General features: G+C 38.7%; 48 protein-coding genes and 1 tRNA gene (2 of these 49 cut by a window edge). 22 read left to right on the forward strand and 27 right to left on the reverse strand.

Features of this window, described 5'->3' with window-relative positions; genetic code table 11:
• Together H4J46_RS03955 and H4J46_RS03960 are read left to right on the forward strand one after the other, a co-directional pair.
• Positions 1–631: the 3' portion of a sulfite exporter TauE/SafE family protein gene (locus H4J46_RS03955; protein WP_182232240.1), read on the forward strand. The gene continues 164 nt to the left of window position 1, outside the view; 631 of the gene's 795 nt are visible here — the last part of the coding sequence; its start codon lies beyond the left edge, outside the window; its stop codon occupies positions 629–631.
• 203 nt (positions 632–834) lie between these two features.
• Positions 835–1,668, forward strand: coding sequence for a thymidylate synthase (locus tag H4J46_RS03960; RefSeq protein WP_182232241.1), 834 nt, complete (start codon positions 835–837; stop codon positions 1,666–1,668).
• 173 nt (positions 1,669–1,841) lie between these two features.
• Here H4J46_RS03960 and H4J46_RS03965 read toward each other — a convergent pair whose 3' ends face one another.
• From H4J46_RS03965 to H4J46_RS03975, 3 genes are all read right to left on the reverse strand, one after another.
• On the reverse strand, positions 1,842–2,072 hold the full coding sequence (locus H4J46_RS03965) for a hypothetical protein (protein WP_182232242.1): 231 nt from the start codon (positions 2,070–2,072) through the stop codon (positions 1,842–1,844).
• A 342-nt stretch (positions 2,073–2,414) separates the two neighbouring features.
• Positions 2,415–3,335, reverse strand: coding sequence for a recombination-associated protein RdgC (rdgC, locus tag H4J46_RS03970; RefSeq protein ID WP_182232243.1), 921 nt, complete (start codon positions 3,333–3,335; stop codon positions 2,415–2,417).
• Positions 3,336–3,513: 178 nt separating this feature from the next.
• Positions 3,514–5,265: a HAMP domain-containing sensor histidine kinase gene (locus tag H4J46_RS03975; RefSeq protein WP_182232244.1), complete on the reverse strand. Its 1,752-nt coding sequence runs from the start codon at positions 5,263–5,265 to the stop codon at positions 3,514–3,516.
• Positions 5,266–5,590: 325 nt separating this feature from the next.
• Between H4J46_RS03975 and H4J46_RS03980 the strand changes: the two genes are divergently transcribed.
• The 4 genes from H4J46_RS03980 (at position 5,591) to H4J46_RS03995 (ending at position 10,248) form a co-directional block, all read left to right on the forward strand.
• Positions 5,591–6,517: a porin gene (locus H4J46_RS03980; RefSeq protein WP_182232245.1), complete on the forward strand. Its 927-nt coding sequence runs from the start codon at positions 5,591–5,593 to the stop codon at positions 6,515–6,517.
• A 222-nt stretch (positions 6,518–6,739) separates the two neighbouring features.
• Positions 6,740–7,441 carry a phosphate regulon transcriptional regulator PhoB gene (gene phoB, locus H4J46_RS03985; RefSeq protein ID WP_182232246.1) on the forward strand — a complete coding sequence of 234 codons (702 nt, stop codon included), beginning with the start codon at positions 6,740–6,742 and terminating at the stop codon, positions 7,439–7,441.
• A 10-nt stretch (positions 7,442–7,451) separates the two neighbouring features.
• Positions 7,452–8,759, forward strand: coding sequence for a phosphate regulon sensor histidine kinase PhoR (phoR, locus tag H4J46_RS03990; RefSeq protein ID WP_182232247.1), 1,308 nt, complete (start codon positions 7,452–7,454; stop codon positions 8,757–8,759).
• 529 nt (positions 8,760–9,288) lie between these two features.
• On the forward strand, positions 9,289–10,248 hold the full coding sequence (locus tag H4J46_RS03995) for a PstS family phosphate ABC transporter substrate-binding protein (protein WP_182232248.1): 960 nt from the start codon (positions 9,289–9,291) through the stop codon (positions 10,246–10,248).
• Between the two features lie 484 nt (positions 10,249–10,732).
• Here H4J46_RS03995 and H4J46_RS04000 read toward each other — a convergent pair whose 3' ends face one another.
• The 5 genes from H4J46_RS04000 to H4J46_RS04020 form a co-directional block, all read right to left on the reverse strand.
• A complete protein-coding gene (locus H4J46_RS04000) occupies positions 10,733–11,230 on the reverse strand; it encodes a glycine cleavage system protein R (protein WP_182232249.1) in 498 nt (165 codons plus the stop codon).
• 41 nt (positions 11,231–11,271) lie between these two features.
• Positions 11,272–11,631: a PilZ domain-containing protein gene (locus H4J46_RS04005; RefSeq protein WP_182232250.1), complete on the reverse strand. Its 360-nt coding sequence runs from the start codon at positions 11,629–11,631 to the stop codon at positions 11,272–11,274.
• 106 nt (positions 11,632–11,737) lie between these two features.
• A complete protein-coding gene (ettA, locus tag H4J46_RS04010; protein WP_182232251.1) occupies positions 11,738–13,417 on the reverse strand; it encodes an energy-dependent translational throttle protein EttA in 1,680 nt (559 codons plus the stop codon).
• A 164-nt stretch (positions 13,418–13,581) separates the two neighbouring features.
• Complete coding sequence (locus H4J46_RS04015; protein WP_182232252.1) at positions 13,582–14,871, reverse strand: diguanylate cyclase; 1,290 nt, start codon at positions 14,869–14,871, stop codon at positions 13,582–13,584.
• Between the two features lie 618 nt (positions 14,872–15,489).
• Positions 15,490–15,924, reverse strand: a complete 435-nt coding sequence (locus H4J46_RS04020; RefSeq protein WP_182232253.1) for a CBS domain-containing protein — start codon at positions 15,922–15,924, stop codon at positions 15,490–15,492.
• A 201-nt stretch (positions 15,925–16,125) separates the two neighbouring features.
• Between H4J46_RS04020 and H4J46_RS04025 the strand changes: the two genes are divergently transcribed.
• The 7 genes from H4J46_RS04025 to H4J46_RS04055 all read left to right on the forward strand — a co-directional run bounded on the left by H4J46_RS04025 (position 16,126) and on the right by H4J46_RS04055 (position 24,300).
• A complete protein-coding gene (locus tag H4J46_RS04025; protein ID WP_182232506.1) occupies positions 16,126–18,303 on the forward strand; it encodes an ABC transporter permease subunit in 2,178 nt (725 codons plus the stop codon).
• A 15-nt stretch (positions 18,304–18,318) separates the two neighbouring features.
• Positions 18,319–19,956 carry a phosphate ABC transporter permease PstA gene (gene pstA, locus H4J46_RS04030; protein ID WP_182232254.1) on the forward strand — a complete coding sequence of 546 codons (1,638 nt, stop codon included), beginning with the start codon at positions 18,319–18,321 and terminating at the stop codon, positions 19,954–19,956.
• An 89-nt stretch (positions 19,957–20,045) separates the two neighbouring features.
• Positions 20,046–20,870 (forward strand): phosphate ABC transporter ATP-binding protein PstB, encoded by an 825-nt coding sequence (gene pstB, locus H4J46_RS04035; protein WP_182232255.1) that lies wholly within the window; start codon positions 20,046–20,048, stop codon positions 20,868–20,870.
• A gap of 31 nt (positions 20,871–20,901) precedes the next feature.
• On the forward strand, positions 20,902–21,606 hold the full coding sequence (gene phoU / locus H4J46_RS04040) for a phosphate signaling complex protein PhoU (RefSeq protein WP_182232256.1): 705 nt from the start codon (positions 20,902–20,904) through the stop codon (positions 21,604–21,606).
• 206 nt (positions 21,607–21,812) lie between these two features.
• Positions 21,813–22,493, forward strand: coding sequence for a TIGR00153 family protein (locus tag H4J46_RS04045; protein WP_182232257.1), 681 nt, complete (start codon positions 21,813–21,815; stop codon positions 22,491–22,493).
• A 9-nt stretch (positions 22,494–22,502) separates the two neighbouring features.
• On the forward strand, positions 22,503–23,798 hold the full coding sequence (locus H4J46_RS04050; RefSeq protein ID WP_182232258.1) for an inorganic phosphate transporter: 1,296 nt from the start codon (positions 22,503–22,505) through the stop codon (positions 23,796–23,798).
• Positions 23,799–24,224: 426 nt separating this feature from the next.
• A tRNA-Phe gene (locus H4J46_RS04055) sits at positions 24,225–24,300 on the forward strand.
• Between the two features lie 197 nt (positions 24,301–24,497).
• On the opposite strand, the gene H4J46_RS04060 is transcribed toward H4J46_RS04055, so the two are convergent.
• A complete protein-coding gene (locus H4J46_RS04060) occupies positions 24,498–25,472 on the reverse strand; it encodes a rhodanese-related sulfurtransferase (RefSeq protein WP_182232259.1) in 975 nt (324 codons plus the stop codon).
• A 341-nt stretch (positions 25,473–25,813) separates the two neighbouring features.
• Here H4J46_RS04060 and fahA point away from each other — a divergent pair, with 341 nt between their 5' ends.
• Positions 25,814–27,136 (forward strand): fumarylacetoacetase, encoded by a 1,323-nt coding sequence (gene fahA, locus H4J46_RS04065; RefSeq protein WP_182232260.1) that lies wholly within the window; start codon positions 25,814–25,816, stop codon positions 27,134–27,136.
• 577 nt (positions 27,137–27,713) lie between these two features.
• On the forward strand, positions 27,714–30,299 hold the full coding sequence (locus H4J46_RS04070) for a TonB-dependent siderophore receptor (RefSeq protein WP_182232261.1): 2,586 nt from the start codon (positions 27,714–27,716) through the stop codon (positions 30,297–30,299).
• A gap of 247 nt (positions 30,300–30,546) precedes the next feature.
• On the opposite strand, the gene H4J46_RS04075 is transcribed toward H4J46_RS04070, so the two are convergent.
• Positions 30,547–31,803, reverse strand: a complete 1,257-nt coding sequence (locus H4J46_RS04075; protein ID WP_182232262.1) for a multifunctional CCA addition/repair protein — start codon at positions 31,801–31,803, stop codon at positions 30,547–30,549.
• A gap of 138 nt (positions 31,804–31,941) precedes the next feature.
• On the opposite strand from H4J46_RS04075, the gene H4J46_RS04080 reads away from it, so the two are divergent.
• Positions 31,942–33,618, forward strand: coding sequence for an AAA family ATPase (locus tag H4J46_RS04080; RefSeq protein ID WP_182232263.1), 1,677 nt, complete (start codon positions 31,942–31,944; stop codon positions 33,616–33,618).
• 79 nt (positions 33,619–33,697) lie between these two features.
• Here H4J46_RS04080 and leuD read toward each other — a convergent pair whose 3' ends face one another.
• The 9 genes from leuD to H4J46_RS04125 form a co-directional block, all read right to left on the reverse strand.
• Positions 33,698–34,294, reverse strand: a complete 597-nt coding sequence (gene leuD, locus H4J46_RS04085) for a 3-isopropylmalate dehydratase small subunit (RefSeq protein ID WP_182232264.1) — start codon at positions 34,292–34,294, stop codon at positions 33,698–33,700.
• 1 nt (position 34,295) lies between these two features.
• Positions 34,296–35,714 carry a 3-isopropylmalate dehydratase large subunit gene (gene leuC, locus H4J46_RS04090; protein WP_182232265.1) on the reverse strand — a complete coding sequence of 473 codons (1,419 nt, stop codon included), beginning with the start codon at positions 35,712–35,714 and terminating at the stop codon, positions 34,296–34,298.
• Position 35,715: 1 nt separating this feature from the next.
• Positions 35,716–36,828, reverse strand: a complete 1,113-nt coding sequence (gene leuB / locus H4J46_RS04095; RefSeq protein WP_182232266.1) for a 3-isopropylmalate dehydrogenase — start codon at positions 36,826–36,828, stop codon at positions 35,716–35,718.
• A gap of 49 nt (positions 36,829–36,877) precedes the next feature.
• The gene (gene leuA / locus H4J46_RS04100) at positions 36,878–38,473 is read right to left on the reverse strand and encodes a 2-isopropylmalate synthase (RefSeq protein ID WP_182232267.1); all 1,596 of its coding nucleotides are present in this window, start codon (positions 38,471–38,473) and stop codon (positions 36,878–36,880) included.
• A gap of 421 nt (positions 38,474–38,894) precedes the next feature.
• Positions 38,895–39,920, reverse strand: a complete 1,026-nt coding sequence (locus H4J46_RS04105) for a CDP-glycerol glycerophosphotransferase family protein (protein ID WP_182232268.1) — start codon at positions 39,918–39,920, stop codon at positions 38,895–38,897.
• Positions 39,921–39,932: 12 nt separating this feature from the next.
• A complete protein-coding gene (locus H4J46_RS04110) occupies positions 39,933–40,325 on the reverse strand; it encodes an adenylyltransferase/cytidyltransferase family protein (RefSeq protein WP_182232269.1) in 393 nt (130 codons plus the stop codon).
• Positions 40,325–41,395, reverse strand: coding sequence for a CDP-glycerol glycerophosphotransferase family protein (locus H4J46_RS04115; protein ID WP_182232270.1), 1,071 nt, complete (start codon positions 41,393–41,395; stop codon positions 40,325–40,327). Before H4J46_RS04115 ends, H4J46_RS04110 begins: the two co-directional genes overlap by 1 nt.
• A 91-nt stretch (positions 41,396–41,486) precedes the next feature.
• A complete protein-coding gene (locus H4J46_RS04120; protein ID WP_182232271.1) occupies positions 41,487–42,923 on the reverse strand; it encodes a capsule assembly Wzi family protein in 1,437 nt (478 codons plus the stop codon).
• Positions 42,924–42,989: 66 nt separating this feature from the next.
• Positions 42,990–43,589: a TIGR04211 family SH3 domain-containing protein gene (locus tag H4J46_RS04125; RefSeq protein ID WP_182232272.1), complete on the reverse strand. Its 600-nt coding sequence runs from the start codon at positions 43,587–43,589 to the stop codon at positions 42,990–42,992.
• A gap of 206 nt (positions 43,590–43,795) precedes the next feature.
• On the opposite strand from H4J46_RS04125, the gene H4J46_RS04130 reads away from it, so the two are divergent.
• A complete protein-coding gene (locus H4J46_RS04130; protein WP_182232273.1) occupies positions 43,796–45,307 on the forward strand; it encodes a CYTH and CHAD domain-containing protein in 1,512 nt (503 codons plus the stop codon).
• A gap of 212 nt (positions 45,308–45,519) precedes the next feature.
• On the opposite strand, the gene H4J46_RS04135 is transcribed toward H4J46_RS04130, so the two are convergent.
• The 3 genes from H4J46_RS04135 to H4J46_RS04145 form a co-directional block, all read right to left on the reverse strand.
• Positions 45,520–46,134, reverse strand: coding sequence for a PilZ domain-containing protein (locus H4J46_RS04135; RefSeq protein WP_182232274.1), 615 nt, complete (start codon positions 46,132–46,134; stop codon positions 45,520–45,522).
• A 197-nt stretch (positions 46,135–46,331) separates the two neighbouring features.
• Complete coding sequence (locus H4J46_RS04140) at positions 46,332–46,952, reverse strand: TetR/AcrR family transcriptional regulator (RefSeq protein ID WP_182232275.1); 621 nt, start codon at positions 46,950–46,952, stop codon at positions 46,332–46,334.
• A 31-nt stretch (positions 46,953–46,983) separates the two neighbouring features.
• The gene (locus H4J46_RS04145; RefSeq protein ID WP_182232276.1) at positions 46,984–48,210 is read right to left on the reverse strand and encodes a threonine/serine exporter ThrE family protein; all 1,227 of its coding nucleotides are present in this window, start codon (positions 48,208–48,210) and stop codon (positions 46,984–46,986) included.
• 225 nt (positions 48,211–48,435) lie between these two features.
• On the opposite strand from H4J46_RS04145, the gene H4J46_RS04150 reads away from it, so the two are divergent.
• Entirely contained in the window at positions 48,436–48,609 is a 174-nt protein-coding gene (locus tag H4J46_RS04150; RefSeq protein ID WP_182232277.1) for a hypothetical protein, read from the forward strand.
• Between the two features lie 68 nt (positions 48,610–48,677).
• On the opposite strand, the gene H4J46_RS04155 is transcribed toward H4J46_RS04150, so the two are convergent.
• On the reverse strand, positions 48,678–49,442 hold the full coding sequence (locus H4J46_RS04155) for an NRDE family protein (protein ID WP_182232278.1): 765 nt from the start codon (positions 49,440–49,442) through the stop codon (positions 48,678–48,680).
• A gap of 140 nt (positions 49,443–49,582) precedes the next feature.
• On the opposite strand from H4J46_RS04155, the gene H4J46_RS04160 reads away from it, so the two are divergent.
• Complete coding sequence (locus H4J46_RS04160; protein ID WP_182232279.1) at positions 49,583–50,353, forward strand: class II aldolase/adducin family protein; 771 nt, start codon at positions 49,583–49,585, stop codon at positions 50,351–50,353.
• A gap of 62 nt (positions 50,354–50,415) precedes the next feature.
• Positions 50,416–51,600, forward strand: a complete 1,185-nt coding sequence (locus H4J46_RS04165; protein WP_182136498.1) for a mandelate racemase/muconate lactonizing enzyme family protein — start codon at positions 50,416–50,418, stop codon at positions 51,598–51,600.
• Positions 51,601–51,751: 151 nt separating this feature from the next.
• Here the strand turns inward: H4J46_RS04165 and H4J46_RS04170 are convergent, their stop codons facing one another.
• From H4J46_RS04170 to H4J46_RS04185, 4 genes are all read right to left on the reverse strand, one after another.
• Complete coding sequence (locus tag H4J46_RS04170; protein WP_182232280.1) at positions 51,752–52,210, reverse strand: Lrp/AsnC family transcriptional regulator; 459 nt, start codon at positions 52,208–52,210, stop codon at positions 51,752–51,754.
• Between the two features lie 117 nt (positions 52,211–52,327).
• The gene (locus H4J46_RS04175; protein ID WP_182232281.1) at positions 52,328–53,233 is read right to left on the reverse strand and encodes an amidohydrolase; all 906 of its coding nucleotides are present in this window, start codon (positions 53,231–53,233) and stop codon (positions 52,328–52,330) included.
• A gap of 35 nt (positions 53,234–53,268) precedes the next feature.
• Positions 53,269–53,994, reverse strand: a complete 726-nt coding sequence (locus tag H4J46_RS04180) for an SDR family NAD(P)-dependent oxidoreductase (RefSeq protein ID WP_182232282.1) — start codon at positions 53,992–53,994, stop codon at positions 53,269–53,271.
• Positions 53,995–54,231: 237 nt separating this feature from the next.
• Positions 54,232–55,761, reverse strand: coding sequence for a dipeptidase (locus H4J46_RS04185; protein WP_259365673.1), 1,530 nt, complete (start codon positions 55,759–55,761; stop codon positions 54,232–54,234).
• A 462-nt stretch (positions 55,762–56,223) separates the two neighbouring features.
• On the opposite strand from H4J46_RS04185, the gene H4J46_RS04190 reads away from it, so the two are divergent.
• Positions 56,224–57,315, forward strand: coding sequence for an efflux RND transporter periplasmic adaptor subunit (locus tag H4J46_RS04190; RefSeq protein ID WP_182232283.1), 1,092 nt, complete (start codon positions 56,224–56,226; stop codon positions 57,313–57,315).
• 8 nt (positions 57,316–57,323) lie between these two features.
• On the forward strand, positions 57,324–57,671 hold the start of the coding sequence (locus H4J46_RS04195; protein WP_220462920.1) for an efflux RND transporter permease subunit. 2,727 nt of this gene lie beyond the right edge of the window; only the first 348 of its 3,075 coding nucleotides appear in the window; it begins with the start codon at positions 57,324–57,326; the stop codon falls past the right edge of the window.

Here is a 57,671-nt window from a genome sequence, read left to right on the forward strand (position 1 = left end):
CACATCACTGGCTTCGATCATATTCACTTCCACTTCTGCGGCTTTCGCCCATCATAAAAATGGTAATATTCCTTGGCCAATTGCTCAAAGATTGGTCATAACAGTGGCTATTGGTGCTATGCTTGGCGCCGTTATTGCCGGCATGCTGTCGTTAAAAGCCTTAACGCTAATATTTGCCAGCGCAGTACTTATTTTAGCGGCTTATATGTTTTTATCGATTAAAGTTGAGCGCAGTGTAGCGCTACCTAGCAACTGGATATTACAATGTATTGGGCTGTTTACAGGTCTGTTAGCAAGTTTGATGGGGATTGCTGGTGGCGCTATATTGGTACCCATTTTAATGTATTGCTCATTATCTATGCGCCAAGCAATTGGTGTGGCCACAGCAAGTGGTATTATTGTCGCGTTCTTTGGTGCTTTGGGCTATGTTATTATTGGTCTTGGACAAAGCGACTTGCCACCCTGGAGTATCGGTTATATCTATTTACCGGCCTTATTAGGTATTGTATTAACCTCATCATTATTTGCGCCACTTGGTGTAAAGGCAGGTGCTAAATTGTCTTTACCTTACTTAAAAAAAGGCTTTGCCATTTTCTTGATGTTAGTTGCCATTAAAATGATGTGGTATTAACGGGTTGGCGTCGCTCAGTTTTGTAAAAATAATTGAGCCTAATTGTCGATAATTAGGCTCTTCTTTATCAACAATTTCACGCAAAAAAAGCCAAATACTGATAAACTGACCATGTAAAAATCAGTGGTTAAGTTTACCGCTTTAGCCTTACGGTATTTGGCGTAAACTATTTGTTCTAATTAATAACGTTAAAGGAAAACCTAGTGAAAGCATATCTTGATTTAATGCGCCATGTTAGAGACGAAGGAGTTGAAAAATCTGATCGTACTGGTACCGGCACTAAAAGTATATTTGGTCATCAAATGCGTTTTGATCTTGCGAAAGGGTTTCCGTTAGTAACCACGAAAAAATGTCATCTTAAGTCGATAATTCATGAATTATTGTGGTTTATAAAGGGTGAGTCGAATATCGCTTATTTACAGCAAAATGGCGTGAAAATTTGGGATGCTTGGGCCACTGATGAAGGTGAGCTTGGCCCAGTATACGGAGTGCAATGGCGTAACTGGCCGGCACAAAATGGTGAAACTATTGATCAATTAGCACAATTAATTGATGATTTAAAAAATAATCCTGATTCACGTCGCCATATCATTACCGCTTGGAACCCTGCGTTATTACCTGATACCTCGATAAGTCCAGCCGCTAATGCGGCACTGGGAAAACAAGCTTTACCACCATGCCATACGCTGTTTCAGTTTTATGTCTTAAATGGCCGATTGAGCTGTCAGCTATACCAGAGAAGTGCAGATATTTTTCTTGGTGTGCCATTTAATATCGCTAGTTATGCCTTGTTTACTATGATGATCGCGCAAGTTTGTGATTTAGAACTGGGTGACTTTGTCCATACTTTTGGTGACGCGCATTTATATTTAAATCATCTTGAGCAAGTCGACGAGCAATTATCGCGTGAGCCTTTGCCATTACCCAATATGTGGATTAATCCTGAAGTAAAAAGTATCTTTGATTTTACTTTCGCAGATTTTGAACTACAAAACTATCAAGCTCACCCACACATTAAAGCCGCTATTTCGGTATAATTGAGCCAATTTTATAGCAAAAGTGTTGTGCACTTTTGCTAACCTTAATTTTTAATTTTCTTTATCAAAACAACCTCTACCTTGATATCGCACACGTTTTAGTAATAAATTTGGACCAATCCACTTTTGGTATAATACAACTACACCATTATTGGATGCAGATGAAATTGTATTTAGTTTGCTCTGGATAGCCACTGATTGAATAAATTAAAATGAATAGCGGCTGTTTTAATACGCGATATTTTTTCTACGTCAACCCATTCCAAAAATTGTTCATTATTTGCAGTTCTTATTTTAATTAAAAAATCATCAGATTTGCATATAGTTGTATCAACTTCAGTGTTAGTTAGGGTGACAAAAGGTTCATAGGCTAACGTTGTACACGCGCAATTTTTTATCCACATTTTATTACTTAGTATGGCTTTATCTGAATCTCTTGCTTCAACTCCCTTGATATCAGGGCTTCAGGTTGCCATAGTAGCCATTAAAGCTAAAAGTATGAAACCATTACCACCATTTTTTTGGCTCAGTCTGATGCGATGTGTTGGAAGGTGCTGCTAAGTTTACTGAGATAGTGATGTCCTAGGATGATTTAACTATTTTGTCAAAAGAGGTTTACTACTTTAGTTTTATTCGATTTTTGTATAGTTTATTATGAAATATTTAATTATTGATCAAGCCGTTAATTTAAACTTAAAAAAAAGGTGCTGAGTAGCACCTTTTTAACTAACTATTTTAGCGATAAACTATGCTTCTAAATAATCACTGGCTTTAAGTGAAAACTCAGCTAACAAGTGATCTATAAAACGGTTTAACTCACCGGCCATTAAAGCAAAGTCCGCATCGAGTTTTGCGACAATATCATCACTATCAATATCGTCGTTTTGCTCTTGAATAACGTCATAGAATTTAAGACGTTTGACGGCTAAATCGTCACACAATATAAATGACAAGGATTCGTCCCACTCTAGCGCTACTTTGACGACATATTTATCAGCATCTAAGTGTGCTTTGATTTCTTCACTGGTAAGATCTTGGTTTTTAACCCTAACCACTGCGCCATCATCGCCTAAGGCATTGAACTCGGCTTCCATGCCTAATTGAAAGTTAGCGCCTAAGTTACTTTCGACTAACCATTCGGTCATAACTTCATCAGGGGCTTTTTCTGGTGACGGCGTTGTCACGGGCAATGTACCAAGTGATTTACGTAAAAGTGCCAAAAAGTCTTCGGCTTTACCACGACTACTGGTATCAATAACAATAATGTTATGCACAGCATTAATATAAGCACGAGTATCACTAAAGCGAGAAAATGCTCGTGGTAGTAACTCAAAAATAATATCTTCTTTAAACTGCTCTTTCTCTTTTTTAGTGGCGCCGCGTGATTGCTCTGCTTCTAATTGCGCTACTTTTTGTTCAATCATGTCTTTAACAACAGGAGCGGGTAGAATTTTTTCTTCTTTGCGTGCACACAATAAATAATTACCGTTTACCGCGTGAACAGTTGAGTCGCCATGCTTGCCTAAGGCATTAACCCAACCAAAATGTGATTGTTCAGTTGAAGCACAGGGCGTAAATAAATGCTCAGATAATTGTTTCTCTAAATCTTCTTCAGAACAATCAAAAGGGCGGGTAAAGGCAAAAAAGTATAGGTTTTTAAACCACATTAAGATGATCCTAGGCCCGATAAAAGTGGGCGAATAATTGAAAAACGAGGGCACTATACCCGTTCAACTTCAAGCTAAAATCAGTATCTTAAAGTTGAGCAGGTACGTTGAACGGGTATATTACCGTACTTGTTTCCATCACGCACGCCTTAGATTAATCTCATTAGGCAAGGAGCAGTTAGTGCATATTATCAAACTTGATATCATAACTTAGCCCTTGTTTAAGAGCCGAATTTGCACTAACGCTGCCATTTAAAGTGTCATTTACCAGGTTATTAACGATATAAGTGCCTAAGCCTGTGCCGCCTCTATTTCCTGCGGTAGTATAAAATGGGTCAAAGAGGTGTGTTAATTGTTCGTCAGATAACCCGTGGCCATTGTCCTTATATGTTATATGCACATGTTCACCGTTGATTTGTACTAATATGGTAATTACACCGCGCTCTATATCTTTAAAGCCATGCATGATTGAGTTGATGATTAGGTTGGTAAATATTTGAGAAATAGCGCCCGCGTGGCAATAAACTTCAGCATCGTTGGGACAATATACTTCAATCTTGTGTTGGGTTTTTTTTAATTTAGGGTGCAATGAATGGATGATTTCATCCATATATTTGCCCAGATTGACTTGACGAATTTTTTCGCTTATCTGGTCAACCGCCACTTGTTTATAACTCGTGACCAATTCAGAGGCACGTTCGAGGTTGTTTAACACTAAATTAAGACCTTGTTCTGAATTCTTGGTAAAGTCATTAAGCACTCGTTTCGAGAGTTTATTGTCTTTGATGTCTGCTTTAAGCGCAGTGAGTAAATCTGCCAGGTAAGATGTGGAGGTTATACTGACGCCTATTGGGGTATTAATTTCATGGGTCACTTCGGCGGAAATACTGCCAAGTACCGCCATTTTCTCTGCGTCAAGTAAGCGCTCTTGTGCTTTTTTTAATTGAATAATAGAACTTTTTAATTCGTGATTTGTTTCGAGCAAAGTTTTTTCTGTGGTGCTTCTGCGAGCATTTTCGGTTTGTAGATTTTTTTGCTGAGTTAATAATTCACGTTGTTGCATTTCCATTTTTAACATCGAGGTACTTAATGATGAGGTTTTACGTGCTACCTCTTGTTCAAGTATCAGGTTTTGTTCATCAAGTTTATTGTTAGCGGATATAATGTTGCTTTGGGCTAGGGCGAGTTTGTCTTTATACGCCACCAGTTCATCAATTAAATTATTATAGGCGTTTTGCAGAATGTTTAATTCGTTATTCTCATAGTTAATTACGTGCAATTTAGAGGCTTCAGGGTCATCGATATCAAATTGATTAATTTGTTCGGTTAGTGCGTTAAGTGGATTGGTCAAAAGGCTTGAAAAAGCTAAGGAAAATAACAACACCAGTGCGGCGGTTTTCACCATGGCATTACCAATAAGAAAATAAATACCTACCTGTATTCGGTTAAAAATGACCTCATTACTGGATAATAAGGTCACTGAGCCAACTTTAGTAGTGCGACCTGAAAATTCAAAAATTAATGGAAAGCCATGACCAAATAATCCTTCGCTGTGGGAGCTAACACTAAAATATTCAAGGTTGTTAACGTCATCGCGAACTGACTCAATATAAAGCGTTTCTTTATCAGCTGTTAAGCCTAATTGGGCGATAATGAGATTGTTTTCATCGGTAACTGTGATGCCTTTAATCATTGGAATAGCAATTAAGCCTTCTGCAATAGATATCGCTTGTTGGGTATTTAGTTCCCATACTGCTCGGGTTAGACTGCCACTAAAAGTTTTTTCTAGGGTGAGTAATTCATTGGCAATGTGATTTTTGGTATTGATGTATTCGGCACCAATTTGTACACAAGTAACAATAAATGTCAGAACAAAATATAATGACAATACTCGTGTAAGTAACTTTCGTGACAGGCTATTTGATTTCATTAAAGTTTTCTTTTGTTAGTGTTACTTTATTTTGCTGTTTTAAAGTAGTTTAACGTTATTATAAAGTTAACAACTTTAATTAATAATTTGAGTGATAAATCAGCGCTATGTTTTCAGCATAATTCATGCGATAAAAAGGGAACAGCGTTAATTTACCGCAAAAGCACTATAAAAGCTCGATGTAGTGGTTATTAAGCATTAATACAAAGTGTTTGTTTTGGCATAATGGTGAGAAATTATTGCTTGATGTCACAATAATGTCATAAAGATTAGGCAAACTAAGCTCAATTATTTTTAGCTATATTAATTTCTTAAAGGTATCAACATGAAACATACTTACAACAAAATCGCTGTCGTTTTATTGTCTTCTTTATCATTGTCGGCATTTGCAGCTGATGTTGAAGTTTACGGCAAAGCAAATATTTCACTGCAATCTTCTGATGAAGGTGAAGGGTCATTTACAGAAGTAAAAAGTAATGCTTCACGTATTGGACTTAAAGGTACACATGATCTGGGTGACGGCTTATCTGTTATCTATAAAGCAGAGTTTCAGGTTGACTTAGATGGTGATAGTGCAAAAGGTGATAGTATTACTGATCGTAACCAGTATGTTGGCTTAGCCGGTGGTTTTGGTGAGGTTTTATTGGGTAAAAATGACACTATGCTTAAGCAATCACAAGGCAAAGTTGATTTATTTAGTGATTTAAATGGTGATATCAAAAGTTTATGGAAAGGTGAAAACCGCATGGCGGACACACTTTCTTATAAATCACCTAAATTTAATGATTTTCAATTAGGTGTTACTTATATCGCTGAAGATGCGGTTGACGCAGTAAATGGTGTTTCAGTTGCCATATTTTACGGTGATGCAAAACTGAAAAAATCAAAAGTATTTGCTTCAGTTGCTATTGATTCTGATGTCAAAGGTTACGATATAATGCGTGCGACGATTCAAGGTAAAGTCTCTGGTGTTGTCTTGGGCGCCATAGTGCAAAGCCAAGAAAAAATAGATGGTACTGGTGAAATGGATGGTTTCATGGTGTCGGCTAAATATAAAATGGATAAAATAACCTTTAAAGGCCAATATCAAGCGGCTGACTTTAAAGGCGGTGATGATAAATCTGGTATTACTCTTGGTGCAGATTATTCACTAGCTAAAAGCACTAAGCTATACACTTTTTACACAACTTTTGATATGGACAGTGGCGAAGACCAAAATTACTTAGCCGCGGGTATCGAATATAAGTTTTAACCATGGTAGTTGTTTATACATTAATGATAAAAAGGCGCTTTGTGCGGCTTTTTTCTTGCCTAATTGTTGGGTATCGATGATCATAACAACAATAACAAACAGATTAATTTTGCTAAGGGTTTAACAAATTAACCCAATGGTAATAATTCTATCGTTGTCATGAAACTGTCACAATAATTTATCACAATGTTTGCTATACGATTAGGCGATTAGGAAGGATACATGAGTAGACAGATTTTGGTTGTTGAAGACGAAGCGGCAATAAGAGAAATGATCATCTTTGTTTTGGAGCAAAATGGTTTTAACGCCATCGAGGCTGAAACAATAGAGGAAGCACAAGCTAAAATTAAAGAACCTTATCCTGATTTAATTTTATTGGATTGGATGTTACCAGGTGGCACAGGTGTAAAGTTAGCAAAATCATTAAAACAAAATGAGTATACCCGTACCATTCCAATTATTATGCTAACCGCTAGAGCAGACGAAGACGATAAAGTTAAAGGCTTTGAAGCAGGCATTGATGACTACGTAACTAAACCTTTCTCACCGAAAGAATTAATTGCCCGCATTAAGGCGGTTATTCGCCGCGTCACGCCCACAGCGTTAGAAGAGACCATTGATTTTCACGGCATTACCTTAGACCCAGTAGCGCATCGCGTATCAATAAATAATAACAATTTAGACCTTGGCCCAACAGAGTTTCGTTTGTTACATTTTTTCCTAACCCATACTGAACGGGTTTATAGCCGAGAGCAATTACTAGACAATGTATGGGGCACAAACGTTTATGTTGAAGACAGAACGGTTGATGTCCATATTCGACGTTTACGTAAAGCTATTTCTGGTGACGGCCATGAAGATTTTATTCAGACGGTACGGGGTTCAGGTTATCGCTTTTCAGGCAAAATTCAACCCTCAGGTTAATGACTAATTTATGTTTTTTCGCATTTCAGCTAGAACGCTTTTTACCCGTATTGTCAGCGTAATTATTGTCAGCGGCTTTATTGGCTCTTTGTTTGGTCAAACATTTCTTGCTGTCAGCATTGTCTCACTATGCCTGCTTGCTTGGCATTATAATCACTTGTTTAAATTGATTAAGTGGCTGTGGCAAGGGAAATCAATAGCACCACCACAAGCTAATGGCATTTGGGGCAGAATATACGATGGTCTTTATCGCCGTATTCGCAAACAGCGCTTAAAACAGAAGCAGCTCAATGAACGTATTCGAAAGTTTCGTGATGGTGCTGAAGCCTTGCCTGATGCAGCGTTAGTGCTATCAACTGAGCTGATCATCTTATGGGGTAATAAAAAAGCTTCAAAGCTTTTAGGGGTTCGTTGGCCCGATGACATTGGTTTACGTATTGACAATTTGATTCGATTTCCAGAATTTTATAAATACCTAGGTGATGGCGACTACAATAGCCCTTGTTTAATTACTTCACCGGTAAATAACGAGTTACAGCTTGAACTGCGTATGATGGCTTACGGTAGTGATCAAATTTTATTATTAGCGCGTGATATCAGTAAAATACAACGGTTAGAGGAAATGCGCCGTGATTTTGTTGCTAATGTATCCCATGAGCTAAAAACGCCTCTAACAGTGGTACGCGGTTATGTTGAAATGGTACAAGCCAGTGAAACTGCTCTGGACCCACATTGGAAAAAAGCGTTTACCACGATAGAAACACAAGTGTCACGAATGGATAGGCTAGTTGAACAACTTTTAGTGCTATCACGAGTCGAGCATAATGTTGACGCAGATAATCATCAAGAAGTTAATTTGTCGCGCTTAATCTTAATGGTAATTGAAGAGGTGCAGTGGCTAAATCAAGACAAAAACCATAATATTAACCATGATATTAACCATGATATTGCGCCAAATATAAGTATTAATGGCAATGAACATGAATTAAAAAGCGCCTGCTTGAATTTAATTTCAAATGCCATTGCCTATACTCCGGCTAATGGTATTATTGATATCAGGCTTCGTAATGACGGTAATAAAATACGCTTTAGTGTTAAAGATAATGGCCCCGGTATTAAACCTGAGCATGTTAATCGTTTAACCGAACGCTTTTTCCGTGTTGATAAGTCTCGCTCACGAAATACGGGTGGCTCTGGGCTCGGTTTGGCGATAGTTAAACATGTGTTGAATCACCACCACGGCGAGCTTTCAATTGAAAGTGACTGGCATCAAGGTAGCGAATTTATTATCTATTTCAGTCCTGAAATCGCTAAATAATACGCTTATTAATATGTTGTCCGCATGACTAAATCTCATTGTTGGGTTATTTTTCTATCTTAAGATTCAAATAACTTATCTAAGAAGAATAAAAGCCATTTGTAATTAATTTTACATTTATTGTCTGTATAGTTTTGGCTATCCAATCTATCACTTAGCAAGGCTCAAACACTACTCAAACACCATATATTTTGTGCCGATACACTTGCTTAGCAAATCAGCTTTAAACATAAAGCCTACTAGGGCTTTGGTGTTTTTACGGTAAATAAAATGCTTAACCTAGTACTCAAAAGCCCAGCCTCGACAAATAAACTTAAACCTGATGGACTAAAGCCGCCCCTACACAGGGCTGCAGGTGATAATATAGTTTTGGTAATTGTTTGCTTTTAACTGAAAGCTGACAGCTATTGCTTTTCAACAGACAGCTTTTTTAGGCTTGTCATACAAGTGTCACAAACTTTACTTATTATTGTCACATTCACTTTCTATAGTGTTGTCAAATTAATTAGAGTTCTCATCGGAGAGTAACATGAGTTTAAAAAGTACATTAGGCGTTATTGGTTTATCAAGTCTGATCAATTTTTCTGCATTTGCAGTTGATAATGAGTTACCAAGCTATAAAAAAGTCAGTGGTGTTTCAGGCAATGTTTCGTCTGTTGGTTCAGATACCTTAGCTAATATGATGACATTTTGGGCGGAAGAGTTTAAACGTATATATCCTAATGTTAATGTGCAAATACAAGCGGCAGGTTCATCTACAGCGCCACCGGCATTAACCGAAGCAACATCTAATCTCGGCCCGATGAGCCGTAAGATGAAGTCAAGTGAAATTGAAGCGTTTCAAAAGCGTTATGGTTACAAACCAACGGCCGTTCGAGTCGCTATTGATGCTTTAGCTGTGTTTGTTCACAAAGACAACCCGATAAAGGGTCTTCGCATAGATCAGGTTGACGCTATTTTTTCAAATAACCGCAAATGTCGCGCTTTAAAAGATGTTGAACGCTGGGGAGATCTAGGGTTAACAGGTGATTGGACTGCTAAAGATATACAATTGTACGGTCGTAACTCAGTGTCAGGTACTTACGGTTACTTTAAAAAAGAAGCACTATGTAAAGGAGACTTTAAAAATAGTGTTAACGAACAGCCAGGCTCAGCATCGGTTGTACAATCGGTTTCTGCCTCATTAAACGGCATTGGTTATTCAGGCATTGGCTATAAAACCTCAGGCGTTCGTGCATTACCATTGTCTAAAAAAGGTGAAAACTTTATTGAAGCTAATATGGAAAATGCAATTTCTAAAGAGTATCCATTATCACGCTTTCTATATGTTTACGTTAATAAGCACCCGATCAAACCTTTAGCACCTATGGAAGCTGAATTTTTGAAAATGGTATTGTCAAAATCCGGTCAAGACATTGTAGAAAAAGATGGTTATATTCCATTACCTGCATCAGTTGTTGTAAAAGAATTTAAAAAGTTAGGTTTATAAACACTAGCGTATAGAAGCTTAGCAAATAAAAAAGTCCGCAATCAGCAATGAGTGCGGACTTTTTATGTTCAGGACGAACAGTATGCTGCGATCACATGGATGTGAAAGAGCAGCTATGTTCAGGACGAACAGTATGCTGCGATCACATGGATGTGAAAGAGCAGCTATGTTCAGGACGAAGTGTATGCTGCGATCACATGGATGCGAAAGAGCAGCTATGTTCAGGACGAAGTGTATGCTGCGATCACATGGATGCGAAAGAGCAGCTATGTTCAGGACGAAGTGTATGCTGCGATCACATTGCTGTTCTTTGCCATTTCGGTCATTACTCTATGTATTATGCCACGGACTTACCTTTAGATAAGAACATAGCACACGGGTATTAATAGAGACCTTAAGTCGATATGAAAGAGTAATAATATTTTGTACAGCAATATGAAAATAAGCTAAGGCATTGCTAGCATGTTGGGTAATAATGAATTTTCTAGTGAGAAATATCTACCATCAAGTCATCAGCGAGGTTTTCAAGCGCATCAATCATCGAGTCGATGTCTTTTTTATTAGTCGCAATAGTGACTTTTGCTTTGAATAGTTCATGGCCGGCATGTGGAGCGCTTTCTTGTGTACTCACCAGTTTAAGTAAATTACCACCATGATGATGAATAGTAGAAGATATTTCTTGAATTATACCCGCTCTATCGTTTGCAGTTAGTTCTAAAACAAGCAAGGTTTCAGGTACTGAATCACTAGGTTGCACGTGTTCTATTTGCATTTTAAAGCCAGTTAAGGCGGCGAGGTCACTCGATAATGCTGCTGAGCTTTCGGGTGCAACTGCAATGTCGATCACACCGGCAAAAACACCTGACATGTGATGTAAACTAGACTCTTGCCAATTGGCTTTATGCTGACTGATAAGGTCAGATAATACTTTTACTATGCCAGGGCGATCTGTTGTGATGAAAGATATAATAAGATGATTCATAATAAATCCTTTGAAAAATTAGTTGAAATTGAGCGTATTAATTAAGGTCGAGTTAGCTGAGATAGTTCTTTATGAAATTGCTTATCGTCTGCAAGGTTCAGTTCAATTAAGCGCCGTAATAAACTGACACTGTCAACATCAATACCATTGCATTGCACACCTATTTTATTGCTTTCTTGATGAGCAACGGTGACTTTCATTATGATTTTGGCGCCAAAATCATCTAATTTAAGTGATAGTAAACCCAATTTTTTTTCGAGGAATAGGCCTTTAGTATCAGTAAAAAGTAAAACGCCTTTTAATGATATATCATGAATATTGACATTAAATACTTGCTGCTCTATTGCTAATTCTGCCGAGATAGAAAAAAGAATACGTGTAAATTGGCGTCTATTCTGCATTGAGTTTAATTATCAAAAAGTGATTTACTCAGCATAGCCCGATTTCAATAAAAAGGCACCTTAATTAATTTATTAAGGTGCCTTTTACTTGTGGTTAACTAATTAGTTAACCTATTTTTTTATATTTTATTCGATGTGGTTCAGCGGCTGCTGGACCATAAGTTTTCTTCAACCATGCTTCGTATTCTGTATAATTTCCTTCATAAAAGTTGATGTGGCCTTCATCACGATAATCTAAAATATGGGTGGCGATGCGGTCAAGGAACCAACGGTCATGAGAAATAACCATGGCACAGCCTGGAAATTCTAACAGCGCTTCTTCAAGTGCACGCAAGGTTTCAACGTCTAGATCGTTGGTGGGTTCATCGAGTAGTAATACGTTACCACCTGTTTGCACTAATTTGGCTAAATGAACACGGTTACGCTCACCACCAGATAAGTCACCAATGATCTTTTGTTGATCATTACCTTTAAAGTTAAAGCGGCTAACGTAAGCACGACTTGGAATTTCAAAACTACCAATTTGTAAAATTTCATGGCCTTGAGATATTTCTTGGTATACGGTTTTACTGTTGTCCATGTCATCGCGAAACTGATCAACACTAGCAAGCTTAACGGTATCACCGAGTTCTACATGACCAGAGTCTGGCTGTTCAGCACCTGACATTATTTTAAATAAGGTTGATTTACCAGCACCGTTTGGTCCGATAATACCGACAATAGCACCTTTAGGTACACTAAAGCTTAAGTTATCAATGAGTACTCTATCCCCAAAAGATTTGGTTAAGTTATTAACATCTAATACTTTATCGCCTAAACGAGGCCCTGGTGGGATGTACAGCTCATTTGTTTCATTACGTTTTTGATGATCTTGGCTGTTAAGCTCTTCAAAGCGTGCCATACGGGCTTTGCTTTTTGACTGACGCGCTTTTGGATTTGAGCGTACCCATTCAAGTTCTTGTTTAATGGTTCTTTGCAAGGCACTTTCAGTTTTACTCTCTTGCTCTAAACGGGTGTTTTTTTGCTCTAACCATGATGAATAATTACCTTCATAAGGAATACCATATCCTCTATCAAGCTCTAGAATCCAGCCAGCGACATTATCTAAGAAATACCTATCATGAGTAATAGCAACGACGGTACCAGGGTAGTCATGTAAGAATCGCTCTAACCAGGCAACAGATTCAGCATCTAAATGGTTGGTGGGCTCATCAAGTAGCAACATATCAGGTTTTTGTAATAACAAACGACAAAGTGCAACACGACGACGTTCACCACCACTAAGTACGCCAATTTTTTGTTCCCATTCAGGTAAACGTAAAGCGTCAGCGGCGCGCTCTAAGACGTTGTCGATATTGTGGCCGTCTTGGCTATTGATAATATCTTCTAATTGCCCTTGCTCCCTTGCTAAAGCGTCAAAGTCGGCATCAGGTTCTGCGTAGTCTGAATAGACCTGGTCTAATCGTGCTATGGCATTTTTTACTTCAGAAACGGCTTCTTCAACAATTTCACGGACAGTTTTTTCTTCGTCTAATATTGGCTCTTGTGGCAAATAACCTATGTTAGTACCTGGAAGTGCTTTTGATTCACCTTCAAATTCGGTATCAAGACCGGCCATAATACGCAGTAAAGTGGATTTACCTGAGCCATTGAGACCTAGCACACCAATTTTTGCACCAGGAAAGAAAGAAAGCGAGATGTCTTTTAAAATTGTGCGCTTAGGTGGAACTACCTTGGAAACGCGGTTCATCGACATGATGAATTTATCGGGTAATGGTTGTGCCATGAAAAACCTTTTTGAGACTGTGTTAGTAATGTCACTATTCTAGGTTAATAGCTACCATGTTGGCAATGAGGTTTTATTGGCTTGATGTCGTTAAGTTAAAAGCTATCTGTGTTTGGCATCACAAATTTATCGCTTGGGTTTTAATGTGCTTCAGACTTTGTTGATTAGTTAATTAAATATACGTGATTTCTCCCCCGAGACTTAGCTTGATATAAAGCACTGTCAGAGCGGGCATAGAGATCTTGAAAGCAATTGTCGTTGGCTTTTAACACCGAAACTCCCAAACTGATTGTTATTGATAACATAATATTTTTGTTAATCAGTATTGGGTTTTTATCTAATAAATCGCGTAATCTTTCTGCGGCTTGCAGGCTTTGAGACAGGCTGATGTTGGGTAGTAATATTGAAAACTCTTCTCCGCCTATTCGGGCAAAAATATCTTCGGCTCTAATAGTGGGAGTAATGAGTTGCGCAATTTTGATTAACACTTGATCGCCAACGGGGTGACCATATTGATCGTTAACAGCCTTAAAGTGGTCAATATCTAACGAAATAACCGCCAGTGCTTGTTGGTGTCTTTTTGCTCGGTTGAACTCTCGATTAGCATTATCAAAAAAATAACGACGGTTGTAGATACTCGTCAATACATCGGTATTAGCCAGTTGTTCAAATTTTTCTTTCAGTTGATATAACTCAGTTACATTGGTGGAAAAGGCTATCATAGTTCTCATATCACCTCTTAATTGAAAAGGTACTTTTATGCTAAGGTAATGCTGCGTTTTTTTGTCAGGTGACTCTAATGTTTCGTTGATCACTACTTTTTCGTTGCGTTCAAATGCGAGTTTGTCAGTTTGCCAAAAATGATCGGCATAGCTCGGCGAAACAACATCGGTATCAAGTTTACCAATAATTTCTTCTGCCGGCAGACCAATAAGTTCTGCTACGCGCCTATTAACATATCGGTAGCGGCGTTTAGCGTCTTTCATGTAAATGTAGGCATCAATATTATTTAAAATAACGTCAAATAAATGCTTTTTATCTTGGTTATCCTCTTCTAGTGATTTTTGTATAGTAATATCTGTCGACATCCCTGAAAGACCAATGATTTCACCAATCTCATTGAATATAGGATTTTTAATAGTTTTATAGGTGTGAACTTTACCGGTAGATTTAATCAGATTACGTTCTTCAAAAACTAACGAAACTTTATCAAAAATAATCTTACGATCGTTTTTAACCAATTCATCAAGCACATTTAAATCAAAAAAGTGGCTATCATCTTTACCTATAATATCTTGAACAGAGGTTTGAAATAACTCGGCAACATCGGCATTCACATAGGTGTATTTACCGGTTAAATCTTTGCAATAAACATAGGATCCAATATTATCGAGCACACTAGTCATTTCATGCACTTGTCGCAATAAAGCGGCTATATTTTTTTTATTGGCCATACGTACATCCCATCACTATTATTCAGTTTAATACCAGAATATCCCTCTGAGATTTAATCTACAGGTTTTTATAATAATAGTTAACTTATTTATTACAATTTATTTACAGTTCAATACTCAAAACAGGTGTTTAATATCTGCTTTATGGCGTTAGGTTAAGTGTTTATCAGATGTATTATATTGAAATATATATTGAAATTTAAATTCACTCATTTACACACTGTTATACTTTTTTAGTCTGTATTTAAGTGACTCAATTTAAAAGGTTAACTCGTCTTATTAATAACGTCTTATTAAAGGTCATTTGTTAAGCACTATTTGCTAAACAGGATTGAATGCAATTAACGATAAATAGCTATTAGGTAAATATTTAGCGCAGAAAGTCATTGAGTTGGCAGAGCAGCAAAGTGATGTTTTGCTGCTCCAATGACAACGAATGTTATCTAAACGCTGTCATGAGCAGCCAACTTTGGCGAGCTTTGCTGAAAAACGTCCAGCATGGCCTAAACACAAAGCGGGCTTTTCGATGTTATCTTGTAGCTCTTATTGTAGCTCTTAAATTTTTATAGCGGTTTTACTGTCTATTGCATTAGAGCGAGTAATACAGATTGGGTATTATTACTTGACGTTTTCTTGATTTTTTCGACGATACTGCTCCGCAACGACCTTGATGACATCGCGCCAAGTAATAACACCAATAGCACATTTATTTTCATCAACAACAGGCAGGCAAGATATTTTGTGATCATGAAATAGCAATACTGCTTCAGATAAGCTGACATTTTCTGCTGTAGTGATCAGCTCTCGAGTCATGATTAAATGCACTTTTTTATTTAATATAAAACTATCTTGTGGGGTTTCTTTACGCGTACCTGTCGTAGGGCTTAAGTTTTTCCATAAATCACGGTCGGTAATAATGCCTTTTAAGATGGTTTTATCTTTGATCAAAATATGATGTATATTATGTTGATCAAACAATTTTTTAGCACTCTCTAGGCTGTCATCTAACTCTAATGTTATTAAATCACGTTGCATTACTTTACTAATATTCATGTATTTATCTTTATCCTTCGGTGCAATTCACGGTTATTTTAATGGTTGAGTGAGATAAAAACAACTTGTCATAAAACTGTCATGTTGCTGTCTTATAATCTCGACAGTTATAAAAATTATCATAGTTAAAGGTGTTTTTAAGTGGCCATTGCTTCTAAATCAGCAAACTATCGCAAGGTGAAAAATTCATTAGCAAAATGGATGATTACCTTAGGCGGTATCAGTGTTTTATTTACGCTAGTCTTAATATTCATGTATTTACTCTACGTAATTAAACCTATCTTTGAATCTGCAAAAGTTGATGTAACAGCAAAATTTGTTATCAACGAAGAATATAAAGTGCTAGCAACAGGCGTTGATGAATTAAAAGAAGTTGCCTATAGCATTACTGAACAAGGCAAGATTAACTTTTATCAATTAGTTGATGGTGACGGGCATAAAGCCGGTGAAAAAATACTCTCTCAATCATTGGTTGCTGATGGCGAAAGCCTAACGCAGCTGATTAATGTGGGTCAAAAGCAAAAACTATTAATTGACAGCGCTGGCAATGTTCAGCTTATTGTACCAAGTTTTACTGCTAACTTTACCAGTGGTAAAAGGGTCATTATTCCTAGTATTCGTTATCCGTTAGGTAAAGAATATTTACCCATTGATGAAAATAACGCAACAATTACCAAACTGTCGTTCGCTATGGATGATGAAAAAGCCATTTTCGTTGCTTTTACCCAAGATAATCGCCTGATTAAAACTACTTTGTTAGCTGAGGATGACTTTAATTACGACACTGCGTATGAAGTACAATATCAAGAAATCGACTATGGGGCTAAGCAGGTTAATGATATTTTGGTCTCGTCAGGTTTGTCTATGGCGTTTATTCGCCAAAATGATCAAGTTGCTGTGTTTTCATTAGATGATGAAGCCGAGCTAAAAGCGACTATTATTCCGCAGCTGGCACAAAATAAATCAACACCTAATCATATTACCACCATGGCGTTATTATCAGGTGGAAGCTCAATTTTATTGGGTGATGACAATGGCTCAGTCAGTCAATGGTTCGAAGTCGCCACAGATGAAGGGCGTGAGTTTAAAGAAATCCGACGTTTCAAAGTGAGTGATAACGAACCGGTAACAGCCATTTATACCGAGCAATATCGTAAAAGTTTTTATACTGAGACACCATCAGGTGAAATGGGTATGTTTTATACCACCAGCGAAGCAGATTTATGGCGTGGTAATTTACACCAAGGCAATGTTCAAGCGCTTTCTATCGCACCTCGTGCCGATGGTTTAGTGGTATTTTCGAACAACGAGTTGACTATTTTCTCTGTTAAAAATGAACACCCAGAAGTTACTTGGCAAGCACTTTGGCAAGAAGTTTGGTATGAAAGTTATCCTGAACCTGAGTTTATTTGGCAATCTACTTCTGGCTCTGATGATTTTGAAGCAAAATTTTCTTTGGTGCCTATTTCGTTTGGTACCATTAAAGCCGCATCATACGCGATGATGTTTGCCGTCCCTATTGCCTTAACGGCCGCTATTTATACGGCTTACTTTATGACGCCAGGTATGCGCAGAAAAGTTAAACCGACCATTGAGATGATGGAAGCGTTGCCAACCGTCATTTTAGGTTTCTTGGCTGGACTTTGGTTAGCACCTATTATTGAAATTTACTTACCGGCTATTTGCTTATTGCTAGTTTTTATTCCGTCCTCAGTGTTTATTACCGCTTTCTCATGGCACAGATTACCTCGAAAATATAAAACACTTGTTCCTGAAACATGGGCACCTATTATTTTAATACCGGCTATTTTACTGGCGGCCTATGCGGCATTCGCGTTATCTCCTGTGCTTGAATTACACTTATTTGGTGGTGATGTTCGACAATATATTACTAATGATTTAGGTATTAGCTTTGACCAACGAAATGCTTTAGTTGTTGGTATTGCCATGGGATTTGCGGTTATTCCTACGATATTCTCTATGGCTGAAGATGCTATTTTTAGTGTACCTAGGCATTTAACCAGTGGTTCTTTGGCATTAGGCGCCACACAATGGCAAACCTTAATTAAAGTGGTGTTACTGACCGCAAGCCCAGGCATATTCTCTGCCGTTATGATGGGGCTTGGCCGCGCAGTGGGAGAAACCATGATTGTGTTAATGGCAACCGGTAATACCCCGATTCTTGATTGGAGTATTTTCCAAGGCATGAGAACACTTGCAGCAAATATTGCGGTTGAAATGCCAGAATCGGAAGTGGGTAGTTCTCATTATCGTATTCTGTTTTTGGCCGCATTTGTTTTATTTGTATTTACTTTTGTAGTCAATACGCTAGCTGAATTTGTACGTCAGCGTTTGCGTGAAAAATATAGCTCATTGTAAGGAAGGCGACATAGCATGAATAATTGGTTTAAGTCTGGCTCTCCTTGGGTGTGGTTGTCAGCAGGTGGTGTTAGCATCAGCCTGATATCGGTTTTAGGTTTATTGGGGCTAATTGCCTGGCGTGGTTTAAGTTATTTTTGGCCAGCAGATATTTATCAGTTTGAAATGACTGATGAGCAAGGTAAAAATTTAACAGTTATTGGTGAAATTTACGAAAGAGAAAGTATACCTGCATCGCAGTTGGTACACCTCAATCTCAATATTGATGAGTCAGCTGAAACTATTGAGCGACTATTAATTAAAACCGGTAACCGTGAATTAGTCAGTTTAGACTTTCGTTGGATTTTAGTACCGCAAATTAATAACACCTCATTACCTGCAGAGTTAGTGGTTATTGAGCGTCGCACCCATGGTAATTTCTATGGTTATATCGAGGAAGTTATTCTAGATGGTCAGGCGGTAGAACAAAATAAAATGTTACAGCTTGTTGAGCGAGTTAGTGACTTTCAAGCTGAGATGGAAGACCTACAAAAGTCTGATATTGGCGCCATTAACTATCAAATTGAACGCACGCGTTTAAAAGAGCGCAAGCATATACTTGATAACACGCTTACTACGCAATTGCAGCAAGAGTTGAAAGATAAAGTGGTGGGCTTAAAGGCTGATTATAGTGTGCTAGAAGAGCAGTTGATGGCTTTACGTGAGAAAATCTCCCGTGACCAAATTATTGTGCGCGCTATGGATGGACAAAAAGTTACCATTAACTTTGAAGATGTACTACAGGTTACCTTTAATAATAAACTCAATGTGTTTGAAAAGCTGAAAATGTTTTTTAGTCAAATTGGGGCATTTGTTAGCGATGATCCGCGTGAAGCAAACACCGAAGGTGGTGTATTTCCTGCGATATTTGGTACGGTATTAATGGTGTTGTTAATGACAGTGATTGTTTCGCCATTGGGTGTTGTTGCCGCTATTTATTTGCATGAATACGCTGGTAACAATGCGCTAACAAAACTACTACGCATCGCTGTTATTAACCTTGCAGGTGTACCCTCTATTGTTTATGGGGTATTTGGTTTAGGTTTCTTTGTCTATATGGTGGGGGGCAGCTTAGATGATTTGTTTTATGCTGAAACACTGCCTAGTCCGACGTTTGGTACACCAGGCGTGATGTGGTCAGCGCTTACCTTGGCTATTTTAACCTTACCTGTGGTTATCGTTTCAACTGAGGAAGGCTTATCGCGTATTCCTTCTGCTATGCGACATGGTAGCTTAGCCTTAGGCGCCACTAAAGCTGAAACCTTATGGCGTATTATTTTACCTATTGCGAGTCCGGCGATTATGACCGGCATTATTTTAGCCATAGCACGTGCGGCAGGTGAAGTTGCGCCATTAATGTTAGTTGGCGTGGTGAAAATGGCGCCAAACTTACCCCTTGATGGTAACTTTCCGTTTTTACATTTAGACCGTAAATTTATGCACTTAGGTTTTCACATTTATGACGTTGGCTTTCAAAGCCCCAATGTTGAAGCGGCTAGACCTTTGGTTTATGCCACGGCATTATTATTAGTGAGTATTATTGTTGCTTTGAATATAACTGCGGTCTCGATTCGTAATCGCTTGCGGGAAAAATATCGTATGTTAGATCAATAAGCTCAGACGATAAAAGCAAGCAATTTAAAAAATTAAAAGATGCACGGGAAGTAATTCCTATCTATTGAATAAGATTTAAAGAGAATACTATGATTTCTGTTACCCCAAAAAAATTATCAGAACACAGGGTTAAGCTCGATCTTAATAACCTGTCGCCAGAGCAAGTGGCGTTAGAAATTAAGAACCTAGACTTATATTATGGTGACAAGCAGGCATTACAAAATATTTCAATGTCGATTCCTAAGGGGCAAGTAACTGCTTTTATCGGACCCAGTGGTTGTGGCAAGTCAACCTTGTTGCGTTGCATAAACCGGATGAATGATTTAGTTGATATTTGTAAGATAACAGGTGAAATAAACCTTAATGGTGACAATATTTACGATCGCCATACCGATGTGGCGGCCTTGCGTCGTAAAGTAGGAATGGTATTTCAACGGCCGAACCCTTTCCCTAAATCTATTTATGAAAATGTTGTTTATGGTTTGCGAATCACCGGTGTCAACAACCGCCGTGTGCTAGATGAAGCGGTAGAAAACGCCTTGCGCAGTGCGGCGTTGTGGAATGAGGTTAAAGATAGGTTACATGAGAGTGCTTTGGGGCTTTCGGGTGGTCAGCAACAGCGTTTAGTGATTGCACGCGCCATTGCCATTGAGCCAGAAGTGTTATTGTTAGATGAACCCACATCGGCTTTAGATCCTATTTCAACCTTAACCATTGAAGAATTGATCAACGATTTAAAGAAACAGTTTACTGTGGTTATAGTGACTCATAACATGCAACAAGCGGCGCGCGTTTCAGACCAAACTGCCTTTATGTATATGGGTGACCTTATTGAGTATAGTGACACCAATACCTTGTTTACGACGCCAGTAAAAAAGAAAACAGAAGATTACATTACTGGCCGTTATGGTTAATATAAAATGATGATAAACAGAGGGGTATACCGTGGATAAATTAAATGTTGGTCGTCATATTTCTGGCCAATTTAACGAAGACTTAGAGCGTATTATTAATCATGTTATGCATATGGGTGGCTTGGTTGAAAAACAGCTAACTGACGCGCTAACATCGGTTTGTGATGCGGATGAAGCATTAGCGAAAAAAGTGCTTAGCAACGACTATTTGATTAATAACGCTGAAGTGAGTATTGATGATGAGTGTACGCGCATCATTGCCAAGCGTCAGCCAGCCGCTGGCGATTTACGTTTAGTGATGGCGATTGTAAAAACCATTACTGATTTAGAGCGCATTGGCGATGAAGCTGGAAAAATTGCTAACGTCACCTTAGAAAGCTTATCAGGTAAGCACAAAGACCTATTATCGAATTTGGATAATTTGGGTCGTCATGTATTAACTTTTTTGCAAGCCACGTTAGATGCGTTTACTCGCATGGACGTTGAAGCGGCGATTCAAGTGCATAAAAGTGATGACAAAATTGATCGCGAGTACGAAGCCTTAATACGCCAACTGATGACTTATATGATGGAAGACCCACGCTCCATCCCACAAGTGATGAGTGTTATTTGGTCAGCCCGAGCGCTAGAGCGTATTGGTGATCGTTGTCAAAATATTTGTGAATACATTATTTATTTTGTCAAAGGTAAATCGGTGCGTCATACCACACCGGAAGACTTCGAATCTTTATCTTAAATCCTTATATTAAATTAATGTATTTAGTCATAGACATTATTAGCTATTGTATGGCTAATAATGTCTATCCTTTTAATAGCACGGATAAACAATAATCATGCTATAAACAGCCGCTGTCTTGTGATAAAACCTTTGAATTCACTTTCAAATGCTTTAATATCCGCGTCGAATAAAAAACAAAGAGCTTAAGCTCCTGGAAATTAATTATGGCCAGAAACTCAATCATTGGCATATTTGCAAAGTCGCCAATTAAACCCTTAGAAAAACATATTCGAATAGTACATAAGTGTTGTAGTCAACTTGTGCCTTTTTTCGCGGCAGTGACCGAAGAAGATTGGAGTAGTGCAGGAAAAATTCGTAAGAAAATTTCTAAATTGGAATGCGATGCTGACGATTTAAAACGTCAAATTCGCTTAGAACTTCCAGGCGGTTTATTTATGCCCGTCGACCGTGCTGATTTACTAGAGTTATTATCTCAACAAGATAAAATTGCCAATCGTGCAAAGGATATTGCCGGACGTATCTTTGGCCGAAAATTAACCATTCCTACCGAATTACAAGCGCAGTTTATTGCTTATGTAGCGCGTAGTATCGACGCAGCTGAAAAAGCCGCAGATGCAATAAATGAACTGGATGACTTATTAGAAACTGGATTTCGTGGTCGTGAAGTTGATTTGGTCTCTAAAATGATCAGTCAACTTGATGAAATTGAAGATGAAACAGATGGCATGCAAATTAAATTACGTAAAGATTTACTAAATATTGAAAAAGATTTAAATTGCATAGATGTGATGTTTTTATATCAAATTATTGATTGGGTTGGCGACTTAGCTGATCTTGCCGAACGTGTTGGCGCACGTTTAGAAATTCTTTTAGCTAGAAAATAAGGCTGACTTATGGAAATTTTACTCTCTCATGGCTCTACGTTAGTCATGATCGCCGCTGCTGTAGGCTTTTTTATGGCATGGGGCATAGGTGCAAACGATGTTGCTAATGCCATGGGAACATCAGTTGGTTCAAAAGCATTAACTATTAAGCAAGCTATTATTATTGCAATGATTTTCGAATTTGCTGGTGCATATTTAGCCGGTGGTGAAGTTACATCAACAATCCGTAAGGGCATTATTGACCCCGCGTTATTTGTCGACATCCCTGAATTATTAGTCTTCGGTATGATTTCTGCCTTATTAGCCGCCGCAACCTGGTTGTTAGTGGCGTCTGTTTTAGGTTGGCCGGTATCGACTACTCACTCAATTGTGGGCGCTATTATCGGTTTTGCTGCAATCGGCATAAGCCCTGATACAGTGGCTTGGGGTAAAGTAGGCGGTATTGTGGGTAGTTGGGTTGTTACACCGTTGATCTCGGGTGTTATTGCTTTTATTATTTTTAATAGTGCACAAAAACTAATTTTTGATACCGACAAACCATTAGAACAAGCAAAACGTTATGTGCCGTTTTACATGTTTTTAGCGGGCTTTGTTTTATCGTTAGTGACCATTAAAAAAGGCTTAAAACATATAGGTTTAGATAATATAGACTTAGGTTTTTATAACTTTGAAATTGCGGGCGCTGGTGGCTATTACCTAGCGATTATTGTCGCTGTCATTGTTGCTATTATTGGTAAGTTTTTTATCTCTCGTCTTAAGTTTGATGATAAAGCGGATAAAACGACACATTACGCTAATGTTGAAAAAGTATTTGCTGTCTTAATGGTAGTAACTGCTTGTTGTATGGCATTTGCTCATGGTTCAAATGATGTTGCCAATGCCATTGGACCCTTAGCGGCTGTCGTTAGTATTGTGGATAACGGTGGTGAAATTGCCAAGAAAGCTTCACTAGTTTGGTGGATTTTACCACTGGGTGGTTTAGGTATTGTTGCCGGTCTTGCAATGTTTGGTCATCGTGTTATGGCCACTATAGGCACCGGCATTACTCACTTAACACCGAGTCGAGGTTTTGCTGCGGAGTTAGCTGCTGCATGTACGGTAGTTATTGCTTCAGGTGCAGGCCTGCCTATTTCAACCACACAAACATTAGTGGGTGCGGTGCTAGGGGTAGGAATGGCGCGTGGTATTGCCGCGATTAATTTAGGTGTAGTGCGTAATATTGTTATCTCTTGGGTGATTACTTTACCCATAGGTGCAGGCCTTTCTATTATCTTCTTCTGGATAATGAAAAGTATATTTAGCTAATAACTTAAGTATGAAAACGTAAATCAAGCCAGCAATTATGCTGGCTTTTTTATCTTCAGCCCGCTCCTCGCTTGATGGCATCAGTGCTTCTATGCACGTCGATGTGAAAGAATGATGCTGTTCAAATCTCTCAGGTATGCTCTTTTTTGTCGCATTAGTATGGCTCAGAAATTGCTCCGATATTACTCGATTGACTTAGCTCCTTGTAATAACCTGTTCGCTAATGTGCAAGAGTGATGAGGTGGGTTAGCTAATAGGAGCGCTATGAGTTGAGATAATGGCATGACTGCTGTTTTTTTATGCTAAATCAAGCAATTATCAATGTAAGTCAATAAAATGGCTTGCGAGCGAGTTTAATTCCCGATACTATGTCGGCTCTTTAAAGCTGAATACGATGTTTATCTGGTTTATTCATTTAAAGATAGTGCCTTGATAGCTCAGTCGGTAGAGCAGAGGATTGAAAATCCTCGTGTCCCTGGTTCGATTCCGGGTCAAGGCACCATATTATATTTTAGTAAAAATATAAAACCTTAACACTTATATGTTGAGGTTTTTTTTTGACTGAAATTTATCTTTGTTCTCTCTTAACGATTTTGTCGTTGTTGATGTTATGACGGTAAGTATTTTTTATCAGACATAAAAAATGCCCGCTAATCAGCAGGCATTTTATTTAGTTCGTTTGGTCTGTTTACAAAAACACTATTTTTTCTGAGCCTGTTTACTGGCACTTTTAGTGGCTCGACGCTCGGCTATTACTTGTTTTATGTCGCCGCCAATATGTTCTTCACCACGCGCTTTAGCAAGGTTGATTTGTTTTTCACGCTCCTGAAAGCCACTTTTTTGCTCGTCAGTGTATTTATCATAACAACGTGGGCAACTTACGCCTTGAATATAATGCTCGCTGGTTTTTTCTGCTGCTGTGATTGGATAACGACAGGCAAAACATTGATCATATCGACCACGCTCTAAATTATGGTTAACGGCAACTCGGCTGTCAAATACAAAGCATTCGCCTTGCCACATAGTGTCTTGCTCAGGGACTTCTTCAAGGTATTTTAATACGCCACCTTCTAGATGGTAAACTTCTTCAAAGCCTTGCTCTTTTAGATAGGCGGTGGACTTTTCACAACGTATACCGCCGGTACAGAACATAGCAACTTTTTTGTGTTTATTTTTATCTAGATTCTTCGCGACATATTCAGGAAATTCACGGAAATTTTCGGTGTTTGGGTTGATAGCATTTTTAAAGCTGCCAATTTCTACTTCGTAATCATTGCGGGTATCTATTAAGAGCATTTCGGGATCAGAAATAAGGGCATTCCAATCTTTGGGTTTAACATAAGTGCCAGCGGTAAGTGTTGGATCTATACCTTCGACACCCATAGTGACAATTTCTTTTTTTAATTTAACTTTCGTTCGAGCAAAAGGGTTGTCTTGATGAAACGAGCATTTAGATGATACGCCAGATAAACGACTGTCACTGTTAATAAAGGCGAGTACGGCGTCTATGCCCATTTGTGATCCAGCGATAGTGCCGTTGATACCTTCAAGCGCTAAAAGTAAGGTGCCTTTAACTGCATTGTCTTCCATCACTTCTAGCAAAGGTGGCTTAATAGCGTCGAAATTCTCTAAGCGAACAAATTTATATAAGGCGCAAACGGTAATGTTATTCATATTTTATTGACCCATTGAGCGAGCCTGATAGTAAGTCAGGAGCTATAGATTGAATGTTAACCTACCACTAAGGCAGGCGTGCTAATTTTACCATATATTGATAAATTGACAGCATTCTAGCAAATGTCTATTCTGGCGAATAGTGTTTACATCATTTTTGTTAAAGGCAAGTCAAGTGTGGCTGTAAACTTGGCCCTGCCACATATTGTTGACAGCTGTTTAACAAGTATATTCTATTGGCATAGCCTTTATGAGAACGCTTGTTATAATACGGCACATTGCTATTTAATAACGTGTATTGTAAACACGTATTTTACCTATTTTCTGGAGTTGTTTAGCCCATGTCTAACACCAATTTACTTAATGAAACGCATAACCCGGCTTTAACTAGCTGGGTAGAGTCTGCCAATGTAGAAAATTGTGACTTTCCAATACAAAACCTACCTTTTGCTAGTTTTAAGCGAAAAGACAGTAAAGAAGACTGTCGAGCAGGTGTAGCTATTGGTGATCAGGTTATTGATTTAAAAGCGCTATTCGCCTTGGATATTTTTGCTGGTGACACACAATTAGCACTGGAGCAATGTTGTCACATTCAGCTAAATGCTTTTATGGCGATGGGTAACCGTTTTTGGAGCGCTTTACGCCAAGCTTTATCACAAGCATTAACCCAGGGTTCAGCATTAGAAACGAAATTAGCATCATGCTTAATTGCACAAACCGATGTTGAATTTGCTTTGCCATGTCAAATTGGTGATTACACTGATTTTTACACATCGATTCATCATGCCACTTCCGTTGGCAGCAAGTTCCGTCCTGATAATCCGTTGTTACCCAATTATAAATGGGTTCCTATCGGTTACCATGGTCGTTCTTCTTCGATTGAGGTCTCTGGTAGTAACTTTAAGCGTCCTAAAGGACAAACTAAGGCACCAACAGCAACAGAGCCTTCTTTTGGTCCATGCAAGCGTTTAGATTATGAAATGGAAGTGGGTATATTCATTGGTCAGGGTAATGCTTTGGGTGAGCCTATTAGCATCGAAAATGCCGAAGATCATGTTTTTGGTATGTGTTTATTTAATGATTGGTCAGCGCGAGATATTCAAGGCTGGGAATATCAACCTTTAGGACCATTCTTATCAAAAAGCTTTGCGTCAACAGTTTCTCCGTGGATTGTAACGTCAGAAGCGTTAGCACCTTATCGGTCAACATGGACACGTGACGCAGCTGATCCTCAGCCTATGCCTTACTTAGAGTCAGAGCACAATCGAGACTTTGGTTCTTTAGATTTAAGTTTACAGGTATTAATTGAAACTGAGACAATGCGTAATGCAAAGCAAGCACCGGTGCAATTGTCGCAATCAAATTTTAAAGATTCATATTGGACCGTAGCGCAGATGGTAGCGCATCATACGGTTAATGGTTGTAACCTGCGCTCAGGTGATATGTTTGGTAGCGGTACACAGTCGGGCCCTAAACCAGAAGAAGCCGGTTCAATGCTTGAATTATCGAATGCGGGCTCAGAACCTATTCACTTGCCAAATGGTGAAACTCGTACTTTCTTAGAAGATGGCGATTGTGTCATTATGAAAGGTTGGTGTGAAAAAGCCGGGGTTGCGCGTATAGGTTTCGGTGCAGTAAGCGCTACTGTTTTAGCCGCTGATTAAACTATCCGATGATTGAACTAATAAAGCTCCTAAATTGGAGCTTTTTTTATGTTTGATTCACTATATTACTAGCTATTGAGCAAATTACTGACTGCTCCTAAAGACCACAATAAACAAAAAATAAATATTGATAACTTAACTTTAACGAGGCTTTTTACCTCAGTAAATACTGACTTTAGAAAAAGTTCATTTTTTTTATGTTTTTTTTTATTGATTAAATATGCAGATAATATTTAATTTAATACGAAAATCTTCGCACATTCTTCGCTAGTATATTTTATCGCAGCATATGATTGCTGTAGGCTGCAGCATGATTGATTGTGTTAATGTGTTTTGCATAAAGTTTGACTATCTTTGCATATTAATTATTTTTATAGATTCAACGTTAAAGGTCAGTCGAAAAGACTACTTGTAAAGTATTTCTAGCTGTTTTATAAAGCAGCAAGCTGTTTTGATTGTTTACAACAATATAAATTTTTGTGATAAGCGAAATGGGTAAAAATAAAATTATTAAATAAATATTTATTAAATAATTAATTATTAAAAACATATTCAAATATATTAGGAAGAAAACAACATGTCTACAACATTTCGTACTGGTACTTTAGCTCTTGCCATTGGCTTAGCGCTAGGAACAGCACCTAGTTTTGCCGCAGGTTTTGCCGAAGAAGCCGTAAAAAAAGATAGCATTGAACGTATCGCCGTCGTTGGTTCACGTTCAGCTCCGCGTTCAGTAGCTGAGTCTCCAGTGCCAATTGATATCATTGGTGGTGGTGAGCTAGGTAAAAACGCTTCAAGTGACATGCTTGATATGTTGGTAGGCGCAATTCCTTCATTAAATGCCCGTGCACAACCTATTAGTGATGCTGCATCACTAATTCGTCCAGTAAATTTACGTGGTTTACCTTCTGATTCAACATTAGTGCTTTTAAATGGTAAACGTCGTCACCGTGCATCTGTTATTGCTTTCCAAGGTGGTGGCATTAATGATGGCGCACAAGGTCCTGATATTTCAGTTATCCCAAGTGTAGCTATCAAGCAAGTTGAAGTACTTCGTGATGGTGCTGCTGCACAATACGGATCTGATGCAATTGCTGGTGTAATGAACTTTGTACTTAAAGATGACGCAGATGGCGGTTCAATGTCTGTGAAACAAGGTTCATATTACGAAGGTGATGGTGATCAAACGATTATAGACGGTAATGTTGGTTTACCATTTACTCAAGATGGTTTTGTTAACTTAAGCTTTCAATTAAAAAATGCTGATGCAACAAGTCGAAGTGTACAACGTCCTGATGCAGCAAACATTGCCAGTCAAGGCAATACTTCTATCCAAAGCCCAGCGCAAATTTGGGGTAATCCAGAAGTTAAAGACGATATTACATTTTTCGGTAACGTTGGCTTAGATCTTGGTAATGATAAAGAATTTTACATGTTTGGTAACTACTCTGAGCGTGATGTAACCGGTGGTTTTTATTACCGTAATCCGCACAACCGTGGCAATGTCTTCTCGGTTGATGGTGGTGAAACCTTACTTGTAGGTGATGTTGGCGAATCAGAAGGTGCAGCGCGTACTTGTGCTGTCGTTAATATTCCAAAAAATAGTGATGGCTCTGACGGTAATGTTTTAGATAGCGCTGATTACCAAGCAATGGTAGCTGATCCAAATTGTTTCTCAATGAACCAAATTATGCCGGGTGGTTATACACCACAATTTGGTGGCAACATCACAGATACTTCATTAACTGTTGGTACTAAAGGCGAAATTAACGAAGGTTTCTTAAAAGATTGGTTTTTTGATGTTAGTGGCTCGGTAGGTCGTAATGAATCTAAATTTAACTTAAAGAATACCTTAAACCCATCACTTGGTTTAGATACACCGTTAGATTTTGATACCGGTAGTTATATCCAAATGGAAAAAACTTTTAACTTTGATTTAGTTAAAGGTTTTGACATGGGTCTTGAAGAGCCAGTTAACGTTGCTATGGGTCTTGAATGGCGCGAAGAAAGCTTTGAAATAGTTTCAGGTGGAAAAGCTTCTTGGGAAGCCGGTGCTTATGCAGACCAAGGTTTTAACATTGGCTCACACGGTTTTAAAGGCTTTGGTCCTGAAACTCAAGGTCGTAACGACCGTCGCAATGTTGCCGCTTATATTGATGTTGAAGCCCAAGTAACAGAAGACTTTTTAGTTGGCGCAGCTGTTCGTCACGAAAGCTTTAATACTTTTGGTAGCACAACTAATTACAAATTAACCGCACAATTAAGACTTAACGATGAGATTTCACTACGTGGCTCTCATAGTACCGGTTTTAGAGCACCAACAGTGGGTCAAGCCAATGTTGTTAATACACAAACTTCATTAGTTGCTGGTGAGTTAATTCAAACTTTCCTTGCGCCGCCAACTAACCCATTGTCAGCGTTTTACGGTGGTAAAGAGTTAACGCCAGAAGAGTCAAAAAGTTTTGCTTTTGGTGGTGTTTATCAATATGACGACTTCTTCTTTACCCTTGATTATTACAACATTGAAGTAACTGACCGTTTAGCACAGTCAAGTCAAATCAATGTATTAGCAGCTGACTACACAGCGCTTGAAGCATTAGGTGTTGTTAACCCGGAGCTAATTTCAGCGGTTTCGTATTTTTCTAATGATTTTGACACTACCACACAAGGTGTTGATGTTGTTGCAAACTATACAATGGCATTAATGGGCGGCGATACGTTGTTATCATTAGCGTATAACTGGAATGAAACAACGGTTGATCAGTTTAATCCAGAGACGACTAATGAAGGCAAAGTTCATCGTTTAGAAGAAGGTATGCCTGATCATCGCGCTACCTTTACTGTTTCTCAATCTTGGGAAGATGTATCAACTTTTGTTCGTGTAAACTACTTTGGTGAGTATTTTGCAACGCATGCTGATGATGCTTGTGCTGTAGGTTGTTGGAACGAGATTGCTGATTCAGCGGTTACTGTTGATGCAGAAGTAAGCTACTTCTTAAATGATAGTATTACCTTGTCAGCCGGTGCTAATAACATCTTTGATCAAGAAGCACAAAAATTACCTGCTGAATCATACGGTCAGTTAGGTGCTGAATACTACGAAAGTGGACCATTTGATTACAACGGTGGTTTCTACTACGTAAAAGCAACTTATAACTTTTAATGTAAAAGTTAATTAAGTCTAAAAAGCCATATCAAATGATATGGCTTTTTTATGTTCAGGCCTCGCTCATATATGCTGTATTTTTAAACATTACTGCTGCTCGGAAAATTCTCACGCATGACGCGGTTGACTTACTTCCATGTTCGTCACTAAAGATCACTTAGTGGTTAAAACAACCAGGTATTGAGTGCGGTGGCTAACTAACCCAGTTTAGCGGTTAGTTACTTTTATGAGATAAGATGTTGCTTTATTTTTTTTTTATATAATTTTGTTGGTATTTATCTAATTCGGCAAGTCTTTGCTCTGCTATGGCTGCTTTAATCTCAAGCCCTTTCAAACCCTGTTCAACAAAAGGCTTGGCTGTTACTCGGTTGAGTATTTTAAAGCCATTGTAGAGAAATTCTTTTTGTCGGTATTCAGTTATTTCCAAGCCATAGCGCACAGTAAAGTCTGCTTGGCAACACAGGAGAAAGTCGACAAACTCTTCTGGTTTGCGCCAAACATCTAATTGATTATATAGCTTTAAAATAGTACTAGCTTCTAATTGAAATACTTTATGTGTATACAGGTGAAACTGACAAACCTTTAGCGCCAAATTTTTGTGTGCTGTTGGCACCCTTAAACGCTTACAAACTGCCTCTATCAAAGCCAACTCTGCTATTTCATGATCAGCATCAGCAGGTAAGCTGTCTGGTTGTGTTAACGACCGGCCTAGGTTATAGCAAACACTGGCAAACCGAACGGTCGTTTTTTCAGAGAGTAAAACCGCTTGTTTGAGTACCATCATAGTCTGTGATCCTGTGCAAATTTTTGCCTGCGATCTTGCTAGGTCTGGCGTATCCCATAAATCATGTAAATCAGGCCAAAGACATTTCAGGGCTTGGCATTGATATAACACTTGAAAAAAAACTTCAGGGTGAGTATCGGCTAAGCTGCTCTCCATTTCTTGCCATATTCGTTCAGCAGAAAGACTGGATAATTCACCACTTTCACTGAGTTTGGTCATTAGGACTAATGTTTTTGGTGCTATGGTAAAACCATAATCGTGATACCTAGCGGCAAAACGAGCAACACGTAAAACCCGCAGAGGGTCTTCAATAAAAGCTGGGGAAACATGGCGTAATAGGCGATTATTTAGGTCTATTTGGCCGTTGTAAGGATCAATTATTTTACCACTTTCATCCATCGCCATCGCGTTAATACTGAGGTCTCTGCGCAGTAAGTCTTCTTCAAGCGTAACGCTTGCTGATGCATCGCAATTAAAGCCGGTATAACCTCGGCCCGCTTTTTTTTCGGTGCGAGCTAAGGCGTACTCTTGTCTACTTTTTGGGTGGATAAATACTGGGAAGTCTTTGCCTACTTGTAAAAAGCCAAGGCTGAGCATTTCCTGAACGCTAGAGCCGACTACAACATAGTCATTATCAACAACAGGACGTTTGAGGAGAGCATCGCGTACGGCGCCGCCGACTAAAAAAGTGTTTAGTTGCTGTGTTATATTTGCCATTGAGCGCTATAAACCTCTGAAAATGAGTAATGTATAGGAAATTATATTGTTTAACTTTAACATAATAGCGACTGACTTTTGACATATGATTGCGTTCAGGTTAATTTTGCAGGGTCGATTCATCAGTTAAGATTTTCTATGTATACAAGTTATTTTGGTTTAGAAGAAAAGCCATTTTCAATTGCCCCAAACCCTGATTATTTGTTTATGAGTGATCGTCACCGCGAAGCCCTTAATCACTTAACTTATGGCTTAGGTGATACCGGTGGGTTTGTCTTACTTACCGGTGAAGTAGGCACGGGGAAAACCACGCTGAGTCGGCATTTAATGGCAAACTTACCAGAAAATACCCAAGCCGCTTTTATTCTGAACCCCACTTTATCTAGTCAAGAGTTGTTAGCGACCCTTTGTGATGAATTAAACATTCGTTATCGCAAAACAGGCGCAACTTTAAAAACCCTCACCGATAAAATACAACAAAAGTTACTCAAAAATCATAGTGATGATATTAATACTTTATTGATTATTGATGAAGCGCAACATTTGCAACCTGAAGTGTTAGAGCAACTCAGGCTATTAACTAACTTAGAAACTAACACCAAAAAACTTTTACAAGTGATTTTGATTGGCCAACCTGAATTACAGCAGTTATTGCAGCGTCGAGATTTACGGCAATTAGCGCAAAGAATTACTGCGCGCTATCATTTACTACCTCTGAATAGGCAAGAAGTTGAACAATATCTTAAACATCGCCTGTCCGTAGCAAAATGTTTTCGTAATATTTTTGATAAAAGTGCTGTTAGCGCTATCCATAAAATTTGTAATGGTATTCCACGTTTAATGAACTTGTTAGCTGAGCGATCTTTGATAAATGCTTATAACACTAACAATGCTGTGGTTAACCGTAAAATTGTACTTCAGGCGGCTCATGATGCCTTAGGTGATGAATTTCAAGTAAAACCTTGGTGGCAACATTCGTCGGCAAAAGCTAGCGCCCTAGTGACTGCATTAGGCTTAGTTTTAGCGCTAGGCGTTTGGTGGGGTGCATATCAACCTCAGGGGGTTGTTTTAGAGACTAAGGTAACTCGTGCGACTATAAATCAGCCAGATTCTATTGCTGAGCAGGAGCCGTTAGTTGATCGAGAAGAGCCAACTGTTGTTACTACAGCATTAGCTCAAGCAGATGGGGATACGGGTAATGATATTAACAGCGATACTAATTTTCTTGCCCTGGCTGTCGAGCAAACAACTCAGGCCAAAGCAAGTAACGCCAACCTTGAAAATGATCTTGCGGTAGCGACGACTAAAACTGTTAGTCATCAGGCAGGGTTAACTGATGATAAAGGCGATACTGAACAATATATAGCGAGTGAAAGTAGGTTAGATGACGCACAAATTGCTGTGCCAACAATTGCAAAAAGCTCAGTACTAAAGCCTAAGAAAGGGACGAGTGAAAACTTTGTCGTTAAAGCTGAAGCTGGGGTGTCTGACGAGTTATTGGCAAGTTTTCAATCAGCTATTGAGCACACCAAACAAAATGACCATGTTAGAGAAGGTGTAGTAGCAGACACTAGCGAACTCATACCGCTGGCACAAATGCCAACTTGGGTGCAAGACGGTGTGCCTTCGCTAGCGTTTGAAATGCATCTTTATGCTAGTGATGGGCAAGGTTGGGTAAGAGTGAATGGCCGTGATCGTTATGAAGGTGATTATATTAGTCGTGAATTACTGCTTAATGAAATACTTCCACAACGGGTAGTACTGAGTTTTCGAGGGGAGAAATTCACTATGTCTGCGTTATCTACTTGGCATTAGAGTAAAAATTAGCCGCAGTTTTCTCAATGATAACTCAGGTTAACCATCAGCCTTGACAGCTGATGGTTGATCTTTTTACCTACTGCCAAGCTGGCATTTTGGCTTCGTAATCTTCTATCTTAGCAATTTTATTTAACGTCCAACCCACACTGTCAACACCGTTTTCTAAACAGTATTTATGGAAAGGCGCAATAGTAAAATCATATTGTGCGCTGGCTGTTTTAACCGTACTGGCGACTAAGTCAACGGTGATGTGTTGTAGACCCTCTTTTGACTGTTGAAATAGCGTCGCTATGGCTTCTTCCGGTAATATCACAGGTAAAATGCCAATATTGATACAGTTAGCATAGAAAATATCAGCAAAACTAGACGCGATAATAACTAGAAAACCATACTCTTGCAGCGCCCAAGGTGCGTGCTCGCGACTTGAGCCACAACCAAAGTTTTCACCAGCGAGTAAAATACTTGCCCCTTGATATTGTGGCTTGTTAAGGACAAACTCAGGATTGTTTTCGTTACCCAGGTTGTCTAGGTAGCGACGGTCATGAAATAGGTGTTGGCCAAAACCTGTACGAGTGGTTTTTTGTAAAAATTGTTTTGGAATGATTTGATCGGTATCAACATTCGCCGTGTCCAATGGCACAACTAAGCCATGATGTTGGTTAAATTTTTCCATGTTATGCTCCTTGAACTTGTGAGTTGATTGAGGTTAAGTCGACAAAGTGACCTGCAATGGCAGAAGCTGCTGCTAATTCAGGGCTGACTAAGTGGGTACGACTGCCGCGGCCTTGTCGGCCTTCAAAGTTTCGGTTGCTGGTAGAAGCGCAGCGATCACCGTGCGTTAATACATCATCATTCATGCCTAAACACATTGAGCAACCAGGTAAGCGCCATTCAAAGCCGGCATCAATAAAAGTTTGTGCTAAGCCTTCAGCTTCGGCTTGTTCTTTAACTCGATAAGAGCCTGGCACAACGATAGCGTCAACCGTAGCTGAAACTTTTTTACCTTTGGCCACCGCAGCGGCGGCGCGTAAATCTTCAATTCTAGAGTTAGTGCATGAGCCAATAAATACTTTATTAATCGCAATATCGGTAATTTTAGTACCGGCCGTTAAGCCCATATATTTTAATGCCGCAATGCATGATTCACGCTCAACGGGGTCAGTAAAATCATCGGGGGAAGGCACAACACTATCAACTTGTGTCACTTGCCCTGGCGTTGTTCCCCAAGTGACTTGGGTTTTAATCTCTTTGGCTTCCAGCGTTAAGTAACTATCGAACTTTGCTTCGCTGTCTGATTTTAGTTGCTGCCAATCTTCAACGGCTTGCTGCCATACCTCGCCTTTTGGCGCGTAATCTTTGCCTTTTAAGTAGTCAAAGGTTTTGGCATCGGGTGCGATAAGCCCAGCTTTGGCGCCAAATTCAACACTCATATTACACACTGTCATGCGCTCTTCCATGGTTAAGCTCTCAATGGCTTCACCACAATATTCAACCACATAACCGGTTGCACCCGCACTACCGGTTTTACCAATAATGGCTAAAATAATGTCTTTAGCACTGATACCCGGGGCAACTTGACCTTTAACTTCAATTTTCATGGTTTTAGCTTTGGTTTGACGTAAGGTTTGGGTAGCGAATACGTGCTCAACCTCAGAGGTACCAATGCCAAATGCTAAGGCGCCAAAAGCACCGTGTGTTGAGGTATGTGAATCGCCACAAACTATAACTGTACCAGGTAAAGTTAAGCCTAACTCTGGTCCAATAACATGCACAACACCTTGGTTTTTATGGCCCATACCAAACAATTCTATACCAAATTCTTTACAGTTTTTTTCTAGTGTTCTCAGTTGATTTGCCGCGCCTTCACCGGCGGCGTTAATTTCAATAGATCGCGTTGAAATATTATGATCCATAGTCGCAATGGTGCGCTCAGGATGGCGTAGTACACGATTATGAAATTTTAAATTAGCAAAAGCTTGTGGCGAGGTAACTTCGTGGATCAAATGGCGGTCAACAAAGATCAAGGGTGTTTCATCCGCTTTTTCTTCAATGATATGACTTTGCCATAATTTTTCGTATAAAGTGGTTACCATGCTATTTTGCTCCTAATTTTTTTTGGTTATTGACGATATATTGACAGATAATATCGCCCATTTCGTTAGTAGATTTAGCGTTATGGCGTTGCTCGGCACTTAATAAGTCGCCGGTAAAGTTACCAGCATTTAGTGCCTCTGCCACTGCAGTTTCAATAGCGGTAGCAGCTTCTGCCTGATTTAAGCTATGACGCAACATTAATGCCGCTGAAAGAATTTGTGCAATAGGATTAGCAATGCCTTTACCTGCGATGTCTGGCGCTGTGCCACCAGCAGGCTCATACATACCAAAGCCTTGTTCGTTTAAGCTCGCTGAAGGTAATAGCCCCATCGAGCCGGTGATCATGGCGCAGATGTCAGATAAAATATCGCCAAATAAATTAGAACATAACATGACGTCAAACTGCGCAGGGTTACGTACCAATTGCATAGCAGCGTTATCAACATACATGTGTTCAACTTCGACACTCGGATAGTCTTTTGCCACTTCAATAACGACTTCTCGCCACAATTGAGACGATGCTAGTACATTGGCCTTATCGATAGATATAACCTTGTTACGACGCTTCTGGGCCGCTTGAAAAGCAAGGTGTGCGATGCGGCTGATTTCTTTTCGAGAATAAATCATAGTATCAAAGGCGGCTTCATCTTCTTCGCCTTGATTTTGTCGACCTTTAGGTTCGCCAAAATAGATACCACCGGTTAATTCTCGTATCACTAAAATATCAAAACCCGCTTGTGAAATGTCAGCGCGTAAAGGGGAAAGGTGTGACATGGCGCTTTGTAGTTGTGCAGGGCGCATGTTACAAAACAGCCCAAAATGACCTCGTAAACCAAGCAACGACGCTCTTTCTGGTTGTTCAGTGGGGGGTAAGTCACTCCACTTAGGGCCGCCAACCGAGCCAAATAAAATGGCATTAGCTTGTTCACAGCCCTTAACCGTACTCTCTGGTAGTGCTTGGCCATGACTATCGATAGCACAGCCACCCACATCATAATGCTCAGTGGTTATTTCGAAATCATACTGTTTGGCAACTGTTGCTAAAACTTTTTCTGCTTGGGCCATTACTTCTGGCCCAATACCGTCACCGGCTAATATTGCAATCTTCGACATAGTGTTTTTAAACCTATAAATATACTAAATTAATGAATCTAATGCTTAACTAAACTTGGTTTTGACCATCAATAGCGCCTTCTTTCTTGAACTCAGATTTTAGCTCAGTTTTTAGCTCGGCTATGGTAATCGCACGGTGAATGCCATTAAGTGCATTCACTAAGGCATTACCTGACGCTTTAATAACATCGGTATCTAAGCCGTAGCCATGAAAATTTCTCCCTTGCCACGACACAACAATGTCGGCCTTACCTAAACCGTCTTCACCTTCACCTTTATTCGAAATCTTGTAGTCGCTGACTTCAAAGTCAATATCAATAGCTTTTTTAATTGCACGGTACAGCGCATCAACAGGTCCATTACCCGTTGCTGAAACAATTTTATCTTCATCACCTAAAGCTAATTTAATGCTTGAGGTAGAAAAGTCACTACCGCCACTTTGTACATTTAAGGTCTGTAAACGATAAAAGTCTTGCTGGTCTTGTTGTTGAATATTAAAAAGTAAAGCTTCTAAGTCATCATCAAATACTTGGCCTTTTTTGTCGGCTAAGGCTAGAAAGTCAGCATAAAGTGTCTCTATGTCATAATCAGACTCTTGATAACCTAAGCTTTCCATACGATGCTTAATCACATGTCGGCCGCTACGTGAGGTTAAGTTCAATTTGGTTTTGCTGATGCCGACACTTTCTGGGGTCATAATTTCATAGGTGTTACTGGCTTTTAACATGCCGTCTTGGTGGATACCTGATGAGTGGCTAAAAGCATTGCCGCCAACAATTGCCTTATTTAATTGTACTGGCATATTACAAAGCTGGCTGACTAACTTAGACGTGCGGGCTATTTCTTGATGATTAATGCGCGTATGCACGCCTAACAATTCTTGGCGGGTTTTCATGATCATCGCGACTTCTTCAAGTGAGCAATTACCTGCACGTTCACCAATACCGTTAATGGTACATTCAATTTGTCTTGCACCCGCTTGTACTGCTGACATTGAGTTAGCTACGGCTAAGCCTAAATCATTATGACAATGCACAGAGATTACCGCTTGATCAATATTAGGTACACGATTAAATAACGTTTCTATGATACCGCCAAATTCGTTAGGTAAAGTGTAACCTACAGTATCAGGAATGTTGACTGTGGTGGCGCCGGCTATAATGGCTTGTTCAACCATACGGCATAAGTTGTCAATCGGTGTTCTACCGGCATCTTCACAAGAGAACTCGACATCATCGGTAAATTGACGTGCATATTTGATGGCGTGTATCGCCATTGCTTGGACATCAGCAAAGCTTTTTTTCAATTTTTGCTGCACATGGACATCAGAAGTAGAAATGAAGGTATGAATACGAAATTGATCGGCCGGTTTTAAAGCCTCGGCACAAGCTTTAATATCTGCTTCTACCGCACGAGCTAGGGCACATACTCGCGAATTTTTTACGCTACGCGCTATTTCTTGCACTGACTTAAAATCACCTGGTGACGATACTGGAAAACCCACCTCCATAATGTCGACACCTAAGCGTTCAATTGCATGTGCTATCTGTAATTTCTCATGCACTGATAAGCTGGCGTTTAATGCTTGCTCACCATCACGTAATGTAGTGTCAAAAATAATAACGTTATCGTTAGAAATTCCCATGTATGTTCCTATTTTTTTTGTGAAAATTTATGCTAAATAACGAGCATAAAAAAACCCGCGTTTCTCAGCGCGGGTTTAGTGTTTTATTATGTTATCTACTTATTATTTTAAGCAATAAAACCTAGCCGCGCATGGATAATGCGAGGAGGAGGCTAATTCGAGTCATATTAGTAAATTTTTTCATCGATGGTTTTGCTTAGTATTTTTATTTAATAAATAGTCTATAGCTTATTAATAGCGCAATTCTCTGGTTAATGTCAATAAAAATTTGAGTATTTAAACTAATAATCTACAAAGTCTAATGTTAGGCGTTATTTTGTCAAAGTATTGAGATTCTCACTATGATTTATACTTCAGCGTACCTTACTAGAAATTTTTGTAGTATTTAGTCGTTATTCTACTCGTTAAGTTAAGAATAAAGCTATATTTTCCAATAATTGAGTTTTCTTCTAAGCTTAAAATTACGAAATAAGTTCAGCGGCTTACGCTTCTTGGCAAATTTATTTTTTGTGAATATATTTTCTACTGCATCTATTATTCTGCAAGATGATTGACCGTCTTTATAAGGGTGAAGTTCCTCACAGTAATGGGCAATTGCTTGTTTAAGTTGAGCAGATGGCGATAGGGCAGCCACTATTGCCGTTGAAAGTTCAGATGGCGTTTTAATATTAATTAGGTAGTCACCAGGTAACGAATTATTGTAAGTGACTATAGGCTTACCCAGTAGCGAAAATTCACCGATAACAGAGGAGGTATCAGATAACAGAATGTCAGCACTTTGAAATAATTCGTTTATTTTACATGAGTTGACCAATTTTATATGTTCACATTCTAGCTGGTTATATTGCTCTATCCAATATTGCGGCATTTTTGGGTGAAATTTAATTAACCAATTATATTTTTTAGATTGAGATAATATTTTAATTTCATTAAATAAATCGCTCGCCGAAGTGAGTTTTGGGGAGAATGTTGGCGCGTATAAAATAGTTGGTTTATGGGTAGAAAAATGTTGCTTAGGAGCGGTATTAAATAACGGGTCAACTTTTGGCCAACCGGTTTCTATGACATCAAAATAGCCATGCTTTTTAGCTAATAACTTAAATCGAGATGTTGTTGACTTGCCATGGGTACAATATAAATCAAAACAGCCACGAATTTGAAAGTGACCTTTTTTTTTCCACTCAAGCCCATGAAAAATTTGTACTTTAATTCCAGGAATAAAGTTGGGAATATGATTGCCTGGTACAAAACAAGCTTCAGGTTTATAGCTAACAGCTTCAGCAGCTGAGTTTAATATGACTTCGTTATCACAAAAATTATCAAGATTAATGTGATTACCAGAGACAAACCACTTTACCTCGCCACCTCTTGCTAATATTTCTTTTTGTAATGGTCGCAAGATCTCAAAGGAGTAGTTTTCAGAAATATAAAATAGGTGACGTTTCATTAGTTGATGGAGTTACCTTTTTGTTTTTACAACTTCAATAATTTCAGTGGTCGAAATGGAAGGAGTTCGAGGTAAATAAATGACTTTACAGATATCTTCTAGGTGATCAAACTTACCTTGCCAATCATCCCCCATAACGAGTATATCTGCATTATAATATTTAATGTACTGCGCTTTTAACTCAAGAGATTGCTCAAGAAATACTTCATCTGCGCAGCGAAGTGAGCGAATAATATGTTGTCGATCATCTTCTGAGTATATGGGATATCTAGATTTTTTTTCCATATTTAGTGCATCTGAAGATACGCCTACGATGAGGTGTAACCCATGTAACTTGGCGCGTTCTAAAATATTGACATGTCCGACATGGAATACATCAAAAGTTCCAAAGGTGATTACTCTCATTAACTAGCTCCTGTAATGAGAAAATGGGCAATGCGTTCGCTGCATTTACCATCCACTTTCCCAACCAAATACTCGCAAGTCTTGGCTCTTTCAGCTTCTTTAAGCTGAGGATTATTGATGTGTAATTCTACTTGTTCTATTAACTCTTGTACATTTGTTGTTTTTGCCGCTACTTTTCCAAAGTAGGCTATATCTTTGTCTAACCGACGAGTAAACCTATACTTGAATATGCCACGGTAAGACCAACGTAGTTTATAAAAATCGCACCAAATCGCTGGCTTATTTAAGGCTGCAAATTCAAACAACGCAGAAGAGGCATCACTAATAATTAATGCTGCATGCTGCATAAAAGGTAAAATAGAGACATCACTAACATCACAAACGTATACATTATTGTAACTTTCCCAATGTGTTAATTTTTTTTGTTGCGCTTTATATTTATTTTTTATTAAAGAAAAAAAGTGTGCTTTGATAATAATATTGTATTTTTTTAAAAGCACTGGAAAATTTTTTGGTAAACGTTCAATGGAGCTAGGATAAAAAGTTGGAGCATAAAGGATTGTTTTTTTGTTTGGATCTAAGGCGAGTGAACCAATAAAGTCATTATTTTTACTACTATTCACAATAGGGTCTAACTTTGCATAACCTGTATCAATAAATTTCTTTTCAGGAAAAAGTTCTTTTAATCGTTTAAGTCTATGTTTTCCTTCAACAAATCTGTACATTATTGCTGAGTTAGATACGTCGTAGTAGCACGATTTCGGGCCAATTCCGTGCTGCATCAATGCCGTTTTAGAAGCACAGTGTATTTTGTCTAACCCATTTTCTGCATTGCCAAATATTATCCATTCAGGTTTTTCTGTCAAATAAATATTTTGAGCTTCTGCTTTATCGTTTGCCCAAAAACATGATAATTTATGTGTCTTCACGTATGCATCTAAAACATCGTTTAAGTCTGTTTGTCGATGTAAAATAAACTCACAATCAATACCCATTTTAGTCAACTCATTGTAAACGGGTAAGTATTGCGGTAGATAATATAAATGCTGTACATCAAAAAAAACGCGCATTAGTATCTCTCTTAAATTTTAGTAATGCTGGTAATTTATCCTTTTAAGACCAGTTAATGTTAGCAATAGCAATATGTAGAGTGTCAAATTCCTACCAAATATATGAAATACTGGTACTTAGAAATTTCCCACCTTGCGTATCTTCTCCGAGATTAATTGCGAGGTTTATAAATGCGCTCTTTAATGTTTTTTTGAACTTTAATTCTATTTCATGGGAGCGCTGATAACTTATAACAGACGATGAATCGACTGTAGCCGTCCTATAGAGCAAAGTCATATGTTCAATTACGGGTGTTTGCCAATCAACCCTTATGCTTGCTGCGGTGCCAGCATCAAGACTATTTTCCGCTTTTAAATTACCCCACCAATGGCCCATTTTAACCTTGTCGTTTGAGTACCCCTCGCGATATATATGATGCACATACCATTCACGATGAAATTTGGTATATTCAAAATTTATTGAGGTATTAGTGGTCAAATATGGAACAAACACACCAAAGTTTTGTGCGATATTACCCAGTTGGTAATTTTTATGTTCTTTAGTATCTTCACCCGCATACTCCCAGGTTAAACTTAAAGGAAAGTTAAACGGCGCTATATCGAACTTGTTGGTAATAGAAGCTTGTTGGTTACCAAATTCTTTAGAGCAATCTTGTAATTCGGTACCGCTGCCACCACAATTATCACTATTTACCGGATCAGTTATGCCATTCCAGACGTCTTTTATAGATATGCCGCCATCGTCTCCGGCAAACATCAAGGTTCGATTAAAACCTATAGTCCACCAATCAAGTGGTTGAAAACTAAGGTGCAAAGACATCAGTGCTGGTTTGCCTGACACGGGTGCTTTTTTGGCATCAAACTGTATGTCGTTTTGTCTTTCTAATACACCGACAGACATCTCATATTTAATATGCCAATCTGTTAATAGTTCAGGGTTACTAATAGTCACATTAAGCGCTGGCTTAGCTTGAGTCGATAATAGTAATGCACCTTCCTGCGTCGGCGATAACCAATGTTCTCGATAGCCAACATCTACTTGCAATACATCCCAGCCAAAAGAAACGTAGCTATTATTCGGTACTACTTCACCATTGAAAAATGTACCCCCACCATTAAGAATTAGGTGCTCATTTACTTGCCAAAAGCTGCTTGTTGATAGTTTGAAAGAATCGTCAACACCAAGGCCTCGCTGATTGGCCATTAAAAAATCATCTTTAAATGAGTGACTAATCTGCGCGGAAAAGTGAGTGACAGCTTTGGTTTTTTTATAACGTTTTATATAAGTATTTAGCCTTTGATATAAAGTAGGATGGCTACTTCTAATTTTGGCTAAGTATTTATAGATTGTTGCCGCATGATATGGGCGTGTTAAAATTGGCAATTTGGTTATGGTAGCGAGTTTTTCAAGCTCTAATTCAAGTAGAGGATCGGTTTTTAAGGGTAAATAGGGGGAAACGCCATTTGCCTGAGTGGTAAATGATATCAGGCAAATATTGATGACAAGTATATAAAACAAAGTTTTCAAAAGTGTTATTCCAGTATTTTTTAATTTTATTATTTTTTCACGAAAACCATAATAAAATGGGTTTAGTTAACCCCAGTTTTCCATACCTGATTTACGCTTTGAAAATAAACGCGGTAAGATCAAACCAAATAATAAACCAATACTTAATACGATTGCACCATTAAAAAACCATTGTTTTTTAATGCTAGTATCTTGATTTTTTAATTGTGATTTAGTTGCTGTTAAATCCATATTGAGTGCTGAAATACTGTTTTGCAGGTCACTACGCTCAGATTTTAATGCGTCAATTTCACTTATTGCTTCGTTGAGTTGCTGAGTTACATCACTTTTACCTGATTGAAAACTTGCTAATTTTTCATTGAGATCAGCAATAACATAACGCATGCCTGGTTTTGTTGAGACAAGTTTGCTTTCAATCCAGCCAGTGCGTTCATTATCGCTAATAATCTCGCTGTAATCATTAGCCGACTTACCGGTTAATTGTATTTTCTCACCCGAGTTTACCGTACCTTGTATACGGTAATTTTTACCCGCGCCTGAGTGCATATAAACAATTAAATCTTCAGAGATATAACCGGTAGTGGCTGAATTAGTAGACTCCTCAGCAAAAGAGAATAAGGAAGTAAAAAGTAATAGTGCAACGAATTTTTGTTTTATGTTTATCATGAAATAACCAACAGCGCCATTTAAACAGAGAATGGCAAAGATAGTAGGACTTTGCAGTAATGATAGCAAGTGGAGTCGTTTAGATTCCTAAGATTTTTGATATAAATTATTAATCATGTAAAATTAACACTACTATTGACTGTAATTGTACGAAAATACCGCTACTGCAATTAATAGGCTTGATTTATAACTAATATTGGAAAAGTATGACAACCGAAATAGAGCTTAAATATTTAGTTTTAGGCAATGACACCGTAGAAAAAATCACCCAAACACTTAATCGTGAAAATATTCACTTTAGCTATCAAGAAAAGCAACTCGCTAATTGCTACTTCGATACCCCAGAGCTGAATTTGCGACAACATGATATGGGCTTGAGAGTTCGCCGAAGCAATAGTCATATTGAGCAAACAATTAAAACCGCTGGGCAGGTGGTCGGTGGTTTACATAGTCGCCCTGAATATAACGTTGATATTGAAGATGAACTGCCGAATTTAAAGCTTTTTCCAGATGAAATTTGGCAACCGAGCCAATCGGTTGAAAATATTCAACATGATTTAGTTGCCTTATTTAATACTGACTTTAAACGTTGTACCTGGTTAATCACCGATGCCAGTGGCAATAGAGTTGAGCTAGCTTATGATCAAGGCGAAGTGGCCAGTGCTGAGAAAAAAGAGCGTATTCATGAGCTTGAATTTGAGTTGGTTCAGGGAGATAAATCTGCACTATTTACTTTAGCATCATTGCTTTTTAAAGAGCTAGCACTTCGCCCAGGCTTAAAAAGTAAAGCGGCACGAGGTTATGCACTTTGGCGCACCGAGCCAGTAATAGAAGCTACGCCACAACAAATTTTTATTTGCCACAAACGTATTGATTCAATCGCTAACGCCTTTACCGATGGACTGAGTCATGGGCTTACCCGCTTGCAAAATAGTATTGAGGCATATTTAGCAACGCCAACGTTGCATGAATTAGTGGCAGTAAAAGCAAACTTAGCGCTTATTCGTCATGGCTTTTGGTTATTCGCAGACTATTTATCGCCAGATGAATTAATGATCAGAGATGAATTAAGTCATTTTGTGCATTTACTTACTTGGGTTGATAACGCGATACATTTGCAAGAACTGACCAATAAAACTGGTAATTACCGGAAAAAACTTGATTTTAGCAAGCTGCTAATCGAACAACTTCAAATAGAGAAACGTCGTTTTCCTGATAGTGATGATATTAGCCAACTGTTACATAGTAGCCGTTTTAATCAACTGCAACTGTCGATATTACAAGGTTATTTAGCGCGAAGTGAGCACACCGTTACTGCCAATAAAGCCAATGATGATACGCTGATTAAATTTGCTCAAGATAAAATTCAATTGAGCTTAAGTGAAATTAGTGCACAGATGAAAAACATGGCTAGTTCAGACTGTCAGCAATATATTGCACAAAGCAAACTATTGTATCGCAGCTCATTAACCGGCACTTGGCTTGCTGGACTATTTGATAATGATTTACGGGATAAATTCCGCCGGCCATGGCTAGACTTACAACAAGGTATTAGCGAATTACAGTCACTGTGGATTATTCAGCTGCAATTAGAAAAACTCTCTGAACCGCCCAAAAAACTGGTACAGTGGCAGCAGAGTAAAGTACAAGGCTTGTTATTAGCATTGGATAATACTAAAGCTATTGCTATTGCGATAGAGCCGTATTGGCTTGAGTAGCACTAAGAGGCAGAATTTATCATTAGGTGTTTGATGCTTATTAATAGCGGAGCAATAACTGAGAGATAAACTCAATAATAGCCAATCAATAGCGTAAGCACTGTTATTTATTATTAATAAACTTTTTACGCAGGCCTATTGTCAAGATTTTAAGCTCCAACTGAGCTTGGCCTTGTAAGTTCAATGAACCGCAAGGTCAACCGTTAAGGTGTTTACGCTGAAGTGTTTTTAGCTTGGTGACGTTGTTGTGCTAGTGCTTGTAGCTGTTTTGATTGTTGATGCAAACTATGTCGTACTAATGCTTCTTGATCTTCTGCACGAATATGATGAAAAATTACCTTGTACTGACTTTCGCTGTCAACTATTTCACTACTGACAATTTCGCCAAGACAATAAAGCGCGGTGTTTTCATCAGCAAAAAATAACTTTAATTCAAGAAAGTCACCGGTGTTAAAGAGGTTAGCCGCCGTGGTTTTAAAAATAATGCCACCACCACCAAACTTAATGGCTTGAAATCTTGTGCTTACATCGTTTTCTTGACTAAGAATGTAACCTACCAGTAGATCCATTTTTTTCGCTTGATGCTTAAGGTAATCCATTAAATGACTAGCAACACCAGTCACAGCTTGCAGCGCGCGTAAGGCATTTTCATCGGCGGTATTGACTTCTGCCGCTATTTTAAAAGGTGCTGGCATATTTTCAATAAACTGCTGATAATTTGGCAATTGCGCTAAGTCGATAACACTAGCGTTGATGTTAAAAGTATAGTTTATGGAAAAAAACTCATCAAATTGAGCAAGTTTTGTCTGATGGTCAGCAGTTGTCATAAATAAATCACCTTATAATTTTCTTAAGTGGTCTCATACATTATCTCAATGGCTAGCTATATCTATTGAGATAAATAATCGATTATTCTAAAATGAACTAAATATCCAATATCTGGGTTAGTTTTAATCCCAATTACCAACTAATACTTAATCTAGCTCATTGCTCTTGGCATTTAGTCTCATTTATAATTGCTCACTTACTTAATGCAGTGGGCATTGTGCGTACTAGCAAGAAACACATTAACGGCACATTCACACATTTCATCAATCTGGCTATCTTGTGCGTAGATACCGTCAATAACCAAACGTGCGATACCATGCAAAGTAGCCCAAGTTACTTGCGCCAACCTTAAGCTATTTTCCTCTCTGATAATAATGCCTTGTTCTTGCCATAACTTGGTCATTTCAACTTGGTAGTTAAAAGTTGCATAGGCAATTTTTTTTAACGCCTCAGTGCTATTGTTTTCTTTCCAAATAACCCGGCCAAACATCAGTTCGTATAACGACGGGTTGCTAGTAGCAAAGCCGATATAAGCATAAACAAAATGACGATATTTTTCTTCATTAGACAGCTCTTTTTCAGAAAAAATTTCATTAACACGCTGATGCCATTGTGAAAAACCTTGCTCAGCAATCGCACATAACAAATCATTTTTATCGGTAAAGTGATGATAGGCTGCGGTGCGCGAAACACCGATGCGCTCGGCGAGTTTACGTAACGACAAACCTTCAATGCCGGCCTCTGTTACCATTTCTGTTGCGGTAATCACTAACGACTTACGCAAATCTCCATGGTGATATTTTGTTTTGGTCGCCATTAGTTAAGCTGCTTAGTGTTATTACTTATGATCAAAGGACTTTTCTCGATGGAAATACCACATTAGCAAATATTAATCCGGCCACTAATGACATGAAAATTAGAAAGGTTTGTGAGCCGATGTCAGTGGCATTTAGCATAGTTTCCCCCGATACTGCGTTACTTAAACCAATATACACTTTACTTCCTGGTACCAATACCACCAAGCCCATTAATTTAACAATACTTGAGGGAAGATTCATAATGCGTGAAAAAATACTACTGTATATACCTAAAGCAAAGGCACCAACAAAGGCACCCAGGGCGACCCCTAAATATTCAGCACCAATGATACTGGCACCAAAAGAAATATAACCTGAAATAATACCCCAAGGAGCATCTTTTTTGCGGCACTTAAATAAAATAACTAAGCTAATTGATAAGGTGGTCACTGCCGCCCATGAGGTCCAATTAGGTGTGCTAGGTGGCTGAATAAAAGCGACTTCACCCCACATCATTTTTCCCAGAGCGATACCTAAAACACCACCAAAGTAAATCTTAAATAAGATCATTAAGGCATCCATTAGCCTTGCGGTACCCGAGATCAAGTTTCGTGAGGCAAGCTCAGATAAAGCCAAGGTTAACGACAAGCCTGGAATGAACGCGATAATACTCGACAAAACTACCAAAGGGATATTAATGCTGGGATCTATTAAGGCAATAGCAGTAGCTAAAATAGCGGTCGTCATCGCGGCAATGGGTTCTAACATATCTGTGACACGGCGCGAGTGTTCTGCCCCAAAGGCAAATAAGCAAACCACAAAACCCAACAAGGTGGACCAAAAAACGTCATTCCAACTGGTGTGCATTAGCATAGCAAAAGCGCCACTTGAAGCACCAAAAGCCAGAAAGGTTAACAATCGACCATAAGGATTAGGTTTGTTGGCAATTTCATCTAATCGTTCAATGGCTTCTGATAGTGTTCGTTGACCCGAGGTAAGTTCGTCAACCAATTCGTCGGCACGAGCCAATGAACCTAGATCAAGTTCGCCGGGGGCAACACGTAAAATATGATTGTAATCTTGGTTTTCGTCATCTTCAGATAAAATAAAGGTTAACGATGTTGGGCTAATCACAAAAGAGCCAAAAACATTTAAGTTTTTTGATACATCGGCTAAATGTGCCTCCAATCGATAAGCAGGAGTACCAAATTTATGTAAAGCTTTGCCTAAACGAATTATAAATCGACGCTTATCGGTAAAGCTATCAGTGTTTGCCATGGAAATTTCGTTAATATTGAAAATAATTTTCTATGGTAAATGATTAATTTAAAAATGAAAGCACAGATGTCGGATCTCAATAAATTTGTTATCTAAAAGAACATATACATTGTTTAGGAAAGTTTGCAGATAGTGCAAATCTCGTTATGATAATTGAGCTAGCAAGAGTTTTTCTTGAAAATTCAACTGCGCTAGTAAAATTTTTCTATTGGGGTAAAAAGTGATATGACTTTATTGATTATTTTATTTTGTGTGTTTTCGGCTGTTGCCTTAATGGTGACTTTAGGACAACGTTTTGGCAAGCCAATGGCAGTAGACCAGCAGCAAAAATACGCTAAAATACTTTGGGTAGTGGTATTTATTGCCATTATTGCTGCTATTATTCGTCAGATGTTGTAATAAACTGCGTTTTGCAGCGTACTGACATTTTTATCAACACTATTTATCAACACGATTAAAAGTACCATTTAGCTTTTTTTTCTTGACTTGATATCGAACTTATTGTGATTTAGTACCACGCCAGCTCCATTGTAGTTACGTTCGTAAACTTCAATGTCAGCTGTTTTTGATTGTAAAATTATGGCTGTCGAACGTGTGCCATAGTCAGGCGATATAATAAAGATACTGCTAAGTAACGACTCCAACTCCTTACTTATGCCGGTAACCGGTAAATGTTGCTCTTGCGCCAGTTCTTGGTTTGTCATCACAGAGAATAATGCGGCAATATTTACCTTGTTACTGGTAATTAAACCTTCCAACGTATGTAGGCCTAAGGCCATTTTTGGCCAAATATCATCTAATGCGCCATTACAGATGCTATGAAAACCAGGTTTAAGGCTGACAAGTTTTTTATTAACACTATCAAATGCCTGCAAATTATTTAAGGGACCAAACACAAGATTAAAGTCGTTGTATTTATCTGACACTTGCGATAAATCTTGCTGAGTTTTAAGATCTGTGTTTTGCAATGTTTGTAGAACTAAATCACCACGAGAGCGCTTTTTAGCATCAAAACTTGTTGGTCGACGAAAGTTAGTTAAGGCGGAGAAGTCGCCTTCAGGGCTTAGGCCAAGCCAAGTCCCTTGTGCCTGCAAATCTTTACCCGCTAATATCTTTTGCTCTGGCCACCAGTGCATGTTTTGTGTTGGGCGTTGATGAAATTCATCACGATTAGCACAGATAATAACGGGGTAGTCAGGATGTTGTTCAATAGCGATAAATAAGATACACATAAAAAGGTTTTTCCCACATAGGGTGTATAAATGGTGCTAACTAATAATATCTGGAGCTTTCACTCTATGCCATCATAGGATAAGGTTTATAACAAAAATACCCTCGATATTATTTTTCAAGCAAAAGGTAGTAAAGGCTGATGTTAGCAGTTCCCGTAATTGATTTAAAAAATAAAGTATCAGCAGAAGAATGGCTACTCAGAGTAGATTTAGCTGCATGTTATCGACTGATTGCCTTGCATGGCTGGGATGACTTAATTTACACCCATGTTTCGGTGCGTATTCCGGGTACCGAGCATGTACTGATTAATGCTTTTGGTTTACGGTTTGATGAAATTACCGCGTCGAATTTAGTTAAAGTAGATATGGCGGGCAAGATAGTTGATGCAGACTGCCCGTTTGAATTTAACCCCGCAGGTTTTACTATTCATAGTGCTATTCACGCCGTTCGTCATGACGATATTTGTGCCTTGCATGTGCACAGTAATGAAGCGATAGCGGTGGCTAGTTTAGAAGCAGGCTTATTGCCTATTAGCCAATATTCAATGTTCGCACTCGCCTCACTCAGTTATCACGATTATGAAGGTTTGGCGGTCAACGACGATGAAAAGTTACGTATACAGCAAGACCTAGGTGATAAAAATTTCATGTTATTGCGTAATCATGGCGCTTTAACCATGGGCAAAACCATAGGTGATGCTTTTATGCATATGTATGATTTAATACGAGCTTGTCAAATTCAAGTACAAGTAATGTCGATGGGTATGAAGCCATTATTGGTTGATCAAAGTATTGTTGATGGCATTAAAGCGCAAGCAAACATAGTGCATACCGGACTAACGGGTGGGCAAAAAGCCTGGCCGGCGATGTTACGTAGAGTCTATAAAGAAGATCCAAATTTCGCGCTATAACCCTCAATAACATGGGTGTAGTGATTTTAGCAGCGCATTAAAAAGAGTGTAAAGAGAGCATAATGAAAGTAACTCATGTAGAAATTTTTGATATTGAATGTCCAAAACGTCCTGGTTGGAACCCAGTATTTATTCGGGTTCATACCGATGAAGGCATTTCTGGAGTGGGTGAAGCAGGTCTTGCTTACGACTGGGGTCACAGTGCTGCAGCGGCGATGCTAAAAGAAATTAGTGAAGCGATATTGATTGGTTTTAATCCTTTTAATACTGAATTATTGTGGTCTAGAATGCTACGAGAAAGCTTTTGGGGTTTAGGTGGCGGCCCGGTGCTTTATTCGGCTATGAGTGCGATAGATACCGCTTTGTGGGATATAAAAGGTAAAGCACTTGGCTTACCTGTTTATCAATTATTAGGTGGTAAAACTAATGAAAAGTTGCGCACCTATGCAAGCCAATTGCAATTTGATTGGGATGAGAAAATAACTAAGCTTATTGAACCCGCACAGTATGCAGAAGCCGCATTAAAAGCGGTAGCACAAGGCTATGACGCGGTAAAAGTTGATCCGATTGTTTATAACCATGATGGCAGTTCTTCATTTGATCGCACTAAATTGTTTACCCCAAAACAAATGCGCTTATTTGGTAATCGCCTGCGCGCCATTCGTGATGCCGTGGGTGAAGACGTGGACATTATTTTTGAATCGCATTCATTAATGGGTGCTGCTTCAGCGATTCAAATGGGGCGAATTGTTGAAGAAGTTGGCTGCATGTTCTACGAAGAGCCCGTGAACTATCTGAACTCGGCAGTTCATAAAAAAGTGGCTAACAATGTTAACGTGCCGATTGCAGGTGGCGAGCGTTTGTATCACCGTTGGGATGTAAGACCTTATTTTGAAGACCAAAGTATTGACGTGTTACAGCCTGATATTGGCTTATGTGGTGGTTTTACCGAAGCTAAAAAAGTGTGTGATTATGCTGACGTTTACGACATTCGTATTCAGGCCCATGTCTGTGGAGGGCCAGTAGCTACAGCGGCGTCTTTGCATCTTGAAACCGCGATTCCAAACTTTTTAATTCATGAGCATCATACTTATGCGATTAAAGACTGGAACCGTGAGCTATGTCTACAAGACCCACAACCAGTGAATGGCTTTTTTGAAGTATCTGAAACCCCAGGTATTGGCATTGAGCTTAATGACGAAATAGTTAAACGCTCACCTAATGTGACCGTAAATGCTTTGAAATAGCGGGTTAAACATTAGTTAAAAAGATTAGCTGTCAGTTTGAAGCTGTCAGTAAAAATAGCTGTCAGCTTTGGGTTAAAAAGCAAGAGCTGTTTGTTTGATTTTACTGACAGCTCAATACTTCAAATTTATCGCTAAATTAATATCTTTGGTATTAGATATAGTCAATGGGTAGGGCTGTGGTGTATTTAATTTCTTCCATGGCAAAGCTGGAGCTGATGTCAGCAAAACTTGCCCGTGTGATCAAGCGTTGGTAAAAACTGTCATAAGCTTTCATATCCGGCACTACCACACGCAGTAAGTAATCTACTTCGCCACTCATGCGATAAAACTCTAAAATTTCTGGGAAATCTATCGCTACCCTTCTAAACTCACTGAGCCAGTCGGGGTTGTGCTGATTGGTTTTAATGGTAACAAATACCGTTAAGCCAACATTCAGTTGCTCAGGGTCGGCAAGTGCTACGCGACCTTTAATAATGCCAGACTTTTCCATCGCTTGAATACGTCGCCAGCATGGGGTTGTTGACAGACCCACTTGGCTGGCAACATCACTCACCGACGCGCTGCAGTCATGTTGTAATATGTTTAGTATTTTTTTATCGAATGCATCCATAAGTCTTTAAAACGAAATGGTTTCACCTAGATAGAGATCAATGAGAAATTATTTTGCGGTAAACAAGCCATTATTGCGAGTTATATTTTGTATAAGAGGTTATGGGTTGCTTAGCACTTATTGAAATTTGTAAAAACGCTGCGCATTACTACAGCATAATTGCTGTAACTGTTCGGTGTTAAAGGCAAATTCAGACTCTTTTTTTATAAGCTCTGTTTTTGTCAGCTCAGTACTTATGCCTTCAGTATTGGCAAGCCAAGTCTTTTGATAGCTAGCATGCCACAAGCATAGTGGGAAATTACTGGCTAGCATCACGCGTTCAATACCAAAAATGTCAATGCACTGACAGATAATTTTATATCGCCAATTTAGTGAGTAATCTCTATCGGTTATTTCAAAACCAGAACATTTGATGAAAATATGGTCAAAGCTAGCCAAGCGTTTAAGGTTTTTTAACCAATGGGCCTGTTGCACCTTATCTTGTGTTGGCCAACCCGCGTGGTTAATACAAAGCTGTAAACGCGGTGTTACTGATAATATGTTAAGTAAACGATCAACGGCCTGATGGTTTGCTAGTGGCATTTGCAGCTCAAAAATGAGTTTTTTTTCGGCTAAGCTTACTAGGTTATCTTGGCTGTTTTTATCATTAAGAATGGCTAAAGCGTCGTCATCTAAAATATAACGAATACCGACCACACTTTGATAGCGCATTAGCTTGTCGACCTGCCGTAAAAACTTCAATTTTGGCAAGGTAATATCGAGCATTGCTATACTGCGAAAGGGCATATTACAGGTGTTTTCTAACCAAGCGATTTCGCGCCAAGGTTGCTGATTATCAAAACCGGCTTCAATGTGAACAAAACCGGCTAATATTAACGGTGAGGTTAATCTTAAGTCATGCTCAGAAAAGTTTTTAGCTATTAGGTGTTTATCTGACCAAAAAGGTGGGTTCTCTGCTCTTAACCATTGATAGTTACCTTCATTAAGAGCCAGTAAATGCAGATGGGGATCGATTATTTTCATGGGTATGTATTGTATTTATTCAGTTGGATTTAGTGCTATTGCGCTGTATAGCCGCCGTCGATAACTTGTAAACTACCTGTGATAAATTTTGCTTTGTCTGAGCCAAGAAAATACACTAATTCGGCTACTTCTTCTGCCTGTCCTACCCTGCCTAAAGGTTGCAATGTCGCTTCTTCTGCGTGCACTTTAGCTTTGTTCGCCCCTGACCTTGCACAATAATTATTAATGGCTTGATGGTAAAGTGGGGTTTCAATAGTGCCTGGGCAAACAGCATTGGCGCGAATATTATATTGTGCGTAATCAAGTGCAGTGGTTTTTGCCATTGAGGCTAGTGCAGCTTTACTGAGGTTGTAAGCAAAGGAGTTATGTTTGGCAATAAGCGCTTGATCTGATGACATCAAAATTATTGCGCCGTTTTTTTGGGTTTTCATTACGGGTAAAACCGCTTTAATAGCAGCATAAGCGCCTTTAACGTTGATATTAAAAACCCGCTCAAAATCTGCTTCACTGGTATTTTCAATAGAGCCTGAAAAATGTATGCCGGCGTTAGAAACTAAGACGTCGATAGGGCCTTTTTTGGCAATATTAGCAATGATCCGGCTAACGTCATTAACCTTGGTGATATCACAAGGGCAAAAATCACCAAAATCTGACGCGGTAATATCAAGATTAAAGACCTGATATTTTTTCGCTAAAAACAGCTTAACAATACTTAAACCAATACCCGAACTGCCACCGGTAACTAGACAAACTTTTTTCATAGCACTAATACATAAATTATTTTATTAAATAATATCGCGACGAGTGCTAAATACCAAGCCTAATAACTTATTTAAAGACAAACCAAGGGTAAAGCGATCAGTGATTGTTGTGCTGAAACTGCAGTCCGTTAACCGGTAAGCGAACACATAAAGCAAGGCATATAAGCCCAACAGAAAAATAAGCTGAACGCTGACAGCTCTTAACTGACAGCTTCTAATTAACAGCTATTCCTATATTTATTTAGCTAATTCGACTAACGCCGCAGTATACATTTTTAAATTTAAAACAAACTGTTCCATAGTAATAAACTCATGCTCTGAATGTCCGGTATATTCGGTATTGGGCATAGACGGACCAAAACTAACCGCATTGGGAAATAAACGTGAATTTGTCCCACCACCAATGGCAATAGGCTTAGCGTCTTTAATGCCAGTAAAGTGGGTAAACACCGCTAATAAGGTCTTAATATGTGGCACATCTTTTTGCACAAAAGGGTCACCAATAACATGCGCTAACTCTTTAACATCAGCATCAAATTTGTTATTCCAGTTTTGTACTGCTTGATGTATTTCATCGTTAAGTTGCTGTTTACTCTTGCCTTGCGGACGGCGTAAGTTAATGTTTAGCTCTATGCTTTCATCGTGTTGTTTTATCACGGTAGGGGAGACGGTCATTGGGCCCATAAAATCATCTTGATAAGCAATGTTACCAAATTTTTCACCTGTTAAACCTAGGCCAATATTGTCATTAATAAAATTAACTAAAGTACCGGGACCATTATTGACCCAACGTGTATTAGACAATAAATCAGCAAGGTAGGGAATAGCATTGACGCCTTCATCAGGTTTTGAAGAATGTGCTGACTTACCTAACGCTTTAATGGTTAATCTGCTGTCTTTTAGTTCAAGATCAAAGCTGACACCCTGGTAACTCAGTGCTTTGCGCATTAACCTTTCTAGTAGCACAATATTGGCATTTTCAATAGTGGCACTGGCATCTTCAGGGATCTGGCTACCAAAGAAACCACCACCAAATTCACTCACATAAGGAGAAATTGTGGGCTTTTCTTGCTGATTAAAAACTAACTTAATAGTGCCATAACCTTTTTCTGCGGTTACCACTGGGTATTCGGCGTCAATGGTGATATTGGTTTGTGGTAAGTCATGGGTTTTGATATAAGCTTTTAGTGGCTCCCAGTCTGACTCTTCTGCCATGTAAATGTATAACTCAATACGTTTGTTCAGTGTTATTTTTTTATCTTTAATCGCCTTCATGGCATATAACGCAGTTGAGATTGGGCCTTTATCATCTTCAGTACCACGGCCAATTAATCGTCCCGGCTCTGTGGTGATATCAAGTTCAAATGGTGATTTTTGCCATTTTTTGGGGTTCGCGGGTTGCACATCGCCATGAGTAATAATACCTAGTCGTTCTTTTTGTGCACCTAAGCCAATAATAATCACATAGCCATCGTCGAGGTAATCGAATCCAAGTGTTTGTGCTTGTTTTTTCAATTCTTTTTTAAAGGCAATGTGAGCCGGATTGTCATTAACTGATACACCCTCTTTGGCAACAGTATTGTGCTTAATCAGCGCACGTAAACTATTCAGCATATCCTCTTGATAGGTAGCTACAGCATAGTCAGCGGTTATTTGCGCGACACTACTTATGGGTACAGTTTTCGCTATAGCCAAGAGACTGATTGTAAATGATAAAAGATAAGTTGTTATGATTGTTGCCGATAAAAGCGTAATTTTTTTAAGCAAAAGGTGCTCCAGTAATTTGCGATTAAGAAATTTTCAGGGTGACATACCTACTTTACTTCACTGTTTAGCCCTGAAACTGCATCTAATGAAGTAGGGCGGGTATATTAACGTAAGTTAAATTGATGTGGTAGCAGGCTACTAAAAAATATACCCATTGCATTAAGTTTAATTAGCACAACCGGGCCATAATTTAATGATGTGCTTAGTTAGGCATATTATCTTTTGCTTTTCACTTTTGTATGACAAAATAATGACCGTTTTTGACTAAACTTAATCTGATTGAAATTTAGTCACTGTTAGCATTTTTTATATTAGCGCAACGTAGGTTATCCGTGGTGTTGATAGAAATATTATAAATTAATTATCGACCTCAATTTTGATTGAGGTTATACCCTGTTAAATGTTTTTACAGGTCTGTCGTCGGCATGGAATTGTGGCGATATTTTACATTAGGAAAGTGTTATGAAATTAATCCGTTGGTTTATTGTTATTGTTATTGTGTCTGCTGTTGTGGGTGGCTTGTTTTATTATAAGGCGTCCTTGTCAGGTAGCCAAAAAATGCAATCTGGACCTGAGCCTAGTGCAAAAGTACAAGCTTTTCGTGCGCAAGCTGTTACTTACCAAAAAAAAATATCAGTCATTGGTGAAGGGCAAGCGGTTAAATATATCACCTTGAAAAACGAACTGGCTGGCAAGGTTAGCAAACTTAATATGGCCTCAGGCGATAGAGTTAAAAAAGGCCAAGTGTTAGTTGCATTAGATCATCGTGAAGAGTTAGCGTCATTGGCCTCAGCTAAGGCGACAATGAAATTAAAAAAACACACACTGCAGCGCTATATCACGCTAGAAAAAGCAAGTCGCATCAGTAAAGAAAGTGTCGATTTAGCCCAAGCAGAATATAGCATTGCTATCGCGGATACGACTCGTTTAGAAGCCATTATTGCAAAAAAACTCATTACGGCACCCTTTGATGCCAGTGTCGGTATTCATAATATTAATCTTGGCCAGTTTCTTGATAAAAACGCTGACATAACCGACTTGCTCGGTCTTGAAAATTATATTTGGGTAGATTTTAAGGTCCCACAAACCTATGCACAATTACCGGTAAATAGTAGCGTTGAAATTACCGTTAATGCTGATGCTGCTTCAACCGGCGCTAGCAGTATAGCCATGATCAGTTCAGTAGCGTCTTTATATAGCCAAGACTCTCGTCAACTTAAGTATCGAGCCAAGGTGTTTAATTCAGCGCTGGATATTAAAGCCAATCAATTAGTTAAAGTTGCCGTACCCATTATGCCGGCCAAATCTGTCATCACAGTGCCAAACTTGGCGATTGTGCGTGATCAACTTGGTGATTATGTTTTTAAATTGATTAAAGATGAGCAAGGCGATTATCGCGCGAGCAGAGAAAAAATTGTTTTAGGCGATAGAATCGACGAGCAAGTTATTGTGATTAAAGGACTCAAGGTAGATGATTTGATCGCCGCTAAAGGGGCATTTAAATTGCGCCAAGGTTTAAAAACTTATTTTGATCAAGATAACTTAGGCGGATAGGAATAGTCATGCTAAAAGAATTATCTTCGTCAAAACATCTCATGGATGTTTTTGTTCGTAAACCTGTAGTGTCGACCGTATTATCGATATTTATTTGTTTGGTTGGTTTATGGGCGGTTAATGCGATATCGGTATTACAATTCCCTAAAATTGAAGGTGCTTCACTGGAAATAACCACTAACTATACCGGCGCTTCTGCTGATGTGGTTAAAGGTTTTGTTACCGACCCAGTCGAGCGCGTAGCGTCAACCGTTCCTGGGGTTGATTTTGTCGAATCAAGCACTAGCTCAGGGCAGAGTAAAGTAACAGCCTGGCTTAAGCTTAATCAAAATAGTACCGACGCGTTATCTGAGCTA

It is taken from the genome of Colwellia sp. MB02u-6, assembly GCF_014077095.1.
Taxonomy (GTDB): Bacteria; Pseudomonadota; Gammaproteobacteria; order Enterobacterales; family Alteromonadaceae; genus Cognaticolwellia.

What these genes read in the sequence shown, in the direction of transcription:
- H4J46_RS03965 (WP_182232242.1), bottom strand. Translation starts at nt 2,072, where the DNA reads ATGTGGATAAAAAATTGCGCGTGTACAACGTTAGCCTATGAACCTTTT.
- rdgC (WP_182232243.1), bottom strand. Translation starts at nt 3,335, where the DNA reads ATGTGGTTTAAAAACCTATACTTTTTTGCCTTTACCCGCCCTTTTGAT.
- H4J46_RS03975 (WP_182232244.1), bottom strand. Translation starts at nt 5,265, where the DNA reads ATGAAATCAAATAGCCTGTCACGAAAGTTACTTACACGAGTATTGTCA.
- H4J46_RS03980 (WP_182232245.1), top strand. Translation starts at nt 5,591, where the DNA reads ATGAAACATACTTACAACAAAATCGCTGTCGTTTTATTGTCTTCTTTA.
- phoB (WP_182232246.1), top strand. Translation starts at nt 6,740, where the DNA reads ATGAGTAGACAGATTTTGGTTGTTGAAGACGAAGCGGCAATAAGAGAA.
- phoR (WP_182232247.1), top strand. Translation starts at nt 7,452, where the DNA reads ATGTTTTTTCGCATTTCAGCTAGAACGCTTTTTACCCGTATTGTCAGC.
- H4J46_RS03995 (WP_182232248.1), top strand. Translation starts at nt 9,289, where the DNA reads ATGAGTTTAAAAAGTACATTAGGCGTTATTGGTTTATCAAGTCTGATC.
- H4J46_RS04000 (WP_182232249.1), bottom strand. Translation starts at nt 11,230, where the DNA reads ATGAATCATCTTATTATATCTTTCATCACAACAGATCGCCCTGGCATA.
- H4J46_RS04005 (WP_182232250.1), bottom strand. Translation starts at nt 11,631, where the DNA reads ATGCAGAATAGACGCCAATTTACACGTATTCTTTTTTCTATCTCGGCA.
- ettA (WP_182232251.1), bottom strand. Translation starts at nt 13,417, where the DNA reads ATGGCACAACCATTACCCGATAAATTCATCATGTCGATGAACCGCGTT.
- H4J46_RS04015 (WP_182232252.1), bottom strand. Translation starts at nt 14,871, where the DNA reads ATGGCCAATAAAAAAAATATAGCCGCTTTATTGCGACAAGTGCATGAA.
- H4J46_RS04020 (WP_182232253.1), bottom strand. Translation starts at nt 15,924, where the DNA reads ATGAATATTAGTAAAGTAATGCAACGTGATTTAATAACATTAGAGTTA.
- H4J46_RS04025 (WP_182232506.1), top strand. Translation starts at nt 16,126, where the DNA reads ATGATTACCTTAGGCGGTATCAGTGTTTTATTTACGCTAGTCTTAATA.
- pstA (WP_182232254.1), top strand. Translation starts at nt 18,319, where the DNA reads ATGAATAATTGGTTTAAGTCTGGCTCTCCTTGGGTGTGGTTGTCAGCA.
- pstB (WP_182232255.1), top strand. Translation starts at nt 20,046, where the DNA reads ATGATTTCTGTTACCCCAAAAAAATTATCAGAACACAGGGTTAAGCTC.
- H4J46_RS04045 (WP_182232257.1), top strand. Translation starts at nt 21,813, where the DNA reads ATGGCCAGAAACTCAATCATTGGCATATTTGCAAAGTCGCCAATTAAA.
- H4J46_RS04050 (WP_182232258.1), top strand. Translation starts at nt 22,503, where the DNA reads ATGGAAATTTTACTCTCTCATGGCTCTACGTTAGTCATGATCGCCGCT.
- H4J46_RS04060 (WP_182232259.1), bottom strand. Translation starts at nt 25,472, where the DNA reads ATGAATAACATTACCGTTTGCGCCTTATATAAATTTGTTCGCTTAGAG.
- fahA (WP_182232260.1), top strand. Translation starts at nt 25,814, where the DNA reads ATGTCTAACACCAATTTACTTAATGAAACGCATAACCCGGCTTTAACT.
- H4J46_RS04070 (WP_182232261.1), top strand. Translation starts at nt 27,714, where the DNA reads ATGTCTACAACATTTCGTACTGGTACTTTAGCTCTTGCCATTGGCTTA.
- H4J46_RS04075 (WP_182232262.1), bottom strand. Translation starts at nt 31,803, where the DNA reads ATGGCAAATATAACACAGCAACTAAACACTTTTTTAGTCGGCGGCGCC.
- H4J46_RS04080 (WP_182232263.1), top strand. Translation starts at nt 31,942, where the DNA reads ATGTATACAAGTTATTTTGGTTTAGAAGAAAAGCCATTTTCAATTGCC.
- leuD (WP_182232264.1), bottom strand. Translation starts at nt 34,294, where the DNA reads ATGGAAAAATTTAACCAACATCATGGCTTAGTTGTGCCATTGGACACG.
- leuC (WP_182232265.1), bottom strand. Translation starts at nt 35,714, where the DNA reads ATGGTAACCACTTTATACGAAAAATTATGGCAAAGTCATATCATTGAA.
- leuB (WP_182232266.1), bottom strand. Translation starts at nt 36,828, where the DNA reads ATGTCGAAGATTGCAATATTAGCCGGTGACGGTATTGGGCCAGAAGTA.
- leuA (WP_182232267.1), bottom strand. Translation starts at nt 38,473, where the DNA reads ATGGGAATTTCTAACGATAACGTTATTATTTTTGACACTACATTACGT.
- H4J46_RS04105 (WP_182232268.1), bottom strand. Translation starts at nt 39,920, where the DNA reads ATGAAACGTCACCTATTTTATATTTCTGAAAACTACTCCTTTGAGATC.
- H4J46_RS04110 (WP_182232269.1), bottom strand. Translation starts at nt 40,325, where the DNA reads ATGAGAGTAATCACCTTTGGAACTTTTGATGTATTCCATGTCGGACAT.
- H4J46_RS04115 (WP_182232270.1), bottom strand. Translation starts at nt 41,395, where the DNA reads ATGCGCGTTTTTTTTGATGTACAGCATTTATATTATCTACCGCAATAC.
- H4J46_RS04125 (WP_182232272.1), bottom strand. Translation starts at nt 43,589, where the DNA reads ATGATAAACATAAAACAAAAATTCGTTGCACTATTACTTTTTACTTCC.
- H4J46_RS04130 (WP_182232273.1), top strand. Translation starts at nt 43,796, where the DNA reads ATGACAACCGAAATAGAGCTTAAATATTTAGTTTTAGGCAATGACACC.
- H4J46_RS04135 (WP_182232274.1), bottom strand. Translation starts at nt 46,134, where the DNA reads ATGACAACTGCTGACCATCAGACAAAACTTGCTCAATTTGATGAGTTT.
- H4J46_RS04140 (WP_182232275.1), bottom strand. Translation starts at nt 46,952, where the DNA reads ATGGCGACCAAAACAAAATATCACCATGGAGATTTGCGTAAGTCGTTA.
- H4J46_RS04145 (WP_182232276.1), bottom strand. Translation starts at nt 48,210, where the DNA reads ATGGCAAACACTGATAGCTTTACCGATAAGCGTCGATTTATAATTCGT.
- H4J46_RS04150 (WP_182232277.1), top strand. Translation starts at nt 48,436, where the DNA reads ATGACTTTATTGATTATTTTATTTTGTGTGTTTTCGGCTGTTGCCTTA.
- H4J46_RS04155 (WP_182232278.1), bottom strand. Translation starts at nt 49,442, where the DNA reads ATGTGTATCTTATTTATCGCTATTGAACAACATCCTGACTACCCCGTT.
- H4J46_RS04160 (WP_182232279.1), top strand. Translation starts at nt 49,583, where the DNA reads ATGTTAGCAGTTCCCGTAATTGATTTAAAAAATAAAGTATCAGCAGAA.
- H4J46_RS04165 (WP_182136498.1), top strand. Translation starts at nt 50,416, where the DNA reads ATGAAAGTAACTCATGTAGAAATTTTTGATATTGAATGTCCAAAACGT.
- H4J46_RS04170 (WP_182232280.1), bottom strand. Translation starts at nt 52,210, where the DNA reads ATGGATGCATTCGATAAAAAAATACTAAACATATTACAACATGACTGC.
- H4J46_RS04175 (WP_182232281.1), bottom strand. Translation starts at nt 53,233, where the DNA reads ATGAAAATAATCGATCCCCATCTGCATTTACTGGCTCTTAATGAAGGT.
- H4J46_RS04180 (WP_182232282.1), bottom strand. Translation starts at nt 53,994, where the DNA reads ATGAAAAAAGTTTGTCTAGTTACCGGTGGCAGTTCGGGTATTGGTTTA.
- H4J46_RS04190 (WP_182232283.1), top strand. Translation starts at nt 56,224, where the DNA reads ATGAAATTAATCCGTTGGTTTATTGTTATTGTTATTGTGTCTGCTGTT.